Origin of the sequence: Bacteroides sp. 1001136B_160425_E2 (assembly GCF_015559655.1) — a bacterium.
Lineage (GTDB): Bacteria > Bacteroidota > Bacteroidia > Bacteroidales > Bacteroidaceae > Bacteroides > Bacteroides luhongzhouii.
Map to the genome: position 1 here is coordinate 57672 of NZ_JADMQH010000011.1, position 57671 is coordinate 115342.

The 57671-nt window shown below is 42.0% G+C and carries 37 protein-coding genes (2 of these 37 cut by a window edge); 26 read left to right on the plus strand and 11 right to left on the minus strand.

Annotated features, from left to right (window positions below):
- On the minus strand, nt 1-926 hold the 5' portion of the coding sequence (locus tag I2I04_RS12505; RefSeq protein WP_195655146.1) for a DUF5106 domain-containing protein. Its footprint begins 19 nt before the window's first position; only the first 926 of its 945 coding nucleotides appear in the window; it begins with the start codon at nt 924-926; the stop codon falls past the left edge of the window.
- Between the two features lie 123 nt (nt 927-1049).
- On the opposite strand from I2I04_RS12505, the gene I2I04_RS12510 reads away from it, so the two are divergent.
- Nucleotides 1050-1331: a hypothetical protein gene (locus I2I04_RS12510; RefSeq protein ID WP_229126988.1), complete on the plus strand. Its 282-nt coding sequence runs from the start codon at nt 1050-1052 to the stop codon at nt 1329-1331.
- A gap of 285 nt (nt 1332-1616) precedes the next feature.
- On the opposite strand, the gene I2I04_RS12515 is transcribed toward I2I04_RS12510, so the two are convergent.
- The gene (locus tag I2I04_RS12515; protein ID WP_195655148.1) at nt 1617-3320 is read right to left on the minus strand and encodes a DUF6377 domain-containing protein; all 1704 of its coding nucleotides are present in this window, start codon (nt 3318-3320) and stop codon (nt 1617-1619) included.
- A gap of 300 nt (nt 3321-3620) precedes the next feature.
- On the opposite strand from I2I04_RS12515, the gene I2I04_RS12520 reads away from it, so the two are divergent.
- The 5 genes from I2I04_RS12520 (at nt 3621) to I2I04_RS12540 (ending at nt 14300) form a co-directional block, all read left to right on the plus strand.
- On the plus strand, nt 3621-6791 hold the full coding sequence (locus tag I2I04_RS12520) for a SusC/RagA family TonB-linked outer membrane protein (RefSeq protein WP_195655149.1): 3171 nt from the start codon (nt 3621-3623) through the stop codon (nt 6789-6791).
- 20 nt (nt 6792-6811) lie between these two features.
- Nucleotides 6812-8437, plus strand: a complete 1626-nt coding sequence (locus tag I2I04_RS12525; RefSeq protein WP_195655150.1) for a RagB/SusD family nutrient uptake outer membrane protein — start codon at nt 6812-6814, stop codon at nt 8435-8437.
- Nucleotides 8438-8530: 93 nt separating this feature from the next.
- Nucleotides 8531-10780, plus strand: coding sequence for a beta-glucosidase BglX (gene bglX, locus I2I04_RS12530; RefSeq protein ID WP_195655214.1), 2250 nt, complete (start codon nt 8531-8533; stop codon nt 10778-10780).
- A gap of 15 nt (nt 10781-10795) precedes the next feature.
- Complete coding sequence (locus I2I04_RS12535) at nt 10796-12052, plus strand: glycoside hydrolase family 5 protein (protein ID WP_195655151.1); 1257 nt, start codon at nt 10796-10798, stop codon at nt 12050-12052.
- A gap of 22 nt (nt 12053-12074) precedes the next feature.
- Nucleotides 12075-14300, plus strand: coding sequence for a glycoside hydrolase family 3 C-terminal domain-containing protein (locus I2I04_RS12540; protein WP_410489776.1), 2226 nt, complete (start codon nt 12075-12077; stop codon nt 14298-14300).
- Between the two features lie 121 nt (nt 14301-14421).
- Here the strand turns inward: I2I04_RS12540 and I2I04_RS12545 are convergent, their stop codons facing one another.
- Both I2I04_RS12545 and I2I04_RS12550 read right to left on the minus strand, forming a co-directional pair.
- On the minus strand, nt 14422-16203 hold the full coding sequence (locus I2I04_RS12545) for a sensor histidine kinase (RefSeq protein ID WP_143259539.1): 1782 nt from the start codon (nt 16201-16203) through the stop codon (nt 14422-14424).
- A 27-nt stretch (nt 16204-16230) separates the two neighbouring features.
- Complete coding sequence (locus I2I04_RS12550) at nt 16231-16920, minus strand: response regulator transcription factor (RefSeq protein WP_143259540.1); 690 nt, start codon at nt 16918-16920, stop codon at nt 16231-16233.
- A gap of 241 nt (nt 16921-17161) precedes the next feature.
- Here I2I04_RS12550 and I2I04_RS12555 point away from each other — a divergent pair, with 241 nt between their 5' ends.
- The 4 genes from I2I04_RS12555 to I2I04_RS12570 all read left to right on the plus strand — a co-directional run bounded on the left by I2I04_RS12555 (nt 17162) and on the right by I2I04_RS12570 (nt 22183).
- Entirely contained in the window at nt 17162-18355 is a 1194-nt protein-coding gene (locus I2I04_RS12555; RefSeq protein ID WP_143259541.1) for a hypothetical protein, read from the plus strand.
- A gap of 140 nt (nt 18356-18495) precedes the next feature.
- Entirely contained in the window at nt 18496-19302 is an 807-nt protein-coding gene (locus I2I04_RS12560) for a DUF3805 domain-containing protein (RefSeq protein WP_143259542.1), read from the plus strand.
- 26 nt (nt 19303-19328) lie between these two features.
- On the plus strand, nt 19329-21197 hold the full coding sequence (locus I2I04_RS12565) for an ABC-F family ATP-binding cassette domain-containing protein (protein WP_148364859.1): 1869 nt from the start codon (nt 19329-19331) through the stop codon (nt 21195-21197).
- 131 nt (nt 21198-21328) lie between these two features.
- A complete protein-coding gene (locus I2I04_RS12570) occupies nt 21329-22183 on the plus strand; it encodes a histidinol-phosphatase (RefSeq protein ID WP_195655153.1) in 855 nt (284 codons plus the stop codon).
- Between the two features lie 88 nt (nt 22184-22271).
- Here the strand turns inward: I2I04_RS12570 and I2I04_RS12575 are convergent, their stop codons facing one another.
- The 4 genes from I2I04_RS12575 to I2I04_RS12590 form a co-directional block, all read right to left on the minus strand.
- Nucleotides 22272-24314, minus strand: a complete 2043-nt coding sequence (locus I2I04_RS12575) for a PL29 family lyase N-terminal domain-containing protein (RefSeq protein WP_195655154.1) — start codon at nt 24312-24314, stop codon at nt 22272-22274.
- 23 nt (nt 24315-24337) lie between these two features.
- A complete protein-coding gene (locus tag I2I04_RS12580) occupies nt 24338-26854 on the minus strand; it encodes a DUF4955 domain-containing protein (protein ID WP_195655155.1) in 2517 nt (838 codons plus the stop codon).
- A 287-nt stretch (nt 26855-27141) separates the two neighbouring features.
- Complete coding sequence (locus I2I04_RS12585; RefSeq protein WP_195655156.1) at nt 27142-28269, minus strand: glycoside hydrolase family protein; 1128 nt, start codon at nt 28267-28269, stop codon at nt 27142-27144.
- 106 nt (nt 28270-28375) lie between these two features.
- Nucleotides 28376-32410 carry a two-component regulator propeller domain-containing protein gene (locus tag I2I04_RS12590; RefSeq protein ID WP_195655157.1) on the minus strand — a complete coding sequence of 1345 codons (4035 nt, stop codon included), beginning with the start codon at nt 32408-32410 and terminating at the stop codon, nt 28376-28378.
- Nucleotides 32411-32623: 213 nt separating this feature from the next.
- Here I2I04_RS12590 and I2I04_RS12595 point away from each other — a divergent pair, with 213 nt between their 5' ends.
- Genes I2I04_RS12595 through I2I04_RS12625 form a run of 7 tightly spaced genes read left to right on the plus strand, consistent with a single transcriptional unit; the run spans nt 32624 to nt 44586 of the window.
- The gene (locus tag I2I04_RS12595) at nt 32624-33847 is read left to right on the plus strand and encodes a glycoside hydrolase family 88 protein (protein WP_195655158.1); all 1224 of its coding nucleotides are present in this window, start codon (nt 32624-32626) and stop codon (nt 33845-33847) included.
- Between the two features lie 54 nt (nt 33848-33901).
- Complete coding sequence (locus I2I04_RS12600; protein ID WP_229126989.1) at nt 33902-37108, plus strand: SusC/RagA family TonB-linked outer membrane protein; 3207 nt, start codon at nt 33902-33904, stop codon at nt 37106-37108.
- Nucleotides 37109-37131: 23 nt separating this feature from the next.
- Entirely contained in the window at nt 37132-38757 is a 1626-nt protein-coding gene (locus I2I04_RS12605; protein WP_229126990.1) for a RagB/SusD family nutrient uptake outer membrane protein, read from the plus strand.
- A 25-nt stretch (nt 38758-38782) separates the two neighbouring features.
- Nucleotides 38783-39736: a DUF5017 domain-containing protein gene (locus tag I2I04_RS12610; RefSeq protein ID WP_195655159.1), complete on the plus strand. Its 954-nt coding sequence runs from the start codon at nt 38783-38785 to the stop codon at nt 39734-39736.
- A 21-nt stretch (nt 39737-39757) separates the two neighbouring features.
- Entirely contained in the window at nt 39758-42208 is a 2451-nt protein-coding gene (locus I2I04_RS12615; RefSeq protein ID WP_195655160.1) for a polysaccharide lyase family 8 super-sandwich domain-containing protein, read from the plus strand.
- A 38-nt stretch (nt 42209-42246) separates the two neighbouring features.
- Nucleotides 42247-43758, plus strand: a complete 1512-nt coding sequence (locus I2I04_RS12620) for a fimbrillin family protein (RefSeq protein WP_195655161.1) — start codon at nt 42247-42249, stop codon at nt 43756-43758.
- 12 nt (nt 43759-43770) lie between these two features.
- On the plus strand, nt 43771-44586 hold the full coding sequence (locus tag I2I04_RS12625; RefSeq protein ID WP_195655162.1) for a fimbrillin family protein: 816 nt from the start codon (nt 43771-43773) through the stop codon (nt 44584-44586).
- A 190-nt stretch (nt 44587-44776) separates the two neighbouring features.
- Here the strand turns inward: I2I04_RS12625 and I2I04_RS12630 are convergent, their stop codons facing one another.
- Nucleotides 44777-46015, minus strand: coding sequence for a fucose isomerase (locus I2I04_RS12630; RefSeq protein WP_195655163.1), 1239 nt, complete (start codon nt 46013-46015; stop codon nt 44777-44779).
- Between the two features lie 180 nt (nt 46016-46195).
- Here I2I04_RS12630 and I2I04_RS12635 point away from each other — a divergent pair, with 180 nt between their 5' ends.
- From I2I04_RS12635 to rimI, 4 genes are all read left to right on the plus strand, one after another.
- Nucleotides 46196-47395 carry a pyridoxal phosphate-dependent aminotransferase gene (locus tag I2I04_RS12635; RefSeq protein WP_143259548.1) on the plus strand — a complete coding sequence of 400 codons (1200 nt, stop codon included), beginning with the start codon at nt 46196-46198 and terminating at the stop codon, nt 47393-47395.
- A gap of 4 nt (nt 47396-47399) precedes the next feature.
- Nucleotides 47400-48644: an ABC transporter permease gene (locus I2I04_RS12640; RefSeq protein WP_195472653.1), complete on the plus strand. Its 1245-nt coding sequence runs from the start codon at nt 47400-47402 to the stop codon at nt 48642-48644.
- A 130-nt stretch (nt 48645-48774) separates the two neighbouring features.
- Nucleotides 48775-50241, plus strand: coding sequence for a RimK family protein (locus I2I04_RS12645; protein ID WP_195655164.1), 1467 nt, complete (start codon nt 48775-48777; stop codon nt 50239-50241).
- Nucleotides 50241-50699 carry a ribosomal protein S18-alanine N-acetyltransferase gene (gene rimI / locus I2I04_RS12650; RefSeq protein WP_195655165.1) on the plus strand — a complete coding sequence of 153 codons (459 nt, stop codon included), beginning with the start codon at nt 50241-50243 and terminating at the stop codon, nt 50697-50699. Before I2I04_RS12645 ends, rimI begins: the two co-directional genes overlap by 1 nt.
- Before the next feature lie 2 nt (nt 50700-50701).
- On the opposite strand, the gene I2I04_RS12655 is transcribed toward rimI, so the two are convergent.
- Together I2I04_RS12655 and I2I04_RS12660 are read right to left on the minus strand one after the other, a co-directional pair.
- Nucleotides 50702-51874: a glycosyltransferase gene (locus I2I04_RS12655; RefSeq protein ID WP_195655166.1), complete on the minus strand. Its 1173-nt coding sequence runs from the start codon at nt 51872-51874 to the stop codon at nt 50702-50704.
- 57 nt (nt 51875-51931) lie between these two features.
- Nucleotides 51932-52957 (minus strand): AI-2E family transporter, encoded by a 1026-nt coding sequence (locus tag I2I04_RS12660; protein WP_195655167.1) that lies wholly within the window; start codon nt 52955-52957, stop codon nt 51932-51934.
- A gap of 518 nt (nt 52958-53475) precedes the next feature.
- Here I2I04_RS12660 and I2I04_RS23425 point away from each other — a divergent pair.
- The 5 genes from I2I04_RS23425 to I2I04_RS12680 all read left to right on the plus strand — a co-directional run.
- Nucleotides 53476-53607, plus strand: a complete 132-nt coding sequence (locus tag I2I04_RS23425; RefSeq protein ID WP_255436210.1) for a hypothetical protein — start codon at nt 53476-53478, stop codon at nt 53605-53607.
- The gene (locus I2I04_RS12665) at nt 53607-54638 is read left to right on the plus strand and encodes a pesticidal protein Cry7Aa (protein ID WP_195655168.1); all 1032 of its coding nucleotides are present in this window, start codon (nt 53607-53609) and stop codon (nt 54636-54638) included. Before I2I04_RS23425 ends, I2I04_RS12665 begins: the two co-directional genes overlap by 1 nt.
- On the plus strand, nt 54635-56827 hold the full coding sequence (locus tag I2I04_RS12670) for a glycosyltransferase (RefSeq protein WP_195655169.1): 2193 nt from the start codon (nt 54635-54637) through the stop codon (nt 56825-56827). The genes I2I04_RS12665 and I2I04_RS12670 overlap by 4 nt, the downstream gene beginning before the upstream one ends.
- Nucleotides 56828-56860: 33 nt before the next feature.
- Entirely contained in the window at nt 56861-57403 is a 543-nt protein-coding gene (locus tag I2I04_RS12675; RefSeq protein ID WP_195473110.1) for a hypothetical protein, read from the plus strand.
- A 192-nt stretch (nt 57404-57595) separates the two neighbouring features.
- Nucleotides 57596-57671: the start of a TonB-dependent receptor gene (locus I2I04_RS12680; RefSeq protein WP_195655170.1), read on the plus strand. Its footprint extends 2402 nt past the window's final position; the window shows 76 of its 2478 coding nt (coding positions 1-76); its start codon is at nt 57596-57598; its stop codon lies beyond the right edge, outside the window.

Below are 57671 nucleotides of genomic sequence, written 5' to 3' on the forward strand. Positions count from 1 at the left end.
AGCAGGTATTCTTCAACAGCTTGTGCGGTGGCGTCTTTTAAGAGCACAGTTTTTTCCTTGTTGAGAAGGTAGAGGGTGGGGATTGCTTTCAAGTCGTATAGTTGTTGTTCTTTGATGGCGAGTTTCTTGTCGTATCCGTTGATCCATTCTTTGGGGAATTCATTCAGGTGGTTTCGCCATTCGTCCAGTTCTTCGTCAGGATAGACGGAGAGGACTGTTAGTTTCTTTTGTTCCAGAAGTTGGTTGATGATAGGGGCGTTTTTCAGAGCGTCTATCGTTTCTGTGCAGGCATGGCAACCTGGGTTGTTGATGAATAGCAGGATGTAATCCGTTTGTTGTTGGTAGAGGGAACCTTGCGCGCCGGAGGCCAGCGTGTAGTTGAAGTTCAGGGCTTTGGTGCCGATGCGGTTTTTCTGGGCCAATTCCCGGCGGGCTTTGGGACGTACTTTTTCTATTTCCTCTAGCAGGGGGGAAGTTAACATAGCATCTAATACGGGGATGTAGAATTCTTCGTTACGCATGGGGGAGTTGGGGTCGTAGAGATATTTATCAGCCAGATCGGTGATGTAGGTGAATACCTTTTTGTCTGCGTTCGTTCGCTCGATTGTTTTCCGCATGGCTTCTTGTGCGGTTTCCAAAGGGACATGATTCAGTATGTCGCAATAGTCTGCCCAGGCTTGCTCGGTTATTTCGGGGTGGTGGATGTAATTGGTGTCGGCGAAGTTGACATGATCCCAATAGTGTTTCACTAAAAAATCTGCTCGTTGTTCGGGAGCTGTCATCATTGTGGGGATGGCAGGCAGGATGAAGGTTGTAATAGTATCCCGGGGCGCTTCGTTTTCACATTGATTGGAAGCGTTTCCACTTTTACAGGCACAAAGAAGGAGAATACACAAAGTAAATAGGATATTTATATTCGTTTTCATGACTTGCTATTTTTCATTTAACTTATATATGTGCATTGAAGTATACATGTATTGAAGACAAAGATAGCTTTCTTTTTATTTTTATCAAAAAAATCATCTTTTTTTCAGTTACCGGAGTTTCAAATGGTGAATTTGGGAAGTTCGGGAAAGGATGAGCTGGAAAGAGGATCATGTTCTGTTTTTAAGATTTCCATCGAAAAAGAATACTTCAACATGATTAAAACAGAAGAGAAATTGCATAAACAAATGCAAGAATATGCAGAAACTCCGGCTTATTTTGTATGTTTTAGCGAGGAATATGCACTTTGGGGGGTAAGTAAAGCTTCCATTTCTTACCGATATAGCTTTGGTTTCTCACCGATGAACCTTCTGTTTCTCACCGACAAACCTTTGGTTTCTCGGTGAGGAAGCTGCGAAGGCATAAAAAGGTCCCTTTTTTGAGCTGGTTGGTTTTCGTCGGGTGATAAAAGGAAAATGGCAAAAAGACCGTATACCGATGATTTGTCTTTCCAAAAGAGTCGTATGTTGGTAAATTACTTTTGTGTTGAAAGAAAAACGTTCTAAAATGTAAAATATAGGATTCCGCTGAAGGAAAATGCTACGCATTTAGGTAATCTTCCGCACGGTGATCCAATCTATTGTATTCTCGTGTGTTTTAATATTCCTTTTTTAAGAAAGTATGTACAGTGGTCATTCTTGCATTTTGCCCAGACTCTTCACTGTATTGGCGAACTCATCTTTCGGTACAATGGCTTTGTTTCGTGTCTTCAGTCGGTTGTTGTAGACCGTCTGCGGAGAGCAATGTAAGAATTCGGCTATCTTTACGCTATCGTTAATTCCCAGACGTACCAGCGCATATATGCGTAGTTCGGTATTCAGTAATTCTCCATCTTTTAGTAAAATCTGCTCGTCGGGATGCAGCAGGGCGTTGAAGTCTTCGACAAAATTGGGATAGACATGTAGAAAGATGGCGTCGAAGTTATGGTAAAGCTCTTTCAACTCATTCTGTGCCATAATCGGAGAGTCTGTCAATTCTTTTATGTCATCAAATTGTTTGGCTTTCATTTTCCTGTTAATACTTTTACGGAATTCGTCCAGCTTGCTGATATAGTTGGAACAGATGGAAAAAACGTAACCTATATATTCTTCCTTTACATAATTGGATTCGCGAAGTTGGGCGTTTGTTTCTTTCAACTGTTCATTTAACGACTGTAACTGGGCGTTTGCTTTTTCCAACAGTTGATGGGTTTCCGACAGTTCGTCCACATGTTTGTTCAGCAACAGATTGCTTTCATTCAGTTGGGAGCGTGAATATGCCAGTCGCTTCATTTGCATATAGATATAGAGAATGGCAATCAGTAAGATGATTGAAAGAATACTGACCAGAAACAAGAATGTATGCAAACGGGCTTCCTGTCGGATATTTCTTTCTTGATAGGTCCGATGAATGGCGTCTTGTGTTTCCGAAATGCCGATAACACGTACCCGGTTACGATAAAGTTGGGCGTTTTGGAGGCAGTAATTAATATAGGTATAGGCACGGTCTATATCATTCAGTTCATACAATGTTTTTGACAGCTCTTCCAGCGAAGCAATGTCCTTGTTTGCTGTTTTCACATCCGCCATTGCCGAATAAATCATATATTTCAAATACTCGTTTTGTTGATTGCTATCCTGATAAAGGCAGGCTAGGATATAGGCATTCATTGCATCACGTCGGGTTTCCAGGGATGACCTCTCTACTTCATTCAAGAGTTCTTTCTTTATGGATTCCGTATCAGTGCTTCCCAGAAATTTCCACCCTTTGTACCATAAATAGAAAGGGTCTTGAGGGGTGATATAGGCATAGATAGAGTCTTTATATGCTTTTTCTTTCTCATAATATCCTTCACGGATATTTGTATTGTCATCTCCTGAATACTGTCCGAAATGGGAGTACAGATACATCAACTGTCCGTAATATTCCACTTTCAGTTCAGGGGTGAGTAATTGGCTCGAAACATTGCGTAATTCATCTAATGCCTCCTTCAACAAACCGGTAGCGGCCAGAAGAAAAGACTTCTTGATTTTCCACTCCGCTTTCCATTCTTTTTTATTTAGCTTGTCGGCGATGTCCAGATTCTGGTCTACATAAATCATGGCGGAATCGGAATTATAAACGAAATATTCATCGTAATACATCTTGTTCAGCCAATAGCGTTCTTCTGATGTACGGATATTCCGTCCCTGATTATGGAGTTGGTTTATTTTGGCCTCTTTAGCAGCGACGAAGTCATCCTTTCGCGCGATTAAAGAATCTAATTTTGATAGAAGAGACTCAATTTCCATATTATGGGAGTCAGCAGACAAAAAGGTAGAAGTAAATAAAAGTAATAAGGTAAACAGATGTTTCATTGTACTATATTTGGTTAGACGTACAAATATAAGTCAATCCTTTTAAATATGGCGGATGTTCTTTAGGAAAAAGTTAGGTTATATAATCGTTTGATGATGAATACCTCTTCCCGTTTTATTTATTAAAGTTTACTTTTTGCTCTCTTCTTTTTAGAGTAATACGTTAATAATTAGATTATTATCAAAAATGGTGATTTACTTTTGCGCTTTACCTGCTCATACAGGCTATATGTACTTGTTTTATCTTTGCGTTGACAAAAGTCATAAGAAATTTGAGTGTTAACTTTAATATTTTGTGTTATGAGAAATGATTTAAAAAAGACGCAAGCGTTCAGATATATGTTATCTGTCGGATGCTTGCTGTTTTTCTTTTCTATCGGTATGTTTGCCCAGCAGACTGTGAAAGGAATAGTAAAAGATGTAACCGGTGAGCCCATTATCGGTGCGAGTGTATTGGTAAAAGGTACTAATAACGGTACTATTACTAATCTTGATGGTGCTTTTTCTCTCTCCAATGTAGAAGAGGGGGTAGAGATTGAAATAACCTACGTAGGTTATCTTCCGCAAATTGTGAAAGCTACTATCGCTCCGCTCAACATTATTTTACGGGAAGATACGAAAACTTTGGATGAGATAGTAGTGATTGGTTATGGTACTCAGAAGAAGAGTGTGGTAACGGCCTCTATTGCCAAGGTCTCTTCCGAAGATTTGAGCAGAACATCTCCCACACGTGTGGACAATGCGTTGAAAGGTCTGGCAGCCGGTGTTCAGGTCACTACCCTCAATGGTCAGCCGGGAGCGAGCTCAAGAGTACGTGTGCGTGGTATTGGTACTATCAACAACTCCGACCCGCTTTACATTATTGATGGTATGCCGGTAGACGGTGGTATTGATAATATCAATCCCGCTGATATTGCCAGTATCGAAGTATTGAAAGATGCAGCTTCCGGAGCCGTTTATGGGGCTCGTGCGGCAAATGGTGTTGTTCTCGTTACTACAAAGAAAGGTAGTATCGGCAAAACTAAAGTGAGTTATGACTTCTCTTATGGATGGCAAAGTGCATGGAAGAAGCGGGATATGCTGAATGCTACCCAATATGCTACATTGATGAATGAGGCTGCCGATTATGCAGGCGAGTCTCCCCGTTTTGAACAGGTTGCTTCTTTAGGTTCGGGCACCAATTGGCAGGACGCCTTGTTCTATGATAATGCTCCGGTCCAGAATCACCAGTTAAGCATCAGCGGTGCTTCCGAGAAGGTAAATTACTATTTTTCATTAGGATATTATGATCAGGACGGTATCATTGGGGGAAACTACGATGCTTCCAACTACCAACGTCTGTCACTGCGTAGCAACACAATGTACACGCTGTTTGACGAATCGGAACAACGTAATTGGCTGAAAAAGATGACATTCTCTATGAACATAGCTTATTCTCGCGTGAATAGTGTGGGGGTCACTGCCGGCAGTCTGACCGGATCTCCGCTCGGCGACGCTTTGTTCATGGATCCTACCATGTCCGTTTACGCTAAAGATGAAAGCGAACTTCAGAATTATGACCGGAATACTTATGGTGACCCTATCTACGACAAACGTAGCGGACAGTTGCTTTCCATGCCGAGCAGTGATTTCAATGAACTTGCAAATCCGCTTGCAAGACTTTCCTTACCCTATGAAAAGAATAATTCTGATAAGATTATCGCTACTTTGGCTGCCGAACTAAGTGTTTGGGATCATTTGAAATATAAATTCTCTTGGGGTTCCGACCTCGCATTCTGGGGAAAAGACGGATGGAATCATCCTCACTATCTGAATAAAAATGCTACGAATGACAAATCGAAAGTGTGGTCTGAAATGAATCGTGGCTATACGTGGCAGATTGAGAATGTGTTGACGTATGACAAAACGTTTGGTGTTCATTCTTTTGCGGTTGTGTTGGGGCAGTCGGCCAAGAAGTATACAGGACGCGGATTAAAGGGCGATGCAATGGATATGATTGAATATATTGGGGACAAGGCAAACTTGGATTTCACAACCGGTTTGCAGTCTGCAGGTAAACGTAATGCCACCGGTGGGGCATTTGACCCGACAACGTTGGCTTCCTACTTCGGGCGGTTGAGCTATAACTATGATGAACGCTATATGTTACAGGTTACTGTGCGTCGTGACGGTTCGTCTAACTTCGGTCCTAATAACAAATGGGCTACCTTCCCTTCCGTATCTTTAGGATGGAACATAACAAATGAAAAGTGGATGGATCAACGTCCATCATGGTTGACTAATACAAAACTGCGCCTCTCTTGGGGGAAGAACGGTAACGAAAATATCGGAGCTTTCCGTTATATGGCCAATGTAGCTATCGGCAACAACTATGTGTTCGGCACTCCGGGACACCAGAGCATCGTCATGGGTAGTAAGCCGTCCGGCACTCCCAATAAGGACTTGAAATGGGAAGAATCGGAACAATATGATGCCGGTCTGGATTTCGGCTTCTTCAACAATGCTTTGACTTTCACGGTGGATTATTTCTACAAGAAGACGAATGGCATGCTGAAGGAAATGAGTATTCCTTCTTACTTGGGTGAGTCCAAGCCTTGGGGCAACGTTGGTTCGATGAAGAATGAGGGAGTTGAACTGGAATTGGGGTATAAGTTCAATAAAGGTGACTGGAACTTCGGAATATCCGCTAATGCCAGCTATCTGAAAAATGAATTGATTAATCTGGGGAATGCCGATGGCTTTGAGATGTATGACAATGTTCACCAGATTGGTAACGTATCCCGTGCGGAAAACGGAATGCCATATCCTTATTTCTATGGTTATAAAACAAACGGTATCTTCCAGAACAAGGAGCAGATTGATGCTTACGTGAATGATAAAGGGCAGAAGCTGCAGCCCAACGCAGTGCCGGGTGACGTAATCTTTGTAGACTTTGACAAGAACGGAGAGATCAATGATAAGGATAAGACAATGATTGGTAAGGGAACTCCTGATTGGACATTCGGTTTGAACCTCAATGCTTCCTGGAAAAATATCGACTTCAGCATGTTGCTGTCAGGTGCTATGGGGCAGGAAATCATGGACGTAACCCGTCGTCTGGACTGCCGCTATGTGAATCTTCCCGCAGAGTTTATGAATCGTTGGCATGGTGAAGGAACTTCCAATACAATGCCTCGTTTTTCTTGGGCAAACAACAATGATAACTGGCGTGTTTCTGATCTTTATGTCCATAATGGTTCTTACGCACGTATCAAGAACATTCAGTTGGGTTATACATTGCCGTCCTACCTGACTCAGAAGATCTTTATTCAGAAGCTTCGTTTCTATGTGGCTGCCGAGAACCTGCTGACAATGACTTCTTATAAAGGTCTGGATCCGGAACTCAATGGTGACGAACGTTCCAATGGTATCGACCGTGGTTACTATCCTCAGGCGCGTACCTTTACCGTAGGTGTTAATCTTAATTTTTAATGAATATAAAGCATACAGATATGAAAAAGTTTACATTATATAGCTTCGCCGCTCTGGCTTTGATGCTGGGTACAGCATCTTGCGGCGACGACTTCCTGTCAGTTGAGCCTTCAAGCAGCTTGCCCATTGACGGATATTATACTACAGAATCCCGAATGATGGAGTCAGCAGTGGCTGCTTACGATCCGATGCAATGGTATGACTACTTTGGTGGATGGGCACCCTTGAGCTTGGTATGGGACTCTATGGCCGATGATATGTATGTCGGTGGCGGCAACACATCCGACCAGTCACAGATTCACCTGATTTCCCAGTACAAGTCCGATCCCCGTAATAATATCGATGGAGCGTGGACAACAAGTTATTCAGGTATCAATCGGTCTATCCGGTTGATTGATAATGCGAAGGATTCAGATCTATCCGATGATAAAAAGGCTCTTTTTATAGCCGAAGGCCGTGCGATGCGTGCCTGGTATTATCTTGTTCTTTGGAAAACATGGGGCAATATTCCTTTTTATGAAGAGAACTTGACCAGCCTTCCTTATCTGGCAGATCAATTAACTGTAGATCAGGTTTATGAAAAGGTGGTTGTCGATTTGGAGAGCGTGCTGGACAGTGAAGTACTTCCGATGAAACAACCCGACGAATGGGCCGGACGTATGACGCAAGCTGCTGCTTCCATGATTTACGCTGATTATGTGATGTACCAGAAAGACCAGTCTCGTTACGGAAAGGCTTTGGGATATATGAAAGCAATCATCAATTCGCACAAGTATGACTTGGTTAAAAATTATAATGATCTTTATGCGCTTGATAAGGAATGGAACGAAGAAATCATATTTGATGTAAATTATATAGCTAAAGGAGGTAAACGTACTTGGGGGAATGCCAATTTTACAGGTGGTACTGTATATCCTGAAATGATTGGCATTGATGGCTTGACTATCAAATGTGCAGAGGGGCATACTCCTGAATTTACAAGCGGCTGGGGGTTCGGCTCTGTTTCTAAAGAAGTGTATGACGCTTTTGAAGACAATGACCGTCGCCGCGATGTTGCCATTCTTAATCTGGATAAATATGCAAGGGCGAAATTCGCAGAAGGGGATACCGTCACTTATGGTGGTCGTTATCAGAACACCGGTTACTTCCTGCGCAAATACCTGCCCCGTCCGGGTGATACGGAAGGCAGTGTAGGTGATGCCGGTTTGAACCATGATGAAAATCTTCATCTTTACCGTTATGCCGAGACATTGCTCAATGCGGCTGAACTGGCTTTGGCTACCGGTGACGGTCTTGCGCAAGATTATTTCGATCTTGTCCGTGAACGTGCCGGTGTAGCTTCTATCCCTGTTACCGTGGATAATATCATTAATGAACGTCGACTTGAATTTGTGGGTGAGGGAAAACGTTATTTCGACCTTGTCCGCTCCGGAAAGGCTGCTACTGTACTCAAAGCCGGAGCCGGTGTGGTTCTACGGACTAAGCGTACCTATAATTTTGACAAGGATCAGTGGGAAGGTGAAAATACTTGGGGTGGACAGGCTGTCCCGGAACGTGTTGACTGGACAGAAAACAAGAAATACATTCCTATTCCTCAGAGTGAAATAGAAGCTGCACAAGGCTCAATTACGCAGAATCCATACTAATTTAATAAGTATATTTCCTTAGAATGCCTTGCTTGTGCCACGCCTTTGACGCGATATGAGCAAGGCATAATCAAATTAGAAGAATAACATATGATGAAACATTTCAAACTGTCTTCTGCCTGTTTGCTTATGCTTTCTTTCTTTGCTTGCACACCGCAAGCTGGTAGTGAGAAGGATAGGGACATAGACAATAAGGTCGAAGAACTGCTGGGTAAGATGACTTTGCAGGAAAAAATAGGGCAGATGAATCAGTTGAGTCCGAATGGAAGCATTGATCAGATAGCCGGGGTGATAAAAGAAGGAAAAGTGGGTTCTCTGTTGAATCTGACTGACCCTGAATTGGTGAATAAAGTGCAGGAAATAGCTGTGAAGGAATCCCGGTTGGGGATTCCTGTCCTGATGTCGCGTGATGTGATTCATGGATACAAAACTATATTTCCTATTCCATTGGGGCAAGCGGCAACCTTTAATCCCCGAATAGCAGAGGACGGAGCCCGCATAGCCGCTGTTGAGGCATCTGCCGATGGTATTCGCTGGACTTTTGCTCCGATGATTGATATTTCCCGTGATCCGAGATGGGGACGTATGGCGGAAAGTTGTGGCGAAGATCCTTATCTGTCTGCTGTGATGGGAGCGGCGATGGTTAAGGGGTTTCAGGGGGATTCTCTGGACGATCCGACAGCCATAGCGGCATGTGCCAAGCATTTTGTGGGTTATGGTGCCGCTGAAGGTGGCAAGGATTATAATTCGACATTCATACCGGAACGTGAATTGCGCAATGTCTATTTCCCTCCTTTCGAGGCGGCTGCCAAGGCAGGGTGTGCCACGTTCATGACTTCTTTTAATGATAATGACGGAGTGCCTTCTACCGGTAATTCCTTTATATTAAAAGAGGTGCTGCGTGGAGAATGGAATTATGACGGCGTAGTTGTGACGGATTGGGCGTCGGCTACCGAGATGATTGCGCACGGTTTCTGCAAAGATGCGAAGGAAGCGGCTGAAAAGTCGGTCAATGCAGGTATAGATATGGAGATGGTAAGCGGTTCCTTTATGGAAAATCTGGAGACTTTGGTAAAAGAAAAAAAGGTTTCGGTAGCTACTATTGATAATGCAGTTCGTAATATCTTACGTTTAAAGTTCCGCTTAGGGTTGTTCGATAATCCTTATGTGATATCAGATCAAACAGTAAAATATGCGGAAAGTCATTTGGCGAAAGCGAAAGAAGCAGTAGAGCAGTCGGTCATCTTATTGAAGAATGATAACGAGGTTCTTCCTTTGGGGGAGATGGTGCGTACGGTTGCTGTAGTCGGCCCGATGGCGGATGCCCCTCATGATCAGATGGGTACGTGGGTGTTTGATGGTGAAAAGGAACATACACAGACTCCGCTGAAGGCATTGCGGGAAATGTATGGAGACAAGGTTCAGATTATTTATGAACCGGGATTGGCCTATAGCCGCGACAAACAGACTTCGGGTATAGCAAAGGCGGTGGCAGCAGCCCGGCGGGCGGATGTGGTACTGGCTTTTGTCGGTGAAGAATCTATTCTGTCGGGCGAAGCTCACTCCTTGGCTGATTTGAATTTACGTGGAGCGCAATCGGAATTGATTGAAGCGTTGGCAAAAGCCGGTAAACCGCTGGTGACGGTGGTTATGGCAGGTCGTCCGCTCACTATTGGTAAAGAAGTGGATGAATCGGCTGCCGTGCTTTATTCCTTTCATCCGGGAACGATGGGTGGTCCGGCTATTGCAGATTTACTGTTCGGCAAGGTTGTTCCGAGTGGGAAGACTCCGGTTACTTTTCCGAAGATGGTGGGACAGGTCCCTGTTTATTATGCGCATCATCACACGGGACGTGCTCCCAGCGGCAAGGAAACATTGATTGATGATATTCCATTGGAAGCCGGGCAGACCTCGTTGGGTTGCACTTCTTTTTATATGGATGCAGGTTTTGGTCCTTTGTTCCCCTTTGGTTACGGATTGTCGTATACTACTTTTGCCTATGATGTGTTGGAATTATCGGCTGATAAATTGGCGGCAAATGCTACATTGACGGCGAGAGTGAACGTGACGAATACCGGAAAGTATGCCGGAACAGAAGTTGTCCAGCTCTATGTGCAGGATAAGGTGGCTTCTGTAGCCCGTCCGGTGAAGGAGTTAAAAGGTTTCCAGCGTGTCACTTTACAGCCGGGAGAGACCAAGACTGTAACTTTCTCATTGCCCGTCAGTGAATTGGCTTTCTGGAACATTGATATGAAGAAGGTGGTGGAGCCCGGAGAATTTAAGTTGTGGTTGGGTACAAACAGTGAGGAAGGACTTTCCGCTGATTTTGAAGTAATAAATTAATTGTTAGAAATAGGTATGAAATATATAATTTATGTATTATTGTTTGTGGGGGGATTTGCTTCATGTCAGCAAAAACAGGCGCAGCAACAGGAAATTGCGCCTGCTCCTGAAGCATTCGTGCGTGTGTCCGGACAGGACTTGATTCAGCCGGACGGCAGCAAACTATTTATTAAAGGTACGAATCTGGGTAACTGGTTGAATCCCGAAGGATATATGTTCGGCTTCAATAAAACTAATTCCGGACGTTTCATCAATGAGATGTTTTGTCAGATGGTAGGTCCGGACTTTGTGACAGAATTTTGGAAACAGTTTAAAGACAACTATATCACCCGCAAGGATGTGGAATTTATCGCTTCTACGGGGGCAAATACCATTCGTCTTCCTTTCCATTATAAACTCTTCACTGATGAGGACTATATGGGGCTGACAGGGAGGCAGGACGGATTTGCCCGTGTGGACAGTGTCGTGAACTGGTGTCGTGATAATAATCTTTACCTGATTCTGGATATGCACGATGCTCCGGGCGGACAGACAGGTGATAATATTGATGACAGTTACGGTTATCCCTGGCTGTTTGAAAGCGAGGTAAGTCAACGGTTGTTCTGTGATATTTGGAAGGAGATTGCCGATTATTATAAGAATGAGCCTGTTATATTGGGATATGAGTTAATCAACGAGCCTATCGCTCCCTATTTTGAAAATATGGAAGAACTGAACGCAAAGCTGGAACCTCTGCACAAGCGTGCGTTGAAAGCTATTCGTGAGGTGGATAACAATCATATTGTCCTGATCGGAGGAGCACAGTGGAATGGTAACTTCAAGCCGTTCAAGGACGCTGCTTATGACGATAAACTGATGTACACTTGCCATCGTTACGGAGGTGATCCTACAAAGGAAGCTATCCAGACTCTTATTAATTTCCGTGACAGTGTGAACCTGCCGATGTATATGGGTGAAATCGGTCACAATACTGATGAATGGCAGGCGGCTTTTTGTAAGGTGATGGAAGAAAACAACATCGGGTACACGTTCTGGCCGTATAAAAAGATAGATGGTTCTTCGTTTATGGGTATCAAGGTGCCGGAAGGTTGGGAGCAAGTAGTTGCTTTCTCGGAAGCACCTCGCGCTACTTACAAAGAGATACGGGATGCACGCCCTGATCAGGAGGTGGCAAAGAAAGCGATGTCGGCATTTATAGAGAATAGTAAATGTGAGAATTGTATGCCGCAAACGGGTTATATCCGTTCGCTGGGCTTGTGGGTTAATAAATAAAAAATGGATGACCATGAAAAGTATGATTATTTCGGGCATGTTGGCCCTATTGTTGGGTAGTGCGGTTCAGGCGCAAACGATTCCCGTTTATTTGGATAATACAAAACCTGTAGAGGAAAGAATAGAAGATGCGCTCAACCGTATGACTTTGGAAGAGAAAGTGGCGATGACACATGCCCAGTCCAAGTTTTGCTCACCGGGTGTGGCACGTTTGGGAATTCCCGAATTCTGGATGACAGACGGCCCTCATGGTATTCGTCCCGAAGTGCTTTGGGATGAGTGGGAACAGGCCGGATGGTCTAATGATTCTTGTGTGGCTTTTCCTGCACTGACTTGTCTGGCGGCAACATGGAATCCTGAAATGTCTATGCTTTATGGAAAGAGTATCGGTGAAGAGGCGCGTTATCGTAATAAGTCCGTGTTGTTAGGTCCCGGAGTGAATATTTACCGTACTCCGCTGAACGGGCGTAATTTCGAATATATGGGTGAAGACCCTTATCTGGCCGGACAAATGGTAGTTCCTTATATACAGGGGGTACAACAGAATGGCGTTGCCGCTTGCGTAAAACACTATGCGCTGAATAATCAGGAAGTGAACCGCCATACCACCAACGTTATTGTGGATGACCGTGCTTTGTATGAAATTTATCTGCCTGCTTTCAAGGCGGCTGTCCGGCAGGGCAAGGCTTGGGCCATCATGGGATCTTACAACTTGTATAAAGGTCAGCACGGTTGTCATAACCAATATTTGCTGAATGATATCCTGAAAGGTGAATGGGGATTTGACGGAGTGGTTGTTTCCGACTGGGGAGGTACCCACGACACGGAAGAAGCTATTCATAATGGCTTGGATATGGAGTTCGGCAGTTGGACAAACGGACTTTCCAATGGGGCAAGCAATGCTTATGATAACTACTATCTGGCACATCCGTATCTTACATTGATAAAGGAAGGCAAAGTAGGAACAAAAGAGTTGGATGATAAAGTGAGGCGCATTCTTCGTCTGGCTTATCGGACAACAATGGATAGGGAACGTCCTTGGGGTGCTTTGTGCTCGGAAGCTCATTTTGCTGCCGCCCGTCATATCGGTGAGGAGGGTATTGTGTTGCTGCAGAACAATAACAATGTATTGCCTATTGATTTGGATAAGGTGAAAAAGATTGCTGTGATTGGTGAAAATGCTGTGAAGATGATGACAGTGGGCGGTGGTAGTTCTTCACTGAAAGTGAAACATGAGCTTTCTCCGTTGGATGGGATCAGAACTAGATTCGGAAATAGGGCGGAAGTTGTTTATGCCCGTGGATATGTGGGTGATCCTACAGGTGAGTATAACGGTGTGAAGTCTGGTCAGGACTTGAAAGACGACCGTTTGCCGGAAGAACTTATTGCTGAAGCAGTGGAAGTTGCCAAAGAGGCTGATTATGTGATCTTTGTCGGTGGGTTGAACAAGAGTGCGCATCAGGATTGCGAGGATGCAGACCGCAAGGAACTTGGTCTGCCTTATGGACAAAATGAGGTGATAAAAGCTTTGGCACAGGCTAACAAGAATCTGGTTGTCGTCAATATCTCGGGTAATGCAGTATCTATGCCGTGGATTAAGGATGTTCCGGCTGTGCTTCAGGCATGGTACTTAGGTTCGGAAGCCGGCAGTGCGATAGCGGCAATTTTGGCAGGTGATGTGAACCCGTCGGGGAAATTGCCGTTTACTTTCCCGGCTGCTCTGGAGGAGGTAGGTGCTCATAAATTAGGCGATTATCCGGGTGTTCTTAGAGCGGATGGCAGTAATATTGTGGATGAGGAATACAATGAAGGAATTTTCGTAGGTTATCGTTGGGCGGATAAACAGAAAACAAAACCTTTGTTTCCTTTCGGACATGGTTTGAGTTATACTACTTTTAAATATGGAAAGGCTGTAGCTGATAAGAAGGTAATGGGAGCGGATGAAACGCTTACTATTACTGTACCGGTAACAAATACAGGTAGTCGTGAGGGTAGCGAAGTAGTACAATTGTATATCAGTGACTTGAAATCATCATTGCCTCGTCCTGTAAAGGAGCTGAAAGGATTCAGTAAAGTGAGGCTGGCTCCGGGTGAGACAAAGGAGATTACTTTTACTGTCAATGAAGATGCTTTGAAATTCTTTGATGACACCCATCATCAGTGGGTGTCAGAAGCGGGTAAGTTCGAGGCAGTCATAGCATCTTCCGCTACAGATGTCAAGTCCAGAGTTCCTTTTGAGCTAAAATAGAGTTGTAATTCTTGTTTCTTTATGGTTCTTCGTCAAGTTTCGTGTTGGCAAATCTCATTGAAAGGCCGATGTGTAAGGGTCTTTAGCATAAATTAAATAACACGGAATTTGACTGAGAACCTTATTTCTCCTTTGCCAGCGTAAATACGAATTCCAGTCCGCCACCCTGATTATTTTTGGCGGAGATGTTGCCGCCGTGGATAATAACGGCATTTTTTACGATAGCCAGCCCTAATCCTGTTCCGCCCAGTTTTCGTGAGCGTCCTTTGTCTACCCGGTAGAAGCGTTCGAAGAGGCGGTTCAGATGTTCGGGAGACACTCCTATACCTGTGTCGGCAAAGCTGAAATAGTAGAATTTCTCATCTTCGCGGAAACAGTTGATATTTATTTGAATATTGGTTCCAGCGTATGCAATGGCATTGTCCATCAGGTTGCGGAAGATGGAATAGAGCAGTGAGTAATTACCTTTGATTTGTATGCTCTTTTTCAGGGAGTTGATTACTGTGATATGCTTTTCGTCCAGTTCCAGTGACACCTCATTGATAATGTTTCCTACTAATACACTGATATCCACTCGTTCCATATCAATCATGCTGGCGGCTTCATCCATGCGGGTGAGTACAGAGATGTCACGTAACAGTCGGCTCAAACGGTTGCTTTGTGCATAACAACGTTCGAGGAATACGTTGATCTTCTCACGTGGAATATTCTCGTTGCTGACAATGGTTTCCAAATACCCCTGAATACTGCTGACGGGAGTTTTCAATTCGTGGGCGATATTTTGGGTCAGTTGGCGTTTGAGTCTTACTTGCTCTTCTTCCTGGGTGACGTCATTGATGGAGATTTCAAAGCTGGCATCCTGGAAGATGATACATTCTACGATAAATGTCCGTCCGTTCTTGTTGATGGTGACTGACATTCGTTTCTCACCTTTTCCTCTTGAACGTTCTTGCTGGTTCTTGTTGATAAAATGAATAATTTCTTTCAGTTCATTGATGGCAAAGACTTCTTCTGTCGTTTCCAGATTTGAATCCGAGATCAGGTTACTGTATTGGGTAAAGAGGTTGTTGACTAGAATTTCTTTCTTGTCTTTTGTGAATATACCCAGTCCTTCGTGTGAAATCTGAAGATGGGTAATCAGTTTTTCACGCTCAATGTAGAGAGCCTCTTTGGTTTCGTGCAGTCGTTTGTAGATTTGAATGATATGTTGGGAGATTTCCCCCAGTTCATTGTGCGGGAAAGCCGATTGCATAGCCATTTCGATAGGCTCGTTCCGGTCGGCGCGCATGGCAAATTCACGGAGCTGGTTGATGGAAGTGCCCAGTTTGTTGGTGAATTTATAGAAGATAATCACTAATAATAAGGTCACGATGATGGTAAACCATAGATAGTGCGGGTCTGCTTGCAGATTGTTGATGAGGCTGACATTATAAGGCAAAGCCGAGCGAACGATATAATCTTTATAGCGGGTGGCTGAATAGAAATAGGGAAGTCCGGTTGTTTCGGAAGTACGGCGTACGTCATATCCGTTGCCATGCTTTATTGCTTTTTGTACTTCCGGACGGTTCTGATGATTCTCTATCTGCCTGTTATGGCTCGGATAACTGTCGTAAACCACATTTCCTTCCATATCGATAAGGGTTACGCGTAGATCCTCCAGAATATGGTTGTTGACATATCCATTGATTATTTCACTGTCAATGGCTTGTTCGTCCAACTGTTCGTAGAGTCTGCTGTTGTAATCTTGCAATTTTGTATTCAGCAGTTCTATTTTGTATTCCCGTTCTCGTTGATACTGGTAAGCAATGAAACAAATGGCAAATACCAGAAACAGTGAGATAACCGAAAGGAAAAGCTTCCGGCTGAAAGAAAGAAAATGCTTTTGAGTTACAGGCAGGTTCATAATAACTATTTAATTCGGCATAATTATTTATTCAGCTTCAAAACAGTATCCGTATCCGAGACGGGTGACAATACATTTGCCGTATACACCAATCTTTTTACGCAGACGGGTGATGTTTACGTCGATGGTACGGTCGAGCACGTACACTTCGTCACTCCAGATGCGGGCCAGGATGTCTTCACGCGAAAATACACGTCCCTTATTCTGTACCAGCAGAAGCAATATCTCAAATTCTTTTTTGGTCAATGGCACTTCTTCGTTGTCGATACTTACTTTCTTCTTGGTGATATCAATGACGAGCGATTGATAAGTAAGACGTTCGGGAGCTCTTTCCGTTTCCGTTGCTACCGTGCGTCTTAGTACAGCCTTCACACGGGCAATGACCTCACGCAGAGAGAAAGGTTTCGAAATATAATCGTCCGCTCCCAGATTGAATCCGGTCACGGTATCGTTTTCAGTATCTTTTGCCGTGATAAAGATGATAGGCACTTTCGCTGTTTTCTTGTCTTTCTTCAAGATATTCGCCATTTTGAATCCGGAGATTTCTCCCATCATCACATCGAGGAGAATTAAATGATAGCTGCTGATGTCCATCTTCATTGCTTCTTCGGCAGAGTTTGCAGTGTCAACCTCATAGCCTTCGTTTTCAAGATTGAATTTCAGTATCTCACAGAGGTCTTCTTCATCGTCGACAACTAGAATACGGTAATCGTTCATAAGATATATGTATTAATGTGATATGACAAAGTTACGTTTTTATTTTATCCTTTGCAAAGATGGGGAGACTTTGTTACGGGCAGATGAAACAGACGTTACAATCATGTTACATTCCGGGAATCGAGAGGGCTGATATAAAATATAAAAGTTTTTGCTGATTGTAAGAGGAAAAAACGAACGCTATTTGTTATCTTTGTTAGCGAGATATAATAGAAATGTTTGACCATAGAAACTACAAATAATGATAAAAATTGACCTGAAAAGACATCGGCGGGAAATAATAGGCTCTGTTGTGGTGCTGTTAATTTTCCTTGGCGGTATGTCTGTGTTTAAATATACTTCATTCAATTCCGGTTTTGAGATTGTAGACGATTTGGGAGGGAATATATTCCCTTCGGCGATTCTGTCTGTTGCCACTACTGACGCGCAGGTGATTGTTCCGTCAGATTCAACGTATTTGGGGAATCCGAAATCGTGTATTGCTATTCGGGTGAAGTCGAAGACAGCCTATAGCCGGGTACGGATTGAAGTGGCTGAAACACCTTTTTTCTCCCGTTCGGTGTCGGAATTTGTACTGAACAAGCCCAGAACGGAATATACGATTTATCCTGATATCATCTGGAACTATGAAGCCTTGAAAAATGAGGTGCAGGCAGAACCGGTAAGTGTGGCTATTACTGTTGAGATGAATGGAAAGGATCTGGGGCAACGGGTGCGTACATTCTCAGTACGTAGTATCAATGAATGTCTGTTGGGGTATGTATCGAATGGAACCAAATTCCATGATACAAGTATTTTCTTTGCTGCCTATGTCAATGAAGAGAATCCGATGATCGACCAGTTGCTTCGCGAGGCATTGAATACCCGTATTGTCAATCGTTTCCTTGGCTATCAGAGCAAAGCTAAAGGGGCGGTGGACAAGCAAGTGTACGCCCTTTGGAACATATTGCAGAAACGCAAATTCCGTTACAGTTCTGTTTCCAACACCAGCCTTTCGAGCAATGTTGTTTTCTCGCAGCGTGTCCGTACGTTTGATGATGCGCTGGAATCTTCACAGATTAATTGTGTGGACGGTAGCGTACTGTTCGCTTCATTGCTCCGTGCCATCAATATCGATCCGATCCTGGTACGTACACCGGGGCATATGTTTGTGGGGTATTATACGGATAATTCACATACGGACAAGAACTTTCTGGAAACAACCATGATTGGTGACGTCGATCTGGATGATTTCTTTCCGGACGAACAGCTGGACTCTACGATGGTAGGCAAATCGCAGAATGAAATGTCATTGCTGACTTTCGAGAAATCAAAGCAATATGCTAATAAAAAGTATAAGGAGAATGAGGCAGGAATCCATTCCGGAAAGTTGAACTATATGTTTCTGGAGATTTCTAAAGATGTGCGTAGGAAAATACAGCCTATAGGGAAATGATGTTTTTCAGGCACGGATTACACGGATTACGCTGTTGCTTTATGTTATCATCTTTCCGAAAACTGCGAAAACCGTGTAATCCGTGCCTGAAATTCGTATTTAATTCGTACTTTTGCCAAGTAATCATTTAATGAAAAAGAATGAAAGGCAAGAAATTTATCTCTCCCGGGGCATGGTTTTCTATGAGCTATCCGTCAGACTGGAACGAGTTTGAAGATGGCGAAGGCTCTTTTCTTTTCTATAATCCCGATGTATGGACGGGAAATTTTCGTATATCCGCATTTAAAGGAAAAGCCGGTTATGGTAAAGACGCTATCCGGCAGGAACTGAAAGAGAACGATTCGGCTTCGTTGGTGCAAGTCGGAGCGTGGGAATGTGCGTATAGCAAAGAAATGTTTCAGGAGGAGGGAACTTATTATACTTCCCATTTGTGGATTACAGGTGTTGATGATATAGCTTTCGAATGTTCCTTTACCGTACCTAAAGGCGGAGTTGTGAAGGAGGCGGAAGAGGTGATCGCTACTTTGGAGATACGCAAAGAAGGACAGAAGTATCCTGCTGAACTGATTCCTGTCCGTCTTTCTGAAATCTATTTGATTAATGAAGGGTACGAATGGGTGGTATCTACCGTGAAGCAGGAACTGAAGAAAGATTTTCAGGGAATAGAAGAGGACTTGGAGAAACTTCAGCAAGTGATTGATAGCGGTAAGATAGGTGCGAAGAAAAAAGAGGAATGGCTGGCTATCGGTATTACTGTCTGTGCGATTCTGACGAATGAAGTGGAAGGTATGGAATGGAAGACGTTGATTGACGGTAACCGGGAAGCTCCTGTTGTTCAATATAATGACCGGATCATTGACCCGATGAAAATTGCATGGAGTAAAGTAAAGGCAGGTGAGCCTTGCAATGTCATTGAAGAGTATAAATCGGTGATTATTAATCACTAATCACTAACCAACTAATCATTATTTACGTGGCAGTACCTTATTTACAGATAGATAACCTGACCAAGTCTTTCGGTGACTTGGTTCTTTTTGAAAATATATCTTTGGGCATTGCCGAAGGTCAGCGTGTAGGATTGATCGCAAAGAACGGTAGCGGAAAAACGACCTTACTGAATATTATTGCCGGAAAGGAAGGTTATGATAGCGGTAATATTGTTTTCCGTCGTGACCTTCGGGTGGATTATCTGGAACAAGACCCGCAATATCCCGAAGAACTGACAGTGCTTGAAGCTTGTTTTCATCATGGCAACAGCACAGTGGAGTTGATAAAGGAGTACGAACGTTGTATGGAAACCGAAGGGCATCCGGGACTGGCAGACCTTTTGGTACGTATGGATCAGGAGAAAGCCTGGGAATATGAACAGAAAGCGAAACAAATTCTTTCACAACTCAAAATCCGTAACTTCGACCAGAAAGTGAAACAACTGTCCGGCGGACAGTTGAAGCGCGTCGCTTTGGCAAACGCCTTGATTACCGAACCGGATTTATTGATTCTCGATGAGCCTACCAATCATCTTGACTTGGACATGACTGAATGGTTGGAAGATTATCTGCGTCGTACCAACCTTAGCCTGCTGATGGTGACGCACGACCGTTATTTCCTCGACCGCGTTTGTTCGGAGATTATCGAAATAGACAATCAGCAAGTTTATCAATATAAGGGAAATTACAGTTATTACCTCGAAAAACGTCAGGAACGTATCGAAGCTAAAAGTGTAGAAATTGAACGGGCTAATAATCTTTATCGTACGGAACTCGACTGGATGCGCCGGATGCCGCAGGCACGCGGACATAAAGCCCGTTATCGGGAAGATGCTTTCTATGAACTGGAAAAGGTGGCGAAGCAACGTTTTAATAACGATAACGTCAAACTGGAAGTAAAAGCATCTTATATTGGCAGCAAGATATTCGAAGCCGACCATTTGTACAAGAGCTTCGGTGACCTGAAGATTCTGGAAGACTTTTCTTATATCTTTGCCCGTTATGAGAAGATGGGTATTGTAGGAAACAACGGAACCGGAAAATCTACTTTCATCAAGATATTAATGGGGCAAGTACAGCCCGATAGCGGTATGGTAGACATTGGCGAAACGGTTCGTTTCGGTTATTACTCGCAGGATGGGCTTCAGTTTGATGAACAAATGAAGGTCATTGATGTAGTGCAGGATATTGCCGAAGTAATTGAATTGGGTAATGGAAAGAAACTGACAGCTTCACAATTCTTGCAGCATTTCTTGTTTACTCCCGAAACGCAGCATAGTTATGTCTATAAGTTGAGTGGGGGAGAGCGCCGTCGTCTTTACTTGTGCACTATCTTGATGCGTAACCCTAACTTCCTCGTGCTGGATGAGCCTACCAACGACCTCGATATTATCACATTGAATGTGCTTGAGGAATATCTTCAGAATTTCAAAGGTTGTGTGATTGTCGTTTCCCACGACCGTTACTTTATGGATAAGGTAGTAGATCACCTGATGGTATTCAACGGACAGGGCGACATCCGCGACTTCCCCGGCAATTATAGCGATTACCGCGACTGGAAGGAGGCGAAAGCGCAAAAGGAGAAAGAAGCAGAGAAGCCGCAGGAAGAAAAGACCGCCCGCGTCCGCCTGAACGACAAGCGGAAAATGAGTTTCAAGGAAAAGCGTGAATTTGAACAACTGGAAAAGGAAATTGCCGACCTGGAAACCGAAAAGGCACAGATTGAAGAACTTCTTTGCAGCGGTACGCTCTCCGTTGACGAACTGACCGAGAAATCGAAACGCTTGCCTGAGGTCAATGACTTGATTGATGAAAAGACGATGCGCTGGTTGGAACTCAGCGAAATAGAAGGTTGAACTGTGCCAATGCGGTGGCATTGCAGTGCCAATACGGTGGCACAGTTGTGCCGCTATGTTGTCACAAGTATAGTTCAGCCTATTGCTGTGATGACCTGATGATGATAATAACCCTGATAACGTAACCTTGTATGACAAACCTTACCAATTATCATAGCCACTGCCTTTATTGTGACGGGCGTGCCAATATGGAAGATTTTATCCGTTTTGCTATTAGTGAAGGCTTTACTTCCTATGGCATCTCTTCTCATGCCCCGTTGCCGTTTTCTACCGCGTGGACTATGGAATGGGACAGAATGGAAGATTACCTTTCCGAATTTGCCCGTCTCAAAGAAAAGTTTGCAGATAAAATAGAACTTGCTGTCGGTCTTGAGATTGATTACCTGAACGAAGATAGCAATCCCGCTTTCTTCCGATTTCAAGAATTGCCGCTTGATTATCGGATAGGTTCTGTGCATATGCTCTATTCCCCGGAAGGGAAAATCGTGGATATTGATACTCCGGCAGATACTTTCCGTCAATTAGTGGACAAGCATTTTGGCGGTGATTTGGATTATGTAGTCCACCTTTATTATAAAAATCTGCTTCGCATGGTAGAACTGGGAGGATTTGATATTGTCGGTCATGCGGACAAGATGCATTATAATGCTTCTTGCTACCGCCCGGGGCTACTGGATGAACCGTGGTATGATGCATTGGTTCGCAAATATTTCACAACCATTGCCGAATATGGCTATATCGTTGAGATAAATACTAAATCTTATCACGAATTAGGAACATTCTATCCCAATAAACGGTATTTTTCTTTCCTGAAAGAACTGGGTATCAGAGTACAGGTAAACAGTGATGCGCATTATCCGGAGCGGATCAATAATGGGCGTGCCGAAGCATTGGCAGCTTTGAAGAAAGCAGGCTTTGAGACGGTCGTGGAGTGGCATCATGGAAGGTGGGAAGATATGAGAATCGGTTCTGTTTCATTTGTATGAGAAAACGTGCTTTCCGTTGGGCATCATTAGCTTACTGGGAAAACACGTTCTAGAATCTGTGAGATACTTGAAATTCTCTGTATATATATTATTTCAGGTTAGCTCCTTTTCCGGCAAGTTCAGGGATTGGTGTGAAGTTTCCACTATCAAATCCTCCGGGAATTGTAAACGGGTTCTTTGAATAACGGGTGATAATACCATTTGTTTCCCCTTCTTGGTTTACTTTGGTTGAGGCATTCGTTTTCCATCCATAGGTATTCCATTTCCATTTATTGGTCAGGTCGGGATTCAGTCCGTAAACAATGTTGTCAGCTATTGATATGGATGGCATGGGGTCGATGTTTGCGATGATATAGAAGCTTGAACCACTATTGCTGAATCCATCCGTCACATTATCGTCAGAATAACCAATGTTGTTTTTTATACTTACATTTTCTACATTAGTCATAACCAAATAGGCGGCAGTAAGGGAATTACTGCTGTTACCGGCATAATTGATAATCGTATTGTTGGAGAAAGAAATGTTTTTGGTGATTCCCTTGGCATTGGAAGTATAGATACTTCCTTGCAGCAGAGTTCCTTTCTTGTACCAGATATTGTTCTCTATAGAGACATTAGTGACATCTGTGGTTATCAATGAACCAATGTTGAATATTGAACTTTTATCCGGAAATTTGCTCATGTCAATATAGTTGTTTTTAAAATATAGGCTGTTGATACCACCCAATGGTGCGTTAGTACCTGTCAGTGCGAGAATTGATTTGGCCGGTGCGTTGATGTTACAGTCTCCGATCCAGACATTATGGGCGTTGCCCGTACTGCTGTAATTGCCCATAGACAAGTTTTCTATAGTGACATTTTTGAATACGATGGAACTGTTTTGTTGTAAACGTATGCCACCGGTACCGGTAAAATTAAGATTCGGCTTTTCTGTTGCCGACTTACTGATGAATACTACTTTTTTACCATTCATAGCTTGATCTCCATCCATGGTAATATTAAGAATGTGTTCTCCCGATAAGAAATAAATCGTTGGTTGAGACGGGGCGAGTATTGTTTTTTCCAGTGTCTGGTCCGTTTTGCTCAAATCTATTTCTTGTGATATAGGGAAATTCGTACTGTTAATTTCAATAGCACCGTCTCCGTCTCCGATAGTGAAGAGAGTTTCTCCTTTCTGATAGATACTTAGATAGTCAATAGCCGGTTCAACCGGTTCTTCGGCAATAACTTCCACCTGCAACTTCAGTATTGTGCTGAATTTACCGGAATTAGCCAGAATTGAAATATCCGTGCTATTAGATGCCGTGGCACGTGTCAATGTTGTCAAAGCTTCGGGTGCGGTTACGGTTAAGATAGCTTCATTGTCAAGAGGTTCGGATAATGTTGCATTCCAGCCGGCAGGACACGCCATTAATGCAATGTCATCTACACCGTTCAGCAATATTTTAAAGTTCTTACTTTCTTTAGAAGTGAATTTTTGAATTCCTGTCACTGACTCCTCAAATGTACATGAGAATGAACCAACGATGGGTACCGTTATTTCCGTATCATCTTTCAAGATCAGGTGGAACGATTTCCCGTCATCACTGATATTGACTGATTTAAAGAACCCCGTGTCTGTTGTTCCCTCTGCTTTTACCGGATGACCGTTGGAGTCTTCAACCGGCTTAAATTGTTCGCTGGTTTTATAACGTATTTCCCAATACCCCGTTTCTTCGTTGATACGGAATTCCGGAGTAAGTCCGTCTTCGCCTGTTGCTTTTACCGGACTGTTGTCAACGAGTATGCGTTCAGGTGTTTCATTTCCATAATGTACGGTCCAATAACCTTCGCTGTCAATTCCCACCATGGGATAGATTGTTTCCTCCATCTTCTGAACAACTCTCAATATTTTACCATTGCTAAGAGTGATGGTATAGGTACCGTTTTCTTCATTCACTGTGGTAATGGTAGCCCCATTTCTATAAAGCTCTTGGAGAGCCGTAATATTTCCGTTCAGATTATTGGCCTGAATTTCCAATTTGGTCAGACGTTTTTGTAAATCGTGTACTTCATCCCAAAGATCATCAGTCTTGTTGCATCCTGCGAACACTACGGTCAGCATGATTAGAAGATTCCATAATTTCTTCATAATAATTCTATTTAAAGTTGTTTTTATTTTAATGAGTTAATCCAAGCGGGTACATATCCCAAACGTTTACGAAGCTGTGCCTCATAGAGTGAATAAGGTTCTACAGCAGTGTTGTAAGATTCGTTTAATTTGACTTCGTTATCTGAGAAAGTTAACTGACTGGCAGCGGGACCGTGGAATCCTACGATTGTAGGAGGTAGGAAACAAGTCCAGTTGCCGTCCCACCATGTGAAAGAACCTTGAGACACACTGTTTGTATTAGTTGCGTTGAAATTCCATAAGGTAAGATCGTCCAGATGATTGGGTAGCTCACTTTTGGCACCGCCCTGATGTAATTTGATAAATGCTCCATTGCAGCAATCGAATAAAGTAGCCCGTGGTTGTGTGGCATGCGCTTCAAAGCACGCGTCTTCTCCCCAAGTGACATTCCAGATAACGGTACCCATACTTTGCTTGGATACCCCGCAGGCATGAAACTGTCCGGCATTATCAAGATAAGTACCGGTTGTGTTCTCATCAATGGCGATGTATCCGTTGCTATGGTCGTGAACTTTTCCGATGAATATTCTGGATGATCCTCCCGAGCGAATGGCAGAGTGACCACGATGGCCGTTTATCTCAATGTCATATGCTGAAATATTAGCAGATGATGATATGCTAAGTGCTTCACTTATATTAGTGAAGTCGACACGGCGTATCCAGGAGTTTACCAGACGCATCATCCCAATCGGCTTATAGTCATTGTCATCTCCTCCATTATTACCATGGTGAAGAAATCCGGGTTGTGTGTTTCCTGCAAACGTAAGGTCTTCTATGCCTATATTCTCGTAATAATTGAATTTGCATAGCTCCCATTTCCATTGAGGGTCTACCTCATGCATCAATGGTTCTGCAAATGTAATTTCATTTCCTTTTTTATTGACTATCTGATGATAGTCATATACCTGTACACCGGAATTAGTAAGGTTAGTCCATTGTGAATTGGCCGTTTTGTTCCACACATTTCCGTCGGCTGTAATAGATGTCAGTTCCTTGTTGATAAGAGATGGGCTGGTATCAATCAATCTTAAGCATACCCATTGTCCTGCGCTAAAAGAACTGGCATCTGCCACATTGATGACAAATGTTCCTTTGGGAGCAACATCACCGGTCAGTCTGACCGGATTCTGAAGATCTACCGTATGTTTGATATTAATCATGGCAGGAGGAGTGGAATTAGCTACGTTTACATTGCGGTCAGCCATTCTGATAATGGTTTTATCACGTCCGGCTCCTTTGAGTACAAATCCTCCGAAATTTATCTCAATGGGCTTTGAAACTCCGTTTTCATCATCGGCAGCGGTATGCAGCACATAATCTCCTTCCGGGAAGTAAATGATGGCTTTTGCATTGGCCTGATACTTGAATAATTGGGTGATTCTTAATAACGCTTCCCGGTCTGACGTTTTGCCGTCGCCTTTGGCACCATAGTCCTTTACGTTATAAACGGTGTAGTCATTACTTTTTAAATGAACGGCGGGAGGAGCTTCTGCACCGTGTTTGTAACCTGCATATGAAAAATCCAGCAAAATATTTTCCGGAGAGTTGGTGGCAAAACGATTCCATGCCAAGGTGGCGTTCGCATCAAAACCGGTGGTCAGCAATTTTACGGAAATAGTTGTCATACGAAGATAACCTTGTATGGAAGTATATATAATTTTAATATTCTCTTCTTTCTCGACTGATGTGTTTGACGGAGCAATAATTGTAAGTTGCTGCTCTTCGAGATCTGCCTGCCAGTCATCCGGTGCAAGGATAGTGACGGCGGACACTTCGTTTTGTTCCACTTCATATACGCGTTTTTCACCCAATGGGAATACTTGTTGTTTACTTGTCCCCGGTATTCTTAGATAGAAACTTTCCGTACAAGGTATTTTATATACTTGACCGTCTGTCAGGGTGACGGTTAGTATTTTCTTTTCAGAGTCGTAAACAACTTCTTTGAATACTCCGTCTTCACTTACACCGTTTTTTCCTATAGCTGTACATTCCTTACCACCTAAGAGGCTATATGTGGCGCCCCCATTCGTGCTGATTTCCCAGAATCCATCTAAGTTGACTCTTAATAGTGGAGTAACAGCAGTTTTGTCTGCGCTTTCTGCCGTAGCCGGAATTTTGTTTCCCTTTTCGTCAGTCAAAGGATTGAATGTAACTCCGTTGTCTGTACTGAAAACCCAGAAGCCTTCTTTACTGATAGAGAGTAGGGGAATGGATAGGTTTACTTTAGAAGCTTGTACCACTTCAATAGTAGAACCATCATTTAGTTCAATCCGGTACTTGTCGCCTACATAAGTGACTCCTACGATTATATCAGCTTTCAGTAAAGCCTGTAGGCTTTCGAGAGAAGTGTTAAGACTCTTTGTCGCAGTCTCCAAAGAGACTGCACGGTCTTTTAGCAGGTTGATTTCTTTGCTCAATTCGTCAGTGTCTTGACACGAGAACAGGAAGAACAAGCAGAAGAAACCTCCCCAAAGGTACTTAATGCTTTTGTTGTTTTTCATACGTTTTTATTTTTGTGGGTAATTTTGCTGGGGGCAAATGTATTTGATCTGGGTAAAAAACAGGTGCGTGCAGCGTACTTAAGAACATACGTTAGAGTACAAAATAAGATCAATGTACGTTGACCGTATAAAAACGGAACATTGGGAACTCGTTATGAATGGAATGGAAACCGGATAAAAAAAGCGACATAGAGTTTTTGTCTACATCGCAAATTTACTGCATGGCTTCAAGTGCTAAGTTACATCTCTTTTTCAGATCTGTTGACTGTATCGAAAGGGGGGAGTCTTTATTTTATCGGGATAACCATATTCCATGATTGGGTTGCATTGTCAAATCCGCCGGCACCATTCATTGTTGCAAAGAAAGCATGAGTCGCTTTCCCATTTTCGAATAACAGGAACGGACGTTCCAGTTGTCCTTGCATTTCCACTTTTCCATCTTCCCATTCTACAGTACGTGAGTAGGCTTTGGGATCTTTGTCTATCGTCCACTGAATACCATTTAGGGAGTGAGCCATTACACCTCCGCCTTTTTCTCCGGTAAATTTAGCAACATGGTCTTTAAAGATTGCATGGTATCCTCTGCTGTCTTTCCAAAGGAACGGGTCTTCCGCTTCTCCTTGTCCGTCCACTTGAAAGATGGGCTGGCCATTGTTGACTACTGTGTAAGGTCCTTCGATGGACGGAGCATATGCCATGCCAAGCGCCATGTCCGAGAATTTATCGTCTCCGACATACGTTCTTCCTTTGAAGATCATCATTACCGAACCGTCTTCCTGTATGATAGGAGAGGGGTTGGATACAAGAAAACTATAGAAAGTATTGGGTTTTGTTTTTAAGATAGGTTCGTCGAAACGTTTCCAAGGACCATATGGGCTGTCGGCAATAGCCAGTCCGATGCGTTTATTGGAGCGTCCGACAGTACACCATGGGCTGTCCAGTGTCAATTGGTCATAGGTAGGATTGGCGAAAGGATGTGTAGATCCCATATATATCAGGTAATATTTATTCTGGTATTCCAGAATACGCGGATTATGTGTCGAGCGTCCGTCCCAATACTGTGCTCCACGGGCGGGTAGTGCGATGTCACTGAATTTGTAAGGTCCTTCGGGGGTATCGGATATTGCGTGAACTATTTCTGAAGCTACCATCCAGCCGGGATGAAAAGGAAGAGATTTCGGAAAACGGGAAACAAACATATGGTATTTTCCGTCATTTCCTTTTATAACAGAACTCCCCCATACCCAATATCCTTCGGATTCAAACGCCGGTGTGCGTGGAGCCTGTCCCAGATGATGGAATAGCTCATTCTCCGATTGTCGTTTCAACTTTGTCAGGTTTTCTATTTTCTGCGCAAATACAGTGCTTCCCAATACAGTGAAGCATAATAAGACATATAAATGTTGCTTTCTCATGTTTTTTTACTTAAATTATAGACTATCTTTATTATTGCAAATAAAGTCTGTTTTAATGAGAATCAAGTGTGTCATCTGTACATGAATAGTGTCGTCTGCGTACAAGCTATCCGTTTTCGCTTTCCTGTTCTTCTTTATTATCCCCTTTCCGGTATGCTTGAGGTATCATGTGATATTTTTCCTTAAAACATTTGCTGAATTGTCTGGGAGAAGAGAATCCTAAACGGTCGGAGATTTCGGAGATGTTGAATTCAGGGTTTTCCTTGAGCATGATGGCCGCCCGCTTTAGCCGTACGGTCAGGATAAAATCGTATGGGGTCTGTCCTGTAATAGCTTTTAGCTTGGTAAACAATTTGGTACGTGCTATACCTGTCTCACGGGCTAGGATATCTACATTAAACTCAACATCATCTATATGTTTCTCAATGACTTGCATGGCCTGATCAACCAATTCCTTATCTAATGGGTTGGTTGCCAATATTTGCGGAACCGCTTGCGGATGTTTGCTGAATTTTTCTTGCAGCATAAGGCGGTTATTCACGAGATTGTTGCATCGTGAAAGCAGGATATTAATGTTGAATGGTTTAGTAATATAATCATCTGCTCCCAAACGTAACCCTTCCAGATTGTGCTCGATGGCTGTACGTGCCGTGAGCAATACTACTGGAATGTGACATGTGTCTATGTTATTCTTTACTAGTTTACAAAGCTCCGTACCGGACATTCCAGGCATAACAATGTCACTAAGTATGATATTGGGCTGTCCTGCCTGCACCTTTTCCCAGCCTTCCTGTCCATTAGCCGCTGTATCGACCGTATAGAATACCTCGAATATTTTAACAAGCATTTCCCGCAGCGATTCATTGTCTTCTACAATCAGTATTTTAACCTCTCTGTCTTGTGCGATAGACTCTTTATTCATGACTTCCTGATCCGATAAAAGTTGTTGTACGGTTTCCGGAGAGTGAGGTCCTTCTTCAACTGTTTGTTGCGGTTCTTCCTGATGTTTGCTGATTTGTTCAGGACTGAAATGCTCGTTACCACTTTTGAGATGCACGCAGAAGGTAGTTCCTTCTCCTTGTTCGCTGTATACTTCGATACTGCCGTGATGCAATTCTATAATACCTTTGGTAAGAGCCAGACCAATACCTGTTCCGGCATGGATGGGAGAATCCATTTGTTCAGTTTGATAGAAGCGGTTGAATATCTTGTCAATATCCTGTGGAGAAATACCTGCTCCATTATCGGTAACTTCAATGATGACTTCCCGGTTGCCCTTCCGTACCGATACGGAAATCTCTCCTTCCTCTTTTGTATACTTGAAGGCATTGGACAGAAGATTATTCATGACCTTCTGCAACTGTTTAGCATCGTACCATACGTTTATTATATCGTTTGTTTTCTGGAATCTGAACGTTATTTTTCTTTGTAAGGCATATTCCTGGAAGAGTAGATAATTCTCATAAATAAAATCGACAATGTTATGTTCGCTTACTTTGATAGTCATATATCCTTGCTCCTGTTTTCGGAAGTCAAGCAGCTCTGTTATCAGCTCACGTAGTTGCAGGCTGCTTTTATATACTCCGAGAATTTTAGTATAGATGGTCGGTGCAAACGAACGGACTTGCAGTAACATTTCCATTTGCCCGATAATTAGCGTGAGCGGTGTACGGAATTCATGCGAGATATTAGTGAAGAACCGCAGCTTGGCCTGATTGAGCTGTTCGATGTCTTCAGTACGTTTTTGTTCATACTTTAATGATTCCTGCAATTTGATCCGGTTATTGTAAGTGCGTATAAGGAAATAAAGAATCACGCCAATAACCAGAATATATGATAAATAGGCCCAAACAGTCTTATAGAACGGCGGAAGAATAACGATCTTCAATTGATGTGCCGGTATATGCGCATGGTTGTTTTTAAGGCGTACGTATAGTGTGTATTCACCGGGATTCAGGTTGGTATATGTAATTGTATGTTGTCCGCGTGTACTGGTCCATGTATTTGAGAATCCATCCAGAAAATATTCCAGTTGGTCTTTATTGGCCGGAATATAATTGGATATGGCATATTCGATACTAAACATGGACTGGTTGGCTTTGAGTATGAGCTTTCGGGTGGAACCTAAATCTTCTTTCAGTATATGGCTTTGATCTCCTGCATTAATTTCCTGTCCGTTTACTAAAAGACGGAATGGAGATATCGTGTAATCTCCGGGGGTATAATCAATGTCTTTTTCCTTAAAAGAGATCATTCCGTCAATGCCTCCTATGAAGATTTCTCCTTGGCGGGTTCTGTATAAAGAACGTTCGTTAGGGGCGGATAGGGGTACACCATTCTCTTGATTGTAATTCGTGAATTTTTGGGTAGGGTAGTCCAGAATTGAAAAACCTAAATCTGTGGTGAACAGTAATTTATCCGGAGACAACTCACATACGTCATACACACAGTTGCTTGCTAACTCATTATTTTCTTCATCAAAGTTAATGAAATCATCCGTTTCATACCGGTAAAGATCAATGCCATTATCATTACTGCATATCCATATACGGTGGCGGCTGTCCTCATAGATCCGGTTGATACTATTACTGCTGATACTATGTTCCAGTGCATGGTTATGCTTGTAGTTTGTCATTTTATGATTATTTGGCTGGTAGGTAAATATCCCGTCACCTCCTCCGTATATCCATAGTGTCTTGCGGTGATCAATGAAGAGACCTCCGGCATATGTTATCTTGTCTGGTTCTTCTTGAAACAGGCGTTCCACTTTTTCCGATTCGGGATGGAATAGGCAAACCCCTATATTGGTTGCAATGAGTAACTGGTCTTTATAAGGAACAATATCCCTGATAATATTAGAAGGAAGTGAATTCTTGTCACCCTCTTTAGATTTGTATCGGGTGAACCGTTTGGTCTTTAAATCCATTTTGTTCAGTCCTCCCATGTGCGTACCTATCCATAACACTTCGCGATAAGCGTCATAATAGAGTGATTTTATATTATTGTGCGAAAGGCTGTTGGCATTATTGTCGTGTTTATACCATTCGAATTGATGGCTTGTCAAATTGTACTTGTTCAGTCCTCCGCCTTCAGTTCCTATCCATAAGTTATTCTGGCCGTCCTCTGTGATACATCCTACGATAGGAGAACTCAATCCTTCATTTGCTACGTCCGATGTCCGATATTGATGGTAAATCTGACTTTCCGGATTGAAATAATTGACTCCGCCAAAATAGGTCCCTGCCCAGATACTACCCTGATGGTCACACAAAAGGCTCCAGATGGAGGAATGACTAAGCCCTTTTTCGTGTTTCAAATAATAAGTGAATGTTTGAGTAGCCGGATGAAACATGTTTAATCCGTCGAAAGTGCCTATCCATATATTCCCCTGTTTATCTTCGATACAGCAACGGATAAAATTAGAACTGATAGTTGAGAGGTCATTTTCCTGATGACGGAAGTTTTTGATTGTAGTTCCGTTCATTGTGAAAAGTCCATGTTCCCAGCTTCCTATCCAGTATTGTCCGGATGAATCCTGAAAGATTGTAGAGATATTCCCTTTGGGAATGAGGTGTGACAGGCTACCTTTTTCTAAACTGAACAGCCCTTGGGTTTCGGTACCAATGAGTACACGTTCTTCACTTATATGAAGGGAAGTAATTTGAGTCCGCTTTTCTGGTAATTCATAATATGTATTAAATTGTTTCCCATCGTATTTATAAACACAGTTGTTGTAAGCAATATATAATTGTTTATGGAAAAACATGGCCCGTATTTCTTTTTGTATCAGTGTGGTGAATTTATTAAGCCTGATATTGAAAGCAGATACCCCTTTGGGAGTCATGAAATAAATCTCCCCGTTGCCATTACCTGTTATCTGTCTGATGTTGTTGTAGATCAGACTGTTTGGATTGTTTTTCTGGGATTTGTATATTTTGAATTCATGCCCGTTATATAAATTAGCCCCGTTTCGTGTACCTATCCAAATGAATCCTCGTTCGTCCTGATACATCGTCATGACTGCATTATGAGAGAGTCCGTCACTATTTGTGAGATGTCTGAAAGAGATATCCTGTGCTTGTCCTTTGATAATATGGATAAGCAGGAAACAAATGAGACATAGATGTTTCTTGATAGTCATAGGTATTAGAATTCTAGAATTTGCTATGCAAATATACGTTCTTTTTGCAGATATGCAACTGTTGTATAAGTACATAAAATGTGTAATATAAGTACATTTGTAGTTTGCAGGGATGATGTACGTACAGAGTATGATTCTTGTATGCATAGCTAACGGTCTCTTTTTTGTGAATACCTACATTTGCGATATCATTCATTTAAATCTTTACAGCATATGAACAGCATGGTCTTAACTTTGGCGGGAATTTCCATCTTTATGATGGCCGGATGTAACTTGAAAAAGGCTGCAACGGAAGATATGGTAACAGAAAATATATCAAACGCCGTTTCCCAATATTCTTTGATGACCAACCGGATAGAAGCAAGTGACTGCATAATGAATCCGAAGACTTTGGACGAAAAGCAACAAGTGGTTTATGCTTCTTATGACGATTGGACCAGTGGGTTCTTCCCTGGCAGTATGTGGTATTTGTATCAGCTTACAGGAGATGAAAAGTGGGAGAAACTGGCTGTGAAATACACGGAATCACTCGATTCCGTACAGTATCTTACATGGCATCATGATGTGGGCTTTATGGTAGGATGCAGTTATCTTAATGGAATGCGTTTGGGACAGAAAGATTATAAGTCGGTTGTGTTGCAAACAGCGCGTTCGCTTTCTACACGTTTCCGGCCCGGAGCTGGAATTATACAGTCTTGGGATGCGGATAAGGGCTGGCAGGCACAACGAGGATGGAAATGTCCCGTTATTATAGACAATATGATGAATCTTGAACTTCTTTTCGAGGCGACCCGCTTATCGGGTGATTCCACCTATTATAATATGGCAGTCAGTCATGCCGACCGGACACTTAAAGAACATTTCCGCTCTGATGGCAGCTGTTATCATGTAGTAGACTATGATCCGGAAACTGGTACTGTACGCAGTAGGCAGACAGCTCAGGGATATGCTGATGAGTCTGCCTGGGCAAGAGGGCAGGCATGGGCTATTTATGGTTATACGGTTTGTTACCGTTATACACATAAACCGGAGTATTGGGAGCAGGCTTGTAGAATATATGATTTCATATTTACGAATAAGCATTTGGCTTCCGACTTGATACCATATTGGGACTATGATGCATTGAATATTCCTAATGAGCCACGGGATGTCTCAGCGGCGGCTATCACTGCTGCAGCTCTTTATGAATTGAGTATGTATTTGCCTAATCCGCGTTATAAAAAGACAGCCGACAAAATACTGGTCTCATTAAGCACTCCTGCCTACCGTGCTAAAGTAGGAGAAAACGGGAATTTTATTTTAATGCATTCGGTAGGCAGCATACCTCATAATGCGGAGGTAGATGTTCCATTGAATTATGCGGATTATTATTTTCTGGAAGCCTTGAGCCGTAAGCGGGAGATGGAAAAACAAGTAGTTTGCAAGAAAGTACTGTAATTTTCCGTTTGCTTTCTTGAGAAACCGGCATCTTAAATCAATAGAATACTAAGAATGAAAAATAGATTAATAACCAATTTGAATTATATTATGGAGAATCGACAAATCACAAGACGCGTCTGTCTGTTGCTGATGACGCTTTGTTCTTTCACCGTTGTCTTTGCACAGATTGCAATCAGTGGAAGGGTGATGGATGAATCGAAAGAGCCCATTATAGGGGCGAATATTAAAGTGAAAGGAGGAACGACCGGTACCATCTCCGATATGGATGGACGGTTCAAACTTTCTGTTCCTAAATCATCTTCAGTATTAGTCATCTCGTTTATAGGCTATGCGACTAAAGAAGTGACGGTAGGAAATCAAAAGGTACTGAATGTGACATTGAAAGAAGATGGTGTTGCCTTGGATGAAGTTGTTGCTGTAGGGTACGCAACAGTGAAAAAAAGTGATTTAACCGGATCGGTGGCAAAGGTGGATATGAATGATTTAACGAAAGCGCAGGTACTTTCCATCGACCAGGCATTGGGTGGACGTGTTGCCGGTGTGCAAGTTGTTTCCTCTGACGGGCAACCCGGAGCCGAGGCTAATATTGTGATTCGTGGTAGTAATACAATTTCGGACTCCAGTGATGGCGCGCCTTTATATGTGATTGACGGTTTTGCTACGGAAGATGGAAATCTGGCTTCACTGAATTCAAATGACATTGAATCGATTGATGTATTGAAGGATGCTTCTGCTACGGCTATTTATGGAGCACGTGGGGCAAACGGAGTCATTATTATTACAACGAAACGTGGTTCGGAAAGTGCTCCGAAAGTAACGTATGATGGATATGTGACTTACCAATTGAAACCGCAGGGTATGGAGCTGCTTCAGGGAAGAGACTATGTTGCCATGCAGGAGGAGGTATTGACTGTTTCTGAAATGAATAGAACATATTATAGTTATGATGAAACGTTGGGACGTAACCGTATTTTGAGTGATTATGATAAAGTGCCTTCATACAACTGGCAAGATCAGGTTTTCCGTAATGCGCCCATGACCAGTCATCATATCTCATTGACGGGCGGTACTAAAAATACGAAGTATAGTTCCAGTTTGTCTTATTATAACCAGCAGGGGATTATCATTAACTCTTCTTATGAGAGCTTGAAAGCACGTCTGACATTAGACCAGCAGATTACCAGGAAAGTGAAATTCGGCGGTAGCTTGAATTTTGCTAATAATATTTCAAAAGGTACGGCGCCTTCACGGGGTTCTGACGCAGGTGGTACGCAGTATTTTCTATATCAGGTACTGGCTTATCGTCCGGTGTTTTATGCCGATTCGGAAGAATCGGAGGATGCTTTGTTAGCTGAAAATCCGAACTATCCGTATAATCCTTTGAAAACAATAGAAAATATGTATCAGAAAGTGCGCAGCCGTCAGTTGAATCTGAATGCCTATTTATCATGGGATATTCTAAAGGATCTGGCATTCAAAGCTACTTTTGCTTATACTTGGCGTCAGGACCGGAATGAGGCATTTAATAATGCGGATACCTATTGGGGAGATCCGCGTTATTCTGCCAAACATTCAAATGGTAATTTTAGTTTTAGGGAGTGGGATGGATGGTCTAATGAATATACGTTGACTTATAAAAAGAGAGTCAAGAGTCATAATATCACTGCCATGCTCGGAGCCTCGATGAATAGCAAAACAATCTCTACATTAGGTGCCAGTTCGACGATGGTGCCGTGGGATGGACTCGGCTTTTGGGGAATTTCGAATGGAACACCTGACAAGGTTACTTCGACTAATTTTGAAGACCGTATGATGTCTTATTTCGCCCGTTTCAACTATGACTGGAAATCCCGTTATCTGATGACGGCAACGATGCGTGCGGATGGAAGTTCCCGTTTTCCTTATCATAAGTGGGGATATTTCCCCTCGGCTTCTTTCGGATGGCGTGTTTCAGAAGAAGCGTTCATGCAGGGAAGTCGCAAGTGGCTGTCGAATTTAAAGTTCAGAGTGGGTTGGGGAACTACCGGTAATAACAATACGAAGAATTATTATCCTTCCCAGTTGCTTTATTTAGGCGATCAGAATTATGCTTTTAATAACTCTATAGATAATCCGGCAATTTATATTTCTCAAATGCCGAACAAAGACCTGAAGTGGGAAACCACTTATCAGACAAACATAGGATTGGACTTTGGGTTATTTAATAACCGTATTAACGGTGTAGTAGATATTTACGATAAACAAACAAAGGACTTGTTGTTGTATGCAGAAGTTCCGTTGTCTATCGGCTTTGATAAAATACAGCAGAATATAGGTAGTGTGCGCAATCGTGGATTGGAAATATCAATCAATACGGTCAACTTAGTAGGTGGCAGGGGGCGTTTCAAGTGGACAACAAATTTTAATATCTCCTTCAATAGAAATGAGATTACCGGACTGTCGGGCGATCAGGATTATCAGGTTTCAGGGCTGGATTCTCCCAAGTTGTCTAATCTTTATATTGCCCGTATAGGGCATCCTCTTTCGGAGATGTTCGGATATGTGTATGATGGTGTTTATCAATATGAGGATTTTAATGAAGTTTCTCCCAATGTATTTGTGCTGAAAGATGGAATACCCAACAATACAAAGGAACGTAATACCATTCAACCGGGGGATATGAAACTGAAAGATATTAATGGAGACGGAAAGGTGACGCCTGAAGATATGACAGTGATTGGTCACGGGTTGCCGGTTCATACGGGTGGTTTTACTAATAATTTCGAATACAAAGGCTTTGACTTGAGTGTATTCTTTCAATGGTCTTATGGTAATGATGTGATCAATTATAATCGTGCCAAACTGGAGAATATGAATGGTGTTCGCCATACCAATATGCTTGCTTCTGCAAAAGATCATTGGACACCTCGTATAGACAATGGTGACGGAACTTATACAGCTGGAAATTATACGAATTATTTATGGAGGGTAGATGGCGGACTGTCCGACATCAATACAAGTCGTGTCGTAGAAGATGCATCTTTCCTGCGATTGAAAAATGTGCAGTTAGGTTATAATTTTCCTGTAAAGCTGATTCGCAAGTTTAAATTGAGTTCCTTGCGGTTGTATCTTAGCGGACAGAATTTGTGGACATGGACCAAATATACCGGATATGATCCGGAAGTGTCAACCAGGAATTCGGCAATGACTCGTGGATTTGACTATTCGGCTTATCCGAGAACGACTTCTTTTACATTCGGTGTGAAGTTAGGATTATAGTTTAACAGGTATAAAAACAGAATATGATGAAAAAAATAGTATATATTATAGGAGTAACCTTGGCATTTTCCTCTTGTAGTTTTTTGGATACGGAGGTATATGGCAATCTGGATGAAAAGAACCTGTATCATGATGAGAATAGTTGCATGGCAGGTTTGGCTGGGATTTATGACCGTTTGGGAGCAGAAGGTGTTTATGGACTGAATATCTGGGGAGAGTTGGACGCCGGAACAGATCTTACCGTATATCGTGCCGATTATAATAAAAGCAAGGCATTGCCTTCACTCAATAATTATAATAATACGGATCCCTATTTACAGCTTACCTGGCAACATTTGTATGAGGGTATTAATCGTGCGAATGATTATATTGCTTCTATTACCGGACGCACGGATTCGGATTGTGGCGGTGCACGAAAGAAAACAATGTTTCTGGCAGAAGCAAAAGCATTAAGGGCATTATTCTATATGAATCTGGTTGCTTATTGGGGAGAGGTTCCTTTGCGACTGGAAGTTGTACGTGATTTGGCACAACAACAACTGAAGAAATCTTCCCAGCCGGAAATTTATAGGCAGATTATAAAGGACTTGGAAGAAGCGGAACCGGGTTGCCTTCCGGCTGATGAACTGAATGCACCGGGACGCATTGCGAAAACTACCGTACAGGCATTGTTGGCACGTGCATATATGTGGCAGGCGGGATATCCAGTTGAGGCTGATACTTGGGAGGACGCACTTATCTGGGCGCGTAAAGTGAGAGACAGCGGTTTGCATACTCTATATAAGACGACCGAGGACGGGGTGAATGGTTATCGTGCTTTATTTATTAATATGTGTTCCAATAAGTATGACCTGACTTACCGTGAAAGTATGTTCGAGGTCGAATTTTATGGTAACGGTTTGGATAAGACCAATGAAAGCGGTAAGGTGGGACTTTACATGGGCATTAGCCAGCAAACGACTACTGATCCCGATGTACCGAGAGCATATGCCTGGTATCATGGCACCAAATTGTTTTTTAAGATGTTCGAAGATGCAGATGCCCGTAAATGGTGGAACTTTGCGGATTATAAATATGTGACGACGGATGGTAAAGTTAAAAAAGTGATGTTGTCAGACAGTGATAAAGCCAGTTATGTAGATGGTGATCCCGGAAAATGGAGAGCTGAATATGATCCGGTTCGTCCGTGGTCTTTGAATAGTTCCTCTATCAACTTTCCTGTAATGCGCTACTCGGATGTGTTATTGATGATTGCCGAGTGTGCTAATGAGGTGGCTGGTTCGCCGACAAAAGAAGCTGTGGATGCGATAAACGAAGTACGTAAAAGAGCGGGAATATCGGAGATCGGATTGACAGACTGTACTCAAAGTTCTTTCCGCGATTCCATCAAAGTAGAACGTACAAGGGAGTTATGCTTTGAAGTGCCTCGTCATATGGAGCTTCGCCGTTGGGGAAAACAATATTTCTTTGACCGTATCAATTTGTTGAAGGATCAGTCTATGGATAGTCAGAATAAAAAAATCGGATATGATCTGACCACTGTGAAAGCATTGCCTGCTATTAACCTGGCAGAAAAACATATCTATTATCCTATACCCCAGGCAGAACTGAATACTAATCCGACCTGTGGACAAAATGTGAATTGGTGATCTTAACTTTTAATGTAACGAATTTATGAAAAATATATATTTTTATTCTTTCCTGATAATGACAGGCGTATGGCTTTCTTCTTGTGATGCTGACGAAGTAGATTGTGTTGATTTTGGCGTGACTTTATCCAATGATGTACAGGAAATATTTGCAGGTGAGCCTGTTACCTTTGATTTTAGTGGAAATCCGGATTATATTGTTTTTTATTCCGGTGAGGATGGGAGTAAATATGCAAATAAAGACCGTTTGCGGGTGGAGATAGAATCGGCTGAATTGTCATATGAAATATTGCAGCAGTATACACGGGTACCTTATCGTAATAAAGAGACAATGTCTATTTTCATCTCAGAGAGTTTTAATGGAGATTATTCCACAATAAAAGAGGATGATTGGCAATGTTTATCCGGAGCAAATGGACAGCTACATCTGAAAGTTCCGCTTTGTGCAGATGCCAGTGGAAGGGAAACGGTTGCTGACGGAATGGATCTTACTGCTTATAAAGATAAGAAATTTTATCTGGCTTTCCATTATAATGCTGTTGCTGCGTCAGATGCGGATACATATCCTCGTGTGGATGTCACCTCTTTAGTTGTGTCGAAGAAACTGAAAGATGGTTCTACCTCAACAATGAATGATCCGAAATCGCAATTCGGTTTTAATTATGCTTTTGAAGCAATTACGAAAAAGACTAATTTTAGTGCTAGCAATACTACGTTGTTGTTTCAGCCTACAACAGACAATTTGAAGTCGGATGTCGATGTCTGGGCGATTAGTCAGGCTATAGATCTGACTGCGGTATCACCGGATATGGGAACTCCTATCAAGTCTTTAAATATGAAAACACAGTCTTATACCTATACGTATAACGAACCGGGTGAATATACTGCTACATTCGTAGGCTCTAATTCGAATGCTTGGAACTCAAAGAGCATGGTAAAGGAGATTAAGATATTAGTGAAAGAAAATCCCGTGAATTGATCAGTAAATAGAGGATTAGTTATGAAAAAGAATTGTATATATGCGATTGTCCTTCTTTGGATAGGAGTTCTGGCTGTTCAGGCTCAGAATGAGGAGCGCCGGTTATCGTTTGATAATTTGTATCGGTATTCCAAGGATGCGCAACAAGTGAAAGATGATAAAAAAGAAAAGGCAATCAAGACATTTCGGAATCAGTATGCTACAGTTCCTTATCGTGCATATGATTTAACAAAGATAAAAACATCAGTACCTGAAATTCTTGCGTTCCTGAACGATGATGGTACATTTACAGATTGGACAGGCAGGGAAAAAAAGGTGATTGAAGGGAAAGATGCACAAGAGATGGGATTGTTTATTACGGATGCAATGAATCGTCTATGGAAACTTTCGGAAGAGTTTCGCAACGACCGGATGGGAGTTTCATTGGATAAAGATGTGTTTCGTAAACTTCAGAAGTCTATACTTTATTATGGTAATCTTGAGGTGAGCCGCAGTAATAAGGTGAACCGCTTTCATGCTTCCTGTTTTGCTATTCCTACAGCTGCGGTGAATATATACTATTGTTTCCTGAAACAGATGGATGCGGTGGAAAACAGGAAAACAAAAGATCAACAGTTGGTTGATATGTGTGAAATGCTGAAAGCACTGGCACTTCAGTCGTGGACACAGCCCTTGCGGAATGACGAGACGGATAAAAATGTAGTACAGATAGAACGTTTTCGTAACCATGTATGGTGGGTAGGCGGTAATGCGCTGGCATATCGTCCGTTATTGCCGGTAGCTATAATGTATAGATCTATTCCGATGGTCGATCTACTGGTTCAGGTAGCCCAGGGAGGGATAAGTTATACTTCACAGAATACATATAATACCGCTTTCTGGACAGAAGGTTGTACGGCGGATGGCGCAGGTTGGGGACACGGGATGCAGTGTCTTGTCTGGGGATATCCTATTGATGGAGGAATTAATGCGTTAAATATTTTAGGTGCGTTAAAGAACTCCCCGTGGGATAAGAAGTTGACCGATGACAATATAGAAACCTTGCTTAATTTTATTCGGGGAAGTAACTGGTATTACTACAAAGGAAATATAACTCCTTATATTGACCGCTTTACGGCCCGTTATACTCCGGCTAAAGTTGATATTCGTACACTGGCCATTGTTGATAAATTGCTTAAAGATTGGTCGGATTCTTTCACGCCAGTGCAGAAAAATGAACTTCGTTGTTTTCTGCATGATGCCCGCAAGCGGTTAATCAGTATGAATGGCTATTCCGACGGGATGTATAATGGTACGCGTTGGTTTTTCAATAATGATGACCTGATAAAGAAGAATGATCGTTATCATATGATTGTCAATATGGCATCTGTTCGTTGTGATGGACTGGAAAGCGCAGTGGCGGCCGCTGATGAGTATAATTTTTACCCTGCGGATGGTATGACTTTATTTCAGAAAAGTGGAAATGAATATCGTAAAGCTATTGGTGCATGGGATATAACCATGACTCCGGGAGTAACCGCTCGTGAGGGAGCGGAAAAATTAATTCCGGTTACTAACTGGAGAGGATATTGCAGTAAACATAATTATGCGGCTGCTTCGACAAATGGCGGAGAGAATGCTGTTGCCGGATATATCTTTGAGAAAATGGATGCCACGGATAAGATTGAATCTGAAAGAAAGAAAAATATTCCGCTTAAGAATGAGATACTTTATGGAGTGAAAGCATACAAGTCTTATTTTATGTTGAAGGACTATATGGTAGCCTTGGGTGCCGGAATAACGAATCTGACTCCTCAGATGCAGGGAACTATCCGGACTACCATCGACCAGCCTGAAAAGGAATCGGAAGTTATTGTTTGGAGTAATGGCAAAATATTGCCGGTGGGTGCCGGTATGCAAAGTTTTCCTAAAGACGGTACATCTTTTTGGGTGGTGCAGAAAGGTAAGTTTGCATATAGCATATTGCCTCAGTATACCAAGAATGCATCTTTTATATGCGAGACTCTGAAAACGGACTGGGTAAAACGTAATTCAGCTAATAAAAGCATAAAAGATCTTCCATCGCAAGTTGACATACTTCGTTTATGGATTGACCATACACAAAATCCGGTGAATGATACTTATGGGTATGTTGTGTATGCGGGTGATGGAATGCCGGAAGCGGAATTACCCTTTGAAGTATTGCGTAATGATACATTAGTGCAGGCTGTAAAGTCTAAAGATGGCAAAGTGATTGAAGCTGTCTTCTATCAATCGGGGGAGGTATTAGATAAGGGTGATGTAAGATTGGAAGTTTCAGCCCCTTGTACGGTACTGATTGAGGATATTAACGGGAAAATTACCATTTCCGTGACAGATGCTGCCATGAATGCAGGGCTGAAAGAGATTGTGCTTCAGTGGAACGGCAGACATATTCCGGTGGCAATGCCGCAGGGTGCATTCTGTGGTAAGCCTGCAAGTATTACGTTATGAGAAGATTTATAATGATTAATAATAAAATAAGATACAATATGAAAAACAATCTGTTTTATTCGATTCTAGTGATATTGTCGGCTGGCATCTTTTCGGGGTGTAGCGATGATGAGAAAGTGGAAGCGATCATAACTCCCGCAGTCATACAGGGCACAGTGTATACATTTGATGTAGATGAGTCGGGTGTACAATGGGAAAATAATCAGATGATCGGTGTTTCTATGCTGAAAGCCAATTCAACGGAGATCATCATGCCCTATCATAATATAAAGCATAAAGCCACTGTTTATCCTGTAGGATATTTTTCTCCTGTTTCCACAGATGAAGTACTGTATTATCCTGAAGATGGAAGTAAAGTCGATATAGTGGCTTACTACCCGTATAAAGATAATCTAAAGGATGACTTATACCCTTTGAATATTGCGGATCAGACAGTAGCGGATAATTTCAGCTTTGTGTATGCCAATAATAGTAAAGGATTGAATAGGGATAATAAGAAAACAATGATGGAACTTCGTCCGGTAGTTGCAGAGTTGAATGTAGAGTTGGAAGCTGGAGATGGAGTAAAGGATGAGTATTTGGTAAATGCTACCATTAAGTTGACGGGGCTGCCTACCAAAGCAAATTTTAATCTGTTGACAGGAAGTATTCAGGATATAACAAATGTGCAGGACATCCTGCTTCCTGCGTATGAGGAAAGTGAGGGAAATGGAGCGTCCGGACGTATCTTACCGTCGACAGCCACTAATGGATATTACGTCGAAATTGTTCTTCCCGAAATGGGGAGACGAACAGAAAAGATTAGTTTGGCGAACTGGTTATCGGAGATTAAGAGTGGAATTCGTTATAGTGGAGTGATTAAAGTCAGTCTGGATAAGATTGAATTTATCAGTATGGATGAAGAGCCTATTAAGGATTGGGAAGAAGATGATAATGTGATTCAAGGAAATGGCTCTAGTTTTTTGGTGAGACCTATCTCCGGTCTGTTATTGGGTGATTTGAAAGCCTCTGCTGGGAATAATCCGTTTGCAGCTAATAGTGGCATTCCTATGGATAGTTGGTTCAAAACGGTAAATGCTACATCTGTATGGTGGAATTCGACGATACAATTAGATGAGCAATTGAATCATAATGTGTTATATCTGTCTCACACCGGAGGTACCGCCGGATGGTATCAGTCTTTTGTTGGGTATCGAATGAGTAAGGCAGAGCTAGGCGAATATATTCTGAAGTTCAGAGTAAAGGGAACCGGAAAAATTAATTGCTTTGTGAGAACGTCAACAAGCAAATGTCCATTATTGACTGTACTTGTAGGCGGTAAATATCCGACTTACAAGGAAGTAACTGCAACATCAGAGTACGTGGAATATTCCGTCATTTATAATTTTGCGAGAATGGGAGTAAGCGGAAGAGCTTCTTATGCGGATGCTGACGCCACAGATGCTTCTGAAGCCGATTATGATGATTTCTACATTGGTTTCTATCCAACGGCTACCAATTCGAATTTCTATTTGGATCATGTATCTTTGACAAAGGTAAAAGAGAATTAAACAGCGAATAATATGAAAAGATTTAATATACTATTGGTAATGTCTGCATTTATAGGGAGTTTCACTTCTTGTAGTCAGGATGCAGAGAATGAATTGGTTCCATCAGCTAAGGTAGTAAACTTCGATGTGAATATATCAAAGACGCGAACCGTTACAGAAGGAAAAGTCACTTCTTTCGTTGAGGATGATCAGATAGGAGTTTTTGGTGTAAAACGCGGAGCATCAGAGGTGTTGAACCGGAATGTGATGTATGCTTACACTGGCAACGGAAAGTGGTTTGCGGATAAATCAATCACTTATCCATTGGATAATTCGCCTATCAATTTTTATGCTTATTATCCTTATGGGGATCATCCGACCACAAATTTTGATTTTACAGTTTTGTCTGATCAGTCAAAGGATAATGGTTACGAACAGAGTGATTTGTTAGTAGCTAAGAATGAAAAGGCTCTTCCGGGAGAGGGAGCTGTCAGTTTACAGTTTGGGCATATGATGGCGCGGATTGAAGTAAAACCGGCTTTGCCGGATGGTGTTACGTTGACTTCGGTTGCTCTGCTTAATGTGCTAACTGGTTCATCTGTAGATTTAATCAACCAGACTGCAACAACTAAAACCGACGCATCTGCTTCATTTTCTACTATCACATTAATGAAAGCGGGAGATGTATATAGGGGAGTTCTTCCTAAACAGACTTTGGCTGGTAGAATCTTTGAATTTGTGGGAATAAATGAAGCCGGACAAAAGGTGATGTTTGATTATACATTGGAAAATGCTACAGCTCTGACTGCAAATAAGATAACTCTATTTGAAATTAACTTGCAATATTAGTTTTCGGAGTAGATAAAAGATAATACGGAATGAATCCTAAAAGCTGATTGTCCAGCTTTTAGGATTCATTTTTATCAGTATGTCAGCAGGATGATACATTTATCCTTGTTGAACGATATTATCAATGATATTCCCAAGCTTTATTTTCGCATCCTTATCTACTTTATCTAATAAATAAGAATAGATAACTTTAGTATTCTGTCCGCTTACAAGCATTCGCCTGGAAAAACTCATTCAACGTATCTTCATAATTTCCATGAACCATAATATGATGATTTCCCAACGGATTTTTCAGGAAATACTCTGTTGGAGTATTCATGCGGATGCGTATTTGTGTACGGCACATATTAATATAATTGGTATTTTCAGTTAATGTTCCTGTAGATAAGTAATATTCATCCAAACATTCACCGCCACATTTTATGATCGTTACATCTCCTGTCGGAAGTAGCCCTTGTATGGCAATTCCTTTTTCTGTTTCAAAATGATTTCGGATAATATATCTCTCCGTTTGTTTGAGTCCTACGGTGCAATGTGCCAATATCAGTTCATTGGTACGGGTATTGATCATGGAAGGATTTGCCATAAATCCGTCTTTACCCGTAAGTGCTTTAACTGCTAATAGCGTAAATACAGACTGGAGATCTCCTTCACAACCTGCTATTATCCCGTCATCATTTAATAAAGATAATGCCACGCATCCGGTAGTGTCGATTTGTTCAATCAGTTTAAAACAGCTTAATGTCAGTGCTTCCAGATTTTCTTCCTGACATACCTTTTTTATAGCCCGGTATAGTCGCATTGATTTGATTAAATCTTCGGGAGTCCCTTCGCGACAGGCAAGAGCTTGAGAAGCAACAGCCGCGCATGACGCTCCTACCTGGTCATCTGTGATTTGTTGAAAATGATCATAAATCCGTTCCAATGGAATATCTACATATTCAATTCCCCAACGGCGCTTAGCCAGCAAGTAGTCCACGTTACTGGCCACTAACCAGGAAGAAGGACTTCCGATGACTCCGATACGTTTGCCGAATAAGGAACGTTGTGCCCGGAAATTATTATAAAGTGTATGGATACGCAGGATAATGGCTGGTAGTTCACCATGTAGAATCTCACTTTTCATTCCACGTCCCCGCAGCCAGGTAGAGATTTCCAATGCGGCTGCAAGGGAGTTCTGCATGCCGTCCGCCAGTAAAATGGCAGGGCGGGGAAGGTTTTCGAAATGCTGTATGACCAGTCTTTCCACCCCGCCGGTAGCGATGAAAATGATTTTGAAATCATCACTATTAAGCTTGTCCATATCTTGATAGTCGACCAGCTTTACAGTATAATATTTTTCAATCTCGCTTAAAATAGCTTCGTGCGAGCCTCTTAGCGAGGATTGTTTGTGAAGGATTGAGGCGAATGAGATAAGGTGTATGGTCATTATGATATTGTTTTAAGTTTTCTATATGACAAATGTATAGCTTTCTTTTCAAATTACCATAACGATTTTAACCTTGCTAAGGTTTTTAAAGTTTTTATGTCTCTGTATTCAAATTATTGCGTACATTTGCAGCTCCAAGTAGAAAAAGTAAATAGTAATTAGTAATTTGTAGTTAAAATTATGCCAACCATATCCATTCGCGGAAACGAGATGCCTGCATCTCCTATCAGAAAGCTGGCTCCTTTGGCAGATGCTGCCAAGCAACGTGGAGTCCATGTGTTTCACCTGAACATCGGACAGCCTGATCTGCCCACTCCTCAGGCCGCGATTGACGCGATACGCAATATTGATCGTAAAGTGCTGGAATATAGTCCCAGTGCCGGTTATCGTAGCTATCGCGAGAAATTAGTGGGATATTACGCAAAGTTTAATATCAATCTGACTGCAGATGATATAATCATTACATCGGGAGGTTCGGAAGCCGTACTTTTTTCCTTTCTTTCTTGTCTGAATCCGGGAGATGAAATCATCGTTCCGGAACCTGCATACGCTAACTATATGGCATTTGCCATCTCTGCCGGAGCAAAGATTCGCACTATTGCTACGACCATTGAAGAAGGCTTTTCCCTTCCGAAAGTAGAAAAGTTTGAAGAACTGATTAATGAACGTACCAAAGCAATCCTGATTTGTAATCCGAATAATCCGACCGGTTATTTGTATACTCGTCGTGAAATGAATCAGATTCGTGACTTGGTGAAGAAGTACGATTTGTTTCTTTTCTCCGATGAAGTATATCGTGAGTTTATATATACGGGATCTCCTTATATCTCTGCCTGCCATCTGGAAGGAATTGAGAATAATGTCGTACTGATTGACTCCGTATCCAAACGTTATTCAGAATGTGGTATCCGCATCGGTGCGTTGATTACCAAAAACAAAGAAATACGTGATGCTGTCATGAAATTCTGCCAGGCACGCCTAAGTCCTCCATTGATTGGACAGATTGCCGCAGAGGCTTCTTTAGATGCTCCGGAAGAATATTATCGTGAGACGTATGATGAATACGTTGAGCGTCGTAAATGCCTGATTGACGGTTTAAACCGTATTCCCGGTGTTTATTCACCTATTCCGATGGGAGCTTTCTATACAGTAGCGAAACTTCCTGTTGATGATTCCGATAAGTTCTGTGCATGGTGTCTTTCTGATTTTGAATATGAAGGTCAGACGGTATTCATGGCTCCGGCATCCGGTTTCTATACCACTCCAGGTTCCGGCATCAATCAGGTTCGTATTGCATACGTATTGAAGAAAGAAGATTTGACCCGTGCGCTTTTTGTCTTGCAGAAGGCTTTGGAAGCATATCCGGGAAGAACAGAATAATCAAATGTCTCTATCACTTTTCATAGCCCGGCGTATCTATCGTGAAAGCGATGGCGGAAAGCAGGTGTCACGTCCTGCGGTCCTCATTGCCATGGCGGGTATTGCTATTGGGCTGGCTGTGATGATTATTGCGGTGGCGGTAGTAATCGGATTTAAAAGTGAGGTGAGAAATAAAGTTATAGGGTTCGGGTCGCATATCCAGATAACTAATCTGGATGCGGTCAGTTCTTACGAAACCCATCCGATTGTGGTAGGAGACAGTATGATGACTGCTCTTGCTGATTATCCGGAGATAAGTCATGTGCAGCGTTTCTCTACCAAACCGGGTATGATTAAGACCGATGACGCTTTTCAGGGAATGGTGTTGAAAGGTGTAGGTCCGGAATTTGACCCCCGTTTTATAAAAGAGTATTTGGTGGAAGGGGAGATTCCTGTTTTCAGTGATTCTGTTTCTACCAATCAAGTGCTTATCTCGAAAGCGTTGGCAACTAAAATGAAGTTGAAACTGGGGGATAAGATATATACCTATTATATACAGGATGATATTCGTGCTCGTCGCCTGACGATTGCCGGAATTTATCAGACGAACTTCTCCGAATACGACAACCTCTTTTTACTGACGGATCTTAATCTGGTGAATCGCTTGAATGGTTGGCAACCGGAACAGGTGACCGGTGTGGAATTACAGGTGAAAGATTATGATCAACTGGAAGATATAACCTATGGGATCGCAACTGACATTGATAACAGGCAAGATGATCTGGGAGGCGTGTATTATGTGCGTAACATCGAACAACTGAATCCTCAAATCTTTGCCTGGCTCGACTTATTGGATTTGAATGTATGGGTCATCCTGTTTCTGATGATAGGGGTGGCTGGTTTTACTATGATTTCCGGTCTGTTGATAATCATCATCGAACGTACCAATATGATTGGGATTTTAAAAGCATTGGGAGCCAACAATTTCACGATTCGTAGAACCTTTCTTTGGTTTGCAGTCTTTTTGATTGGTAAAGGCATGATTTGGGGCAATGTCATTGGTTTGGCTTTCTGCATTCTTCAGTCACAGTTCGGACTGTTTAAACTTGATCCGGAGACTTACTATGTGGATACTGTTCCGGTTTCCTTTAATGTATTACTTTTCGGTTTGATTAATCTCGGCACTTTGTTTGCATCTGTATTAATGCTGATTGGTCCTTCATTTCTGATCACTAAGATCAATCCGGCAAGCTCCATGAGATACGAATAATCCTCTTTTTTTCTATCTGATTTTTACTGCAAAAATAATTTGGTCCATTGCGTGATGTGGAGTGAATAATATGTCTATATTTGCGCCCAATTTACTTAATATCCTCTTATAGGTTTAATTTTTAACCATTATGAATAATGTGTTAATTCTGTTGGATAATCTGGATGACTGGAAACCGTATTATGAGACAAGTAGTGTCCTGACTGTTTCCGACTATCTGAAAAACAAGCCGGTGGAGAAAGACCGGAAGTTAGTTATTAATCTTAGCAATGATTACAGTTATAACTCTGAAGGGTATTACTGTTCGCTGCTAGCCCAAACGAGAGGACAGAAAGTCATTCCGGATGTTGATATCATCAACAAAATGGAGGCCGGAACGGGGGTGCGGATGGAGCGCAGTCTGCAAGCCCTTTGTTACCAGTGGATACAGAAGAATAATGTCAAAGACGACATTTGGTATCTGAACATCTATTTCGGTAAATGTAGAGAGAAAGGTTTGGAACGGGTTGCCCGGTTTATTTTTGAGAATTACCCTTGTCCATTGTTGAGGGTGGCTTTGAATACTCATCCTAGAAATCAGATCGAAAGTATTCATTTTTTTCCTTTGAATCGGCTCAATGATGAAGAGCAGGATTTCTTTGCCAATACATTGGATAACTTTAACAAGAAAATATGGCGTGCGCCTAAGTCGGCAAAAGCTTCCCGTTATAGTTTGGCTGTATTGGTTGATCCGCAGGAAAAGTTTCCACCCAGCAACAAAGGAGCTTTGCATAAATTGGTCGAAGTTGCCAAGAAGATGAATATTCATGTGGAAATGATTACGGAAGATGATGCCATTCGTTTGCTTGAATTTGATGCCTTGTTCATTCGTACAACGACATCATTGAATCATTATACATTCCATTTGTCGCAATTGGCTGCACAAAACGGAATGGCCGTTATTGACGATCCGCTTTCTATTATCCGGTGTACGAATAAGGTGTACCTGAAAGAACTTTTTGAGAAGGAAAAGATTTCTGCTCCTAAGTCAACGCTGATTTTTCAGTCAAACGATCATTCATTTGAGCAGATCAGCGAACAGGTGGGGGCTCCTTTTATTCTGAAGATACCGGATGGGTCTTATTCTATTGGTATGAAAAAAGTTTCGAATGAGGAGGAACTGCAAGCAAGTCTGAAGATGCTGTTTGAGAAGTCGGCTATCTTATTGGCGCAGGCATTTACTCCTACGGAGTTTGACTGGCGTGTCGGCTTGTTGAATGGGGTGCCGCTATATGCCTGCAAATATTATATGGCAAAAGGACATTGGCAAATTTACTGCCACTATGATTCGGGCAGAAGTCGTTGCGGACTGGTGGATACGATTCCTATTTATCAGGTGCCTCGTGTGGTGTTGGATACAGCCGTTAAAGCTGCGAATCTGATCGGAAAGGGATTGTATGGAGTCGACCTGAAAATGGTAGATGATAAAGCATATGTTATTGAGATTAATGATAATCCGAGTATCGATCACGGGTTGGAGGATGCTATCATCGGTGATGAAATGTATTACCGGTTACTGAATCACTTTGAACAGGTGTTGGAGGCGAAACATTATTGATGATGGAGTCGGGTCTATTTGTTCGTAAAGCACAGCAAAGTGATATTCCTGCTATTTTGGAAATAGAATGGGAATGTTTTCGGGAAGATAGCTTTTCGAAAGATCAGTTTGCTTATCTGATAAGCCGCTCGAAAGGAACTTTCTATGTGATGATGGAAGGGGATAGGGTGATCGCTTATGTCTCCTTGTTATTCCATAGGGGAACTCGTTATTTAAGGATATATTCGATAGCTGTCCATCCGGATTTCAGAGGGAAAGGATTGGGACAGGCATTGATGGACCAAACGATTCGGACAGCTGGTGAATGTAAAGCTGCCAAAATTACTTTGGAAGTAAAGGTTACGAACACTGCCGCTATTGCGCTATATATGAAAAATGGCTTTATTCCGGTAGGAATAAAGCCATGCTATTATCATGATGGTTCGGATGCTATTTACATGCAACGATTGATTCAATAAATTTATCTTCTCATGAAATCTCCTTTTCCTCGAAAGAAACGGCAGATCTTGAAATTCAGTGATTGTATCGGTTGGAGAAGGTCGAATACCGGTAATGAGAAATAGTATTTCCGGTCTCCTCCCATTTCTTTAGCTGTTTGATTGATGATGACAGCTTGTAGGATGAAGCGTAGCAACCAAATTAATAGTGCAATGCCTGCGGCCAACCAGTGTAAGTTGAGAACTCCCAATGTGATGCCTGCTATACAAGCAGCGTAGAATAACAGACGGGAGAAAGTCTCAAATCCTAAAAGATACCGTTGCGTCCCCTGATAATATCTTGCAGTAGCCATATAGCTTACTTTTTCTTCTTTCCATTCTTTGTAGCGATACACAGGATTTATCCGTGTAGTGGCGTTGATGTCTGTTTCAACGCGGGTATTTGAAGGAGTTGCCAGCTGGTTGATGAATAGATCATCCTCTCCACGTTGCAGGTTCAGATATTTGGAGAATCCTTTTTGTTGGAAAAACAACTCTTTCCGGTAAGCTAAGTTACGTCCGATACCTATATATGGTTTTCCGGCTAAAGCGAGTCCCAGATAACGCAAAGATTGGAATAAAGTATCAAATGCGGTACGTTTGTGCAGCCATCCTTTTGTACGGTCATAACCGCTATACCCCAATACAATTTGAGTCTGCGGAGTGAAATTGCGTGCCATTAACTTTAACCACTGGTTACTTGCCGGCATACAGTTTGTCTCTGTAAATACCAGCCAATCATGTTTACTGGCTTTAATGCCTAATGTTAAGGCCAGCTTTTTATGACTGATATAACGTGCGCTTTCAGGGGTAAAACTATGGTAAAGATGAGGATATTTTTCTTCCATCATTCCCAGTATATCCTCGGTTTCATCTGTGGAAGCATCGTTGATGACAATCACCTCAAACTGCGGATAATCCTGTTCCAGAATAGCTGGTAGGATTTTACGCAGGTTTTCAGCCTCGTTGCGTGCGCAGAGAATTACGGAAAGTGGAGGCAGTTCTCGTGAAAAATGTACCTCTTCTTTGCGTACAGCTTTATTATGGACATGTATCCGATTATACAGGCCAAAATAATAAATGAGCTGAATGACAAAAAGAATGCCTGTCGCTGATAAAAGAATCAGTTCGACAGTATTGAATGTAAATGTTTCCATCAAATTTTAGTGTCGTTTTTTACAACGGCAAAAGTACACATTTTTTCGGTAGTTCTGTCATCTCGACGGGAGGTTATTTCGTGAGTCCAGATATTCTTTCTTAAACATATCTACAAAAAGAAAGAATAATGAAAGCAACAACGGACCGAAGATCACTCCCATAAACCCAAATAACGGCAGACCGATGACTACCCCGAAAATGGTGATAAGCGGATGTGTATCTGCCATTTTCTTCTGGAGAATAAACCGGATCAGGTTATCTGACTGTGATACGACGATGGCTCCGTAAGCGGCAATCCCGATTGCGTTGAACCAGTCTCCGCTTATGGCCAGATAAGCGGCTACGGGAAACCATACCAATGCAGTGCCCACCATCGGAATAATGGTTGCAAAGCAGGTCAGGAATCCTAATAATAAGATGTTGGGTGCTCCGAAAAGAAGATAACCTATCGTGGCGACTCCTCCCTGAATGATAGCCAGCAGAGGAATACCGATGGCATTGGAGCGGACAATCATATTGATTTTATGAATGACTTCTTGTGTGTTGGCTTCGCTAAATGGCAGAATATCATTGACATAAGCCTCCATCTTTTTTCCTCCGATCAACATGAAGTAAAGCACAAAGATCATGACGAATAAGTTGATGGCAAGACTGCTGATGCTTTCCATTATGATCTGTCCGATGCGGGGAAGTATGGAGACAATGAATGCCAGCGTGTCTTTTCCTAATACATCGTATCCTGTTTTCTCCTTGATTAATTCGGCTACTTGTTGGAGCGGTGCGATATATGTCTGTGGATCCAGATTAATATCCTGTAACTTATTTACTACCATCCAAACGGTCAGTCCCAAAGGAATAAGGAAGACAAAAATAGTTTCTGCAGTAATCAATAAAGCACTTATGCTGCGTTTTAGTTTTCGTTTCTCTACCAGGTGACTCATCTGTCCACGTACAAGAATATAGATAGTGAGTGCTCCCAATAATCCTCCCATGAAAGGAGTGATTTGGCGGAAGATGATGATCCCTATAAATAGGATGATGACAATGAGGGAATATTTCCAGTATTGTTCTTTGGTGCTCATATCGTGTGAAATTCGTTTATATGATAAACAATCAAGGTATAGGAAAGGTTTGTTCTATGGTGAGATAACGATATGAAAAATTGTTTAGTTTCATTGGGTGGATCTTCGTTAATATCCAATCGATTTATGTTAAATGTTAACGGATTGATTGTTTCTATTAAACCATGTTATAAGATACGCTGCATTGGACCGAAAATTTGGAGATGACCGAAAAGTCCGTATCTTTGTACTGTGTTTTTCATAGTATTAGATTTAAGGTTAACAAAGATTGGCTGTCTGGGATAGATAGCCTTTTTTTATGTTATATATTCTGCTCTGTTTGACTATCCTCTTGATTTTTCATAAAAAGCATTTGATTCCCACTTTTCATTCACTGCTATAAATGTACTTTACTGTTATAAAAGAATAATAATCAGAAGTTTGTCGTAGTTTCGGGGATTAATGCCGTAACTTGCAAGAAAGGAAATCCTGTCTATTATTTTATCCCCGAGTATAAACTATCCCAAAAAGAATGAATTATGAAAGGTCAAGAGAAAAAGAGAGAAGCAAAGAAAGATAAGTCGGACAAGAAGATTAAAGTATTGACTGATTATCAGAGAGAAAAGCAGAGTAAGAGTGACAGAGGAATGATTATAATACCTAAAACATAATGGTGTATGTAAAAAGAGAAGGTATTATATTGGAAGGTACTTCACTTGAGTTTGAAAACGAAGGTGTGATGAATCCGGCGGTAATTGCCGAAGGAAATACGGTGCATATGTTTTATCGTGCAGTAAGGGAAGGAAATTATTCATCGATTGGTTATTGCCGGCTTGAAGGTCCTTTGACTGTAGTTGAAAGAGATACGCTTCCCTTGTTGGTTTCCGAGTTTGATTATGAATGTCAAGGGGTGGAAGATCCCCGAATTGTGAAAATAGAAGATCTCTATTACCTCACTTATACAGCCTATGATGGATATAGTGCTGTCGGGGCTTTAGCAGTTTCTTCCGATTTGAGACATTTTGAAAAGAAAGGCGTCATTACTTCCCAGATAACCTATCCGCAATTCCAGGAACTGCTTCGTACTCAACAAGCCATTATCGGTAAGTATTTCCGCTCCGGAAATAAGCGTGAAGCGACTAATGAGAAAGGACATCCGCTTTATATGATGGATAAGAACATCGTATTCTTTCCCCGTAAAATCAATGGGAAGTTCTACTTTATGCATCGTATCCGTCCGGATATTCAGTACGTGGCAGTAGAACGTCTTGATATGCTGACAAAAGAGTTCTGGAAAAGATATTATCAGAATTTTGCAAAACGTATCCTGCTGGCACCCTATCATGATCACGAGTCGAGCTATATCGGAGCCGGATGCCCTCCGATAGAGACGAGAGCGGGGGGGTTGTTGATTTATCACAGTGTATATGACACTCCTTCCGGCTATGTTTATTCTGCGTGTGCAGCTTTGTTGGATATAGACAATCCGGCAATTGAAATATCCCGTTTGCCTTATCCGTTGTTCACACCTGCAGTAGAATATGAACTGTCAGGTGTAGTCAATAGGGTTTGTTTTCCTACAGGCACTGCCTTGTTTGGTGACACTCTCTACATCTATTATGGAGCAGCCGACAAATATGTGGCTTGCGTGTCAGTACAACTGACAGAGTTATTGGATGAATTAATAAAACAAATCAAATGAGAAAAATAATATGCATTACTACCTATCCTCCTCGTGAATGTGGCATAGCCACTTTTGCTCAGGACTTGATCCGAGCTATCCTGTCAAAGTTTGGCGATTCTTACTCTATAAAGATATGTGCAGTAGAGTCCGATACGGAAAAACATACCTATACGGAAGATGTGGAATATGTTCTTGATACTTCGGATATCTCTGCGTATGCTACTTTGACCAGGCAATTGAATGAAAATTCAGAAGTTAAAAAAGTGCTTGTACAGCACGAATTCGGGTTATATGCAGCGCAGGAAGAAGCTTTTCTTCAAATGTTGCAACAACTACTCAAGCCTGTGATTCTTGTTTTTCATACGGTACTTTCGCAACCTTCCCCCGCTCTGTACCGGAGTGTGGGAAGAATGATGGCTACCTGTGCGAATTTAGTAGTGATGACGCAAAACTGTCGGGAGATTCTCCTGCGGGATTATCAGGCAGATGAAGATAAAATTACAGTGATTCCTCATGGCACCCATTTAGTATCATTCAGAGATAAGAGCAAACTAAAAGATTTTTATCATCTTTCGGGCAGACGTGTGCTTTCTACTTTTGGTCTGCTTAGTCCTGGCAAAAGTATCGAGACCACTTTGGATGCCTTACCGGCTATTGTAAAGACGAATCCTTCTGTGATATTTCTTATTCTCGGCAAAACGCATCCGGGAGTGTTGAAAGTAGCAGGCGAGCAGTATCGTAGCCTGTTGGAAGCGAAAATAAAGGAGTTGCATTTGGAAGAACATGTGCTTTTTATCAATCAATATCTTGAACTTTCTGTTTTATTAGATTATTTACAGTTGACGGATGTGTATCTTTTCACTTCGAGTGACCCGAATCAGGCAGTGAGCGGTACATTTGTTTATGCGTTAAGTTGTGGATGTCCGATTATAGCTACTCCTATTCCTCATGCATTGGAGTTATTGAATGATGATTCCGGCATAATCTTTGATTTTAAGAATTCGAAGCAATTGTCCGAAGCTGCCAATCATTTGCTTGCCGATGAAAAACTACGAACTAAGATGAAATTGGTTGGTTTGCAGAAGACAGCGGCTACAGCTTGGGAGAATGTGGCTATTGCCTATGCATATCTTTTCCAGAAAACGGGTAGGGTAGAAGACGAACTGATTTACTCTCTGCCTCCCATAGATACCTATCATATCCGGCGCATGAGTCGACAGTGGGGAATTATTCAATTTTCGAAAGGAAATCGTCCGGATAGCTCCACCGGCTATACATTGGATGATACGGCACGTGCGTTAATGGCGATGTGTCAGATGGTTGCTACGGGACAGGGAAAAGTGAAAGAACGATATGTCAAGACCTATCTGAATTTTATCCGTTACTGTCAGCAGCCGGATGGTTCTTTTTTGAATTATGTAGATAAAGATGGAATATTCACCTCGCAAAACGAGGAAGTGGGGTTGGATGATAGTAATGGACGGGCTGTTTGTGCTTTGGGATATTTTATTTCTTGCGCCGAACATTTCCCTGCTCCATGGAAAGAGGAGGCGGAAGCTGTTCTCAAACGTACCTTCCAACGGTTCGACCGGATAGAGTCTCCCCGTAGCATTGCATTTATGATTAAAGGATTCTACTATTATAGCCGTGAATGTCCTTCGGCGCAGACCGATGCGTGCATCTGGCTATTGGCTAACAAACTGGCTCAAACATATCGTCGAACGGCAGAAGTGAATTGGCGATGGTTTGAGACATATCTCACTTATGACAATGCTATCTTGCCGGAAGCTATGTTATTGGCTCATTTGGCTATCGGCAGAGAGGAGTATAAAAAAATAGCCTATGAATCTTTCGAATTTCTGTTGAAGAAAGTATTTGTAGGAAACCGTATTCAGGTGGTTTCCAATCAGGGGTGGATGCATAAAGGAAAGAGCAGTCATGGATTTGGAGAACAGCCCGTGGACGTAGCGGGAATGGTAATTGCTCTGAAAACCTTTTATCAGTTTTTTAAGGAGGAAAAATATCTTCGTATGCAGAAAGATGCTTTCAACTGGTTTTTGGGAAATAACCATTTACACCAGATTGTTTACAATCCGGCTACTGGAGGTTGTTATGACGGACTGGAAGAAAATAACATCAATTTAAATCAGGGAGCGGAATCTACCGTTTGCTATTTGATGGCGCGATTGTCTCTTTTATCTGACTAATTCCGTATATTTGCAGACATATACTGCAATATTATGAAATCTGTTTTTATTAAGGTACTTCGTGTACTGATGCTTTTGGTGTTTATCTTTTCGTGCGGCGTCGGTTACGTTGTTTATGAAGATACATTAGTTGATTGGTGGATACCCGTCGGAGTGGCTTTTGTAATAGCAATTCTAACAATTCCCCTTTATAAAAGGTGGACTTGGCTGACGACAATGGATGGCAAAGTTATTAATAGTTTTTGCCATCTGGCTTGTGTCGGTGCTATCAGTTATGTACTGTTTCTTGGCGGGAATTATTGGTTTGCCGATTCTGCTTCCACGCATGAAGAGAAAGTCATGGTACAGAAAAAATATGTGGAAACGTATAAGAAAACTCGTAAAGTCGGCAGACATCGTTATGTGTCGGGTGGGGTCCGTAAAGAATATTATTTGCAGGTATCTTTTGAAAATGGGAATGTAGCAACATTGCATGTATCTCTTTCTACTTATAATAAGACTAAGACAGGTCAGCCGAAGATTCTGACTTTGCAAAACGGCTTATTCGGGTTGCCTGTGATTACCAAAGGACTTTAATGAAAGTCACATCACCTTTAGAATGGGTTATACCCTCTAAAAGTGATGTGACTTTTATTCTTCTTTTTTTCTTTTATTTTTCATCTTGCCAATTTTGCATTTAGTCTACAAACGGGACAGGTTCGTCTCATTTGAAAGCTTAGTGCTGATCCCTTCCTTATCTTCGTGACGAAATAAAAACGGAATAAAATCATGAAGATGAATAAAACTAGATTATTAGAGAAAATATCTATTCAGTCGGGCGTCTCTTTAGATGAATGTGGGACAG

Coding starts and splice junctions, on each gene's coding strand:
- I2I04_RS12615 (WP_195655160.1), top strand. CDS start 39,758: ATGAAAAAGAATTGTATATATGCGATTGTCCTTCTTTGGATAGGAGTT.
- I2I04_RS12620 (WP_195655161.1), top strand. CDS start 42,247: ATGAAAAACAATCTGTTTTATTCGATTCTAGTGATATTGTCGGCTGGC.
- I2I04_RS12625 (WP_195655162.1), top strand. CDS start 43,771: ATGAAAAGATTTAATATACTATTGGTAATGTCTGCATTTATAGGGAGT.
- rimI (WP_195655165.1), top strand. CDS start 50,241: ATGATGGAGTCGGGTCTATTTGTTCGTAAAGCACAGCAAAGTGATATT.
- I2I04_RS12600 (WP_229126989.1), top strand. CDS start 33,902: ATGAAAAATAGATTAATAACCAATTTGAATTATATTATGGAGAATCGA.
- I2I04_RS12550 (WP_143259540.1), bottom strand. CDS start 16,920: ATGAACGATTACCGTATTCTAGTTGTCGACGATGAAGAAGACCTCTGT.
- I2I04_RS12525 (WP_195655150.1), top strand. CDS start 6,812: ATGAAAAAGTTTACATTATATAGCTTCGCCGCTCTGGCTTTGATGCTG.
- I2I04_RS12665 (WP_195655168.1), top strand. CDS start 53,607: ATGGTGTATGTAAAAAGAGAAGGTATTATATTGGAAGGTACTTCACTT.
- I2I04_RS12575 (WP_195655154.1), bottom strand. CDS start 24,314: ATGAAGAAATTATGGAATCTTCTAATCATGCTGACCGTAGTGTTCGCA.
- I2I04_RS23425 (WP_255436210.1), top strand. CDS start 53,476: ATGAAAGGTCAAGAGAAAAAGAGAGAAGCAAAGAAAGATAAGTCGGAC.
- I2I04_RS12610 (WP_195655159.1), top strand. CDS start 38,783: ATGAAAAATATATATTTTTATTCTTTCCTGATAATGACAGGCGTATGG.
- I2I04_RS12605 (WP_229126990.1), top strand. CDS start 37,132: ATGATGAAAAAAATAGTATATATTATAGGAGTAACCTTGGCATTTTCC.
- I2I04_RS12655 (WP_195655166.1), bottom strand. CDS start 51,874: ATGGAAACATTTACATTCAATACTGTCGAACTGATTCTTTTATCAGCG.
- I2I04_RS12595 (WP_195655158.1), top strand. CDS start 32,624: ATGAACAGCATGGTCTTAACTTTGGCGGGAATTTCCATCTTTATGATG.
- I2I04_RS12635 (WP_143259548.1), top strand. CDS start 46,196: ATGCCAACCATATCCATTCGCGGAAACGAGATGCCTGCATCTCCTATC.
- I2I04_RS12675 (WP_195473110.1), top strand. CDS start 56,861: ATGAAATCTGTTTTTATTAAGGTACTTCGTGTACTGATGCTTTTGGTG.
- I2I04_RS12545 (WP_143259539.1), bottom strand. CDS start 16,203: ATGAACCTGCCTGTAACTCAAAAGCATTTTCTTTCTTTCAGCCGGAAG.
- I2I04_RS12555 (WP_143259541.1), top strand. CDS start 17,162: ATGATAAAAATTGACCTGAAAAGACATCGGCGGGAAATAATAGGCTCT.
- I2I04_RS12640 (WP_195472653.1), top strand. CDS start 47,400: ATGTCTCTATCACTTTTCATAGCCCGGCGTATCTATCGTGAAAGCGAT.
- I2I04_RS12585 (WP_195655156.1), bottom strand. CDS start 28,269: ATGAGAAAGCAACATTTATATGTCTTATTATGCTTCACTGTATTGGGA.
- I2I04_RS12560 (WP_143259542.1), top strand. CDS start 18,496: ATGAAAGGCAAGAAATTTATCTCTCCCGGGGCATGGTTTTCTATGAGC.
- I2I04_RS12570 (WP_195655153.1), top strand. CDS start 21,329: ATGACAAACCTTACCAATTATCATAGCCACTGCCTTTATTGTGACGGG.
- I2I04_RS12510 (WP_229126988.1), top strand. CDS start 1,050: ATGGTGAATTTGGGAAGTTCGGGAAAGGATGAGCTGGAAAGAGGATCA.
- I2I04_RS12630 (WP_195655163.1), bottom strand. CDS start 46,015: ATGACCATACACCTTATCTCATTCGCCTCAATCCTTCACAAACAATCC.
- I2I04_RS12670 (WP_195655169.1), top strand. CDS start 54,635: ATGAGAAAAATAATATGCATTACTACCTATCCTCCTCGTGAATGTGGC.
- I2I04_RS12520 (WP_195655149.1), top strand. CDS start 3,621: ATGAGAAATGATTTAAAAAAGACGCAAGCGTTCAGATATATGTTATCT.
- bglX (WP_195655214.1), top strand. CDS start 8,531: ATGAAACATTTCAAACTGTCTTCTGCCTGTTTGCTTATGCTTTCTTTC.
- I2I04_RS12645 (WP_195655164.1), top strand. CDS start 48,775: ATGAATAATGTGTTAATTCTGTTGGATAATCTGGATGACTGGAAACCG.
- I2I04_RS12580 (WP_195655155.1), bottom strand. CDS start 26,854: ATGAAAAACAACAAAAGCATTAAGTACCTTTGGGGAGGTTTCTTCTGC.
- I2I04_RS12590 (WP_195655157.1), bottom strand. CDS start 32,410: ATGACTATCAAGAAACATCTATGTCTCATTTGTTTCCTGCTTATCCAT.
- I2I04_RS12515 (WP_195655148.1), bottom strand. CDS start 3,320: ATGAAACATCTGTTTACCTTATTACTTTTATTTACTTCTACCTTTTTG.
- I2I04_RS12540 (WP_410489776.1), top strand. CDS start 12,075: ATGATTATTTCGGGCATGTTGGCCCTATTGTTGGGTAGTGCGGTTCAG.
- I2I04_RS12535 (WP_195655151.1), top strand. CDS start 10,796: ATGAAATATATAATTTATGTATTATTGTTTGTGGGGGGATTTGCTTCA.
- I2I04_RS12660 (WP_195655167.1), bottom strand. CDS start 52,957: ATGAGCACCAAAGAACAATACTGGAAATATTCCCTCATTGTCATCATC.